General features: G+C 71.9%; 34 protein-coding genes. 26 read left to right on the forward strand and 8 right to left on the reverse strand.

Features of this window, described 5'->3' with window-relative positions; all coding sequences use genetic code 11:
- The 6 genes from C1I97_RS00805 to C1I97_RS00830 all read left to right on the forward strand — a co-directional run.
- Positions 1 to 2,370: SDR family NAD(P)-dependent oxidoreductase (locus C1I97_RS00805; RefSeq protein ID WP_146608124.1), on the forward strand; the 2,370-nt coding region annotated here is incomplete at its 5' end.
- Between the two features lie 65 nt (positions 2,371 to 2,435).
- On the forward strand, positions 2,436 to 6,650 hold the full coding sequence (locus tag C1I97_RS00810) for a non-ribosomal peptide synthetase (protein ID WP_111001272.1): 4,215 nt from the start codon (positions 2,436 to 2,438) through the stop codon (positions 6,648 to 6,650).
- Between the two features lie 31 nt (positions 6,651 to 6,681).
- Complete coding sequence (locus tag C1I97_RS00815; protein ID WP_111001273.1) at positions 6,682 to 10,065, forward strand: non-ribosomal peptide synthetase; 3,384 nt, start codon at positions 6,682 to 6,684, stop codon at positions 10,063 to 10,065.
- Between the two features lie 40 nt (positions 10,066 to 10,105).
- Positions 10,106 to 11,629, forward strand: a complete 1,524-nt coding sequence (locus C1I97_RS00820) for a GMC family oxidoreductase (protein ID WP_181446497.1) — start codon at positions 10,106 to 10,108, stop codon at positions 11,627 to 11,629.
- Complete coding sequence (locus C1I97_RS00825; protein ID WP_258382359.1) at positions 11,617 to 12,435, forward strand: thioesterase II family protein; 819 nt, start codon at positions 11,617 to 11,619, stop codon at positions 12,433 to 12,435. Before C1I97_RS00820 ends, C1I97_RS00825 begins: the two co-directional genes overlap by 13 nt.
- Positions 12,432 to 16,442, forward strand: a complete 4,011-nt coding sequence (locus C1I97_RS00830) for a non-ribosomal peptide synthetase (RefSeq protein WP_111001275.1) — start codon at positions 12,432 to 12,434, stop codon at positions 16,440 to 16,442. Before C1I97_RS00825 ends, C1I97_RS00830 begins: the two co-directional genes overlap by 4 nt.
- Positions 16,443 to 16,482: 40 nt before the next feature.
- Here C1I97_RS00830 and C1I97_RS00835 read toward each other — a convergent pair whose 3' ends face one another.
- Genes C1I97_RS00835 through C1I97_RS00845 form a run of 3 tightly spaced genes read right to left on the reverse strand, consistent with a single transcriptional unit; the run spans position 16,483 to position 19,204 of the window.
- Positions 16,483 to 17,346, reverse strand: coding sequence for an ABC transporter permease (locus C1I97_RS00835; protein ID WP_111001276.1), 864 nt, complete (start codon positions 17,344 to 17,346; stop codon positions 16,483 to 16,485).
- A gap of 18 nt (positions 17,347 to 17,364) precedes the next feature.
- Entirely contained in the window at positions 17,365 to 18,219 is an 855-nt protein-coding gene (locus C1I97_RS00840) for an ABC transporter permease (protein ID WP_111001277.1), read from the reverse strand.
- Positions 18,212 to 19,204 (reverse strand): ABC transporter ATP-binding protein, encoded by a 993-nt coding sequence (locus C1I97_RS00845; protein WP_111001278.1) that lies wholly within the window; start codon positions 19,202 to 19,204, stop codon positions 18,212 to 18,214. Before C1I97_RS00845 ends, C1I97_RS00840 begins: the two co-directional genes overlap by 8 nt.
- A 135-nt stretch (positions 19,205 to 19,339) precedes the next feature.
- On the opposite strand from C1I97_RS00845, the gene C1I97_RS00850 reads away from it, so the two are divergent.
- Positions 19,340 to 20,047, forward strand: coding sequence for a TetR/AcrR family transcriptional regulator (locus C1I97_RS00850; protein ID WP_111001279.1), 708 nt, complete (start codon positions 19,340 to 19,342; stop codon positions 20,045 to 20,047).
- Positions 20,048 to 20,103: 56 nt separating this feature from the next.
- Here C1I97_RS00850 and C1I97_RS00855 read toward each other — a convergent pair whose 3' ends face one another.
- The 3 genes from C1I97_RS00855 to C1I97_RS00865 form a co-directional block, all read right to left on the reverse strand.
- Positions 20,104 to 21,297: a macrolide family glycosyltransferase gene (locus C1I97_RS00855; protein ID WP_111001280.1), complete on the reverse strand. Its 1,194-nt coding sequence runs from the start codon at positions 21,295 to 21,297 to the stop codon at positions 20,104 to 20,106.
- A 13-nt stretch (positions 21,298 to 21,310) separates the two neighbouring features.
- Complete coding sequence (locus C1I97_RS00860; RefSeq protein ID WP_111001281.1) at positions 21,311 to 22,093, reverse strand: class I SAM-dependent methyltransferase; 783 nt, start codon at positions 22,091 to 22,093, stop codon at positions 21,311 to 21,313.
- 67 nt (positions 22,094 to 22,160) lie between these two features.
- On the reverse strand, positions 22,161 to 23,339 hold the full coding sequence (locus C1I97_RS00865; RefSeq protein WP_181446498.1) for an FAD-dependent oxidoreductase: 1,179 nt from the start codon (positions 23,337 to 23,339) through the stop codon (positions 22,161 to 22,163).
- 376 nt (positions 23,340 to 23,715) lie between these two features.
- On the opposite strand from C1I97_RS00865, the gene C1I97_RS00870 reads away from it, so the two are divergent.
- From C1I97_RS00870 to C1I97_RS00880, 3 genes are all read left to right on the forward strand, one after another.
- On the forward strand, positions 23,716 to 25,395 hold the full coding sequence (locus C1I97_RS00870; RefSeq protein ID WP_181446499.1) for a SagB family peptide dehydrogenase: 1,680 nt from the start codon (positions 23,716 to 23,718) through the stop codon (positions 25,393 to 25,395).
- A 376-nt stretch (positions 25,396 to 25,771) separates the two neighbouring features.
- On the forward strand, positions 25,772 to 27,280 hold the full coding sequence (locus C1I97_RS00875) for a vanadium-dependent haloperoxidase (RefSeq protein WP_111001284.1): 1,509 nt from the start codon (positions 25,772 to 25,774) through the stop codon (positions 27,278 to 27,280).
- 170 nt (positions 27,281 to 27,450) lie between these two features.
- The gene (locus tag C1I97_RS00880) at positions 27,451 to 27,825 is read left to right on the forward strand and encodes a DoxX family protein (RefSeq protein ID WP_111001285.1); all 375 of its coding nucleotides are present in this window, start codon (positions 27,451 to 27,453) and stop codon (positions 27,823 to 27,825) included.
- A gap of 149 nt (positions 27,826 to 27,974) precedes the next feature.
- Here the strand turns inward: C1I97_RS00880 and C1I97_RS00885 are convergent, their stop codons facing one another.
- Entirely contained in the window at positions 27,975 to 28,727 is a 753-nt protein-coding gene (locus C1I97_RS00885; protein WP_181446500.1) for a helix-turn-helix domain-containing protein, read from the reverse strand.
- Positions 28,728 to 29,380: 653 nt separating this feature from the next.
- The gene (locus C1I97_RS00890) at positions 29,381 to 29,671 is read right to left on the reverse strand and encodes an antibiotic biosynthesis monooxygenase (protein WP_111001287.1); all 291 of its coding nucleotides are present in this window, start codon (positions 29,669 to 29,671) and stop codon (positions 29,381 to 29,383) included.
- 201 nt (positions 29,672 to 29,872) lie between these two features.
- Here C1I97_RS00890 and C1I97_RS00895 point away from each other — a divergent pair, with 201 nt between their 5' ends.
- The 16 genes from C1I97_RS00895 to C1I97_RS00970 form a co-directional block, all read left to right on the forward strand.
- Positions 29,873 to 30,610 carry a helix-turn-helix domain-containing protein gene (locus tag C1I97_RS00895; protein WP_111001288.1) on the forward strand — a complete coding sequence of 246 codons (738 nt, stop codon included), beginning with the start codon at positions 29,873 to 29,875 and terminating at the stop codon, positions 30,608 to 30,610.
- A 112-nt stretch (positions 30,611 to 30,722) separates the two neighbouring features.
- Positions 30,723 to 32,072: an FAD-dependent oxidoreductase gene (locus tag C1I97_RS00900; protein WP_111001289.1), complete on the forward strand. Its 1,350-nt coding sequence runs from the start codon at positions 30,723 to 30,725 to the stop codon at positions 32,070 to 32,072.
- A 175-nt stretch (positions 32,073 to 32,247) separates the two neighbouring features.
- Complete coding sequence (locus C1I97_RS00905; RefSeq protein ID WP_258382360.1) at positions 32,248 to 32,880, forward strand: TetR/AcrR family transcriptional regulator; 633 nt, start codon at positions 32,248 to 32,250, stop codon at positions 32,878 to 32,880.
- Positions 32,881 to 33,074: 194 nt separating this feature from the next.
- Positions 33,075 to 34,406, forward strand: a complete 1,332-nt coding sequence (locus C1I97_RS00910) for an NDP-hexose 2,3-dehydratase family protein (protein ID WP_258382361.1) — start codon at positions 33,075 to 33,077, stop codon at positions 34,404 to 34,406.
- Positions 34,403 to 35,431 carry an NAD-dependent epimerase/dehydratase family protein gene (locus tag C1I97_RS00915; protein WP_111001291.1) on the forward strand — a complete coding sequence of 343 codons (1,029 nt, stop codon included), beginning with the start codon at positions 34,403 to 34,405 and terminating at the stop codon, positions 35,429 to 35,431. Before C1I97_RS00910 ends, C1I97_RS00915 begins: the two co-directional genes overlap by 4 nt.
- Positions 35,432 to 35,441: 10 nt before the next feature.
- On the forward strand, positions 35,442 to 36,167 hold the full coding sequence (locus tag C1I97_RS00920) for a class I SAM-dependent DNA methyltransferase (protein WP_111001292.1): 726 nt from the start codon (positions 35,442 to 35,444) through the stop codon (positions 36,165 to 36,167).
- Positions 36,164 to 37,273, forward strand: a complete 1,110-nt coding sequence (locus C1I97_RS00925; RefSeq protein WP_111001293.1) for a DegT/DnrJ/EryC1/StrS family aminotransferase — start codon at positions 36,164 to 36,166, stop codon at positions 37,271 to 37,273. Before C1I97_RS00920 ends, C1I97_RS00925 begins: the two co-directional genes overlap by 4 nt.
- 69 nt (positions 37,274 to 37,342) lie before the next feature.
- Positions 37,343 to 37,933 (forward strand): dTDP-4-dehydrorhamnose 3,5-epimerase family protein, encoded by a 591-nt coding sequence (locus tag C1I97_RS00930; RefSeq protein WP_111001294.1) that lies wholly within the window; start codon positions 37,343 to 37,345, stop codon positions 37,931 to 37,933.
- A gap of 85 nt (positions 37,934 to 38,018) precedes the next feature.
- Entirely contained in the window at positions 38,019 to 39,296 is a 1,278-nt protein-coding gene (locus C1I97_RS00935) for a DUF418 domain-containing protein (protein ID WP_111001295.1), read from the forward strand.
- Positions 39,293 to 40,360 carry a glucose-1-phosphate thymidylyltransferase gene (locus C1I97_RS00940; RefSeq protein WP_111001296.1) on the forward strand — a complete coding sequence of 356 codons (1,068 nt, stop codon included), beginning with the start codon at positions 39,293 to 39,295 and terminating at the stop codon, positions 40,358 to 40,360. Before C1I97_RS00935 ends, C1I97_RS00940 begins: the two co-directional genes overlap by 4 nt.
- 13 nt (positions 40,361 to 40,373) lie before the next feature.
- Complete coding sequence (gene rfbB, locus C1I97_RS00945; RefSeq protein WP_111001297.1) at positions 40,374 to 41,345, forward strand: dTDP-glucose 4,6-dehydratase; 972 nt, start codon at positions 40,374 to 40,376, stop codon at positions 41,343 to 41,345.
- Positions 41,346 to 41,814: 469 nt separating this feature from the next.
- On the forward strand, positions 41,815 to 43,086 hold the full coding sequence (locus C1I97_RS00950; RefSeq protein WP_111001298.1) for an NAD(P)/FAD-dependent oxidoreductase: 1,272 nt from the start codon (positions 41,815 to 41,817) through the stop codon (positions 43,084 to 43,086).
- A 42-nt stretch (positions 43,087 to 43,128) separates the two neighbouring features.
- On the forward strand, positions 43,129 to 44,388 hold the full coding sequence (locus C1I97_RS00955; RefSeq protein WP_111001299.1) for a cation:proton antiporter: 1,260 nt from the start codon (positions 43,129 to 43,131) through the stop codon (positions 44,386 to 44,388).
- A gap of 14 nt (positions 44,389 to 44,402) precedes the next feature.
- On the forward strand, positions 44,403 to 47,144 hold the full coding sequence (locus C1I97_RS00960) for an AAA family ATPase (RefSeq protein ID WP_111001300.1): 2,742 nt from the start codon (positions 44,403 to 44,405) through the stop codon (positions 47,142 to 47,144).
- Positions 47,145 to 47,184: 40 nt separating this feature from the next.
- Entirely contained in the window at positions 47,185 to 48,843 is a 1,659-nt protein-coding gene (locus C1I97_RS00965) for an NAD(P)/FAD-dependent oxidoreductase (protein ID WP_258382362.1), read from the forward strand.
- A gap of 160 nt (positions 48,844 to 49,003) precedes the next feature.
- Positions 49,004 to 51,692, forward strand: a 2,689-nt coding sequence (locus C1I97_RS00970) for a type I polyketide synthase (RefSeq protein ID WP_181446501.1), incomplete at its 3' end; no start/stop codon positions are given.

Raw genomic sequence — 51,692 nt, forward strand, 5'->3', positions numbered from 1 at the left:
GCCCTGGCCCCCGTGCCAGAGCCCTCCCCGGCGACGCCGGAACTGGCCACCGACCGGCTGTACGCCGCCTACCGCGACATCGGCCTGGACTACGGACCCGCCTACCGCGCGATGCGGCGGGTGTGGCGCGACGGCGACCGCGCGGTGGCCCGGATCGAGGTGCCGGAGGCCGCCCGCGACGGGGACGCCTATCTGCTGCACCCGGTCGTGCTGGACGCCTGCTTCCAGACGCTGATCGCCTTCGCCGACGACGGCGTCCTCCGGGTGCCCGTCGGGGTCGAACGCCTCGACGTGTACGCCCCGCTGCCGCCGGAGGTCACCTGCCGGACCCGCCGGCGCACCACGGAGGGCACCGCGGACGTCCTGCTCGACCTGGACGTCCTCTCCCCGACCGGTGAGGTCCTGGCCGTCGTCGAGGGGCTGCGCTTCCGCGCGGTGCCGCGTTCCGTGCCGGACGCCGCCGCGACGCCGGTCGCCCGGACCTACGCCGTCGCCTGGCAGCCGGCTGCCGCGGCCCCCGGCGCCTCCGCCGTCCCCGCCGTCACGGAGGGCGACTGGCTCGTCTGCGGCGCCGACCGCGACGCACTCGCCGCGTGGCGCGCGCAGCTCGCGGCACGCGGCGTCCCGGCGACGGCGGTGCACATCGCGCCCGGTCCGGACGGCGCTCCCGACCCCGCGGGCGCGGCACGCGTCGCCTTCGAGGACGTTCATCGGACCCGAGGCGCCGTCGGCGGGCTGATCCTGCTCACGGACACGGACACGGACACGGACACGGACACGGACAGCGGCACCCACGGCGCCGCGCCCGGGTCCGAGAGCGTCGTCGCCACCGCCTACCGGCTGGCCCGGGACACCACGGCCGTGCTCGGGGCCTTCCTGCGGACTTTCGCCGCCCTGCGGCCCGACGTCGTCGTCTGCACGACGGGAGCGGCCGCTCCGGACGGCGGGCCCGCGTCCCCGGGCCGGTCGGTGCTCACGGGCCTCACCCGCGCGGTCGTCGCCGAGTACCCCGAACTCACCTGTGTCCAGGTCGATCTGGACCCGGGCGCCCCCGCGCCCGCGCCGGCCGAGATCCTCGACCGGGCCTCCGCCCTCGCCGGATCCGGTCACCTCGCCGTACGCGGCGGACGCTGGTACGAGGCCCGCCTGCGCGACGCAGAGGCCGCCAGACCGGCCTTCCCGCAGGAGGAAGGCGCGCCCGGCCCCCTCCCGGTCCGGCCCGGTGCGACGTACCTGATCACCGGCGGGCTCGGCGGCGTCGGCCTCGCCGTCGCCGGCCGGCTCGCCGACAAGGGCGCGGACACCCTGCTGCTCGTCGGCAGGACCGTGCCCGAGCGGACGCCCGCGCAGGTCGCTGCGCTCCGGGAGCGCGGTGTGCGCGTCGAGATGCTGGCCGCCGACGTCGCCGACGAGACCGCCCTCGACCGGGTCCTCGCCCACGCCGAGGCCACCCTGCCTCCGCTGCACGGAATCGTGCACGCCGCCGGGACCACCGACGACGCGGTCGTCGAGGAGGCCGGCTGGGACGGTCTGCGCCGGGCGATGGACCCCAAGGTCAAGGGCGCCTGGCTGCTGCACCGCCGCACCCGCCGTCTCGACCTCGGCTTCTTCGTGCTGTGCTCCGCCCTCGGCGCGCTGACCGGACTGACGGGCCAGCCCGGCTATCTGATGGCGAACACCTTCCTCGACGCGCTGGCCCTCCACCGTCGGCGCGAGGGCCTTCCCGCGCTGAGCGTCGGGTGGGGCGCCTGGTCCGGGGCGGGCATGGCGGCCGACCGCGGGCTGCTCCGCGACTTCGCCGCCCTCGGCGTCCACGGGATGGCGGCCGACGAGGCGTTGGACGCCCTCGACCGCGTGTCGGCCGGCGGCACCGGGCACGTCGCCGTGGGCGCGGTCGACTGGGCGCGGTTCGGCTCTGCCACCGGCCGCGCACGGCCCGACACCCTCCTCGCCGACCTGGTGCCGGCCGGCACCGGCCCCGCCGCCGAGGGCACCGGGGAAGGCGCGGCGGAGGATTTGGTGAGGCTGGCCGTCGAACGTCCCGATGAGGCGTCCGAGGCCGTGCTCGGCCGGCTGCTCGACGTGGTCGCCGCGGTCCTCGGCCTGTCCGATGCCGAACGGGAGGCGATGCGCCCCACCTTCGGGCACCGGCACCTCAACGAACTCGGCTTCGATTCGCTGACCACCATCAGGCTGCGCAACCGGCTGCGGGCCGACTTCTTCGCGGACGTCCCCGCCGACTTCCTCTTCGGCGGCGGCAGCGCACGCCAGATCTCCGAGCTGGTCTGCCGCCAGCTCTCGGCCATGAGCGTGCTGGCCGCCGACGACGAGCAACACGACGACGCCGAGACCGAGGTGCTGACGCTGTGACCGCCCCACCGCTCCCGCATCCCGGCCCTCACGACTCGTCAACCGGCGGACAAGGAGATCCCGCTGTGACCGACAACAGCACGGCCGAGGTTCCTGCCCTGCTCGACGACCTCGCCCGGGCGGGCATCCGTCTGCGGCTCGCCGCAGACGACAGGATCGAGGTGATCGCACCCAAGGGAGCGCTCACCCCCGCACTGAGGGAGCGGCTCGGCCGCCACAAGCCGGACCTCGTCGCCTGGCTCGGCAGCAACCGTGAGCAGCGCGAGCCGGCCCGGGACCTGCCGGTCGTCGAGGCGGACGAGGAGAACCTCTACGAACCGTTCGCGCCGTCCGATCTCCAGATGTCCTTCATCATGGGCAGCCGGGAGGGCTTCGAGTACTACGTACGCCCCCACCAGTACATGGAGTACGACCTCGCCGAGGTGGACCCGGAGCGGCTGGAGAAGGCGCTCAACCGGGAACTCGAGCACCAGCGCAGGAACCTCGTCGTGGTGCGGGACGATCTGCGGCTGGAGACGGTCCGCGACCCGGCGCCCGCCCGCATCGAGGTCTACGACGTTCGCGGCGAGGACGCCGACGGCGTGCGGGCGCACATCGGCCGGGTCCGCGAGGAGATGAAGCGCTGCGAGCCGGTGCACGACCGGTGGCCGTGGGTGGACATGCGGGTCAGCCTGCTGCCGGACGGCGCTGCCAAGCTCCACTACAACAACAACAACCTCTTCAGCGACGCCCCCGCCACCCTGCGCTTCATCGACACGGTGCTGCGGCGCTACGACGACCCCGGATACGCGCCGCCCGAGCTCGAGATCAGCTACCGGGACTGCGTGCTGGCCCTGGCCGAACTGGAGGAGTCCCCACTGGGCCAGGCGTCCCGGAAGTACTGGACGGACCGCATCGCCGGCTGGCCCGGAGCCCCCGAGATACCGCTGGCGAACGGCGCGGACCCGCGGCGGCGCTCCCGGCTGGAGCGCCGGGAACTCCTCTTCGCGCCCGAGGTCTGGGCCTCGGTCAAGGAGAAGGCCGCCACCCGCGGCCTGACGACCACCAACGTCCTGTGCGCCGTCCACGCCGAGGTTCTCTCCTACTGGAGCGGGTCCCGGCACTTCCTGCTCAACAACATGATCACCCACCGGCTGCCGCTGCACCCGCAGATGAGCGAGGTCTTCGGCAACTTCGCCTCGCTCTACCCGCTGGAGGTCGACTGGCGGCACGACGAGGCGTTCGAGGACCGCGCCCTGCGGCTGCAGAAGCAGGTCCTCCAGGACGTCGAGCACGTCTACTGGAGCGGCGTGAAGGTGCTCCAGGCCCTCAACCAGCACCGGCGCACCCCCGGAAAGGCGGTGTGTCCGTTCGCCGTCGGCAGCGCCCTCTTCGTCGGCGGGGCCGAACGGCCCGTGGACAGCCTGCTGGAGACGCCGCAGACACTGATCGACTGCGAGTTCTGGGACCTGAAGGACGGCAGCCTCTGGGTCATCTGGGACGTCATCGAGGACATGTTCCCGCCGGGGCTCGTCGACGCGATGCAGGAGGCGTACCGCTCGATCGTGCTACGTCTCGCCGCCGGTGACGAGGCATGGGGGGAACGGGCCTTCGCCCCGCTGCCCGACGACCAGCGCGAGCGCATCGCCGCCCTCAATGCCCCCGCGGGCGAGGTGCCCGGGGGGCTGCTGCACGACGCGCTGGAGCGCCGCGCGGCGCAGCGGCCGGAGCGGCCGGCGGTCGTCACCGCCGGTGCGGTTCTCGGCTACGGCGACCTCGCGGCACGGGCCCGGGACACCGCCGGGGCGCTGCGGGCCGCCGGGGTAGCGCCCGGCGACATGGTCGCCGTGGCCGCGTCGCGCGGAGCGGAGCAGATCACGGCGGTTCTCGGCGCGCTGACTGCAGGCGCCGTGTATGTGCCTGTCGACCCCGACTGGCCGGCGGACCGGGTGCGCTACGTCCTCGCGGACACCGCGGCCGCCGCCGTGCTGACCACGGCCGACCGGCAGGAGGGGCTCTCCGCGCTGACCGGCGCGCCGCTGCTGGTCGCCGGGACACCGCCGCGGGACGGGTCCTCGCAGGTGTCCGGCCCGGAGCCGGCGCGGAACCCCGGCGACCCGGCCTACGTCATCTACACCTCCGGCTCGACGGGACGCCCCAAGGGCGCGGTGCTCGACCACCGCGGGCCGCTCAACACGGTCGTCGACATCAACACCCGGTTCGGGATCACCTCCGACGACGTGCTGTTCGGGGTGTCGTCGCTCTGGTTCGACCTGTCGGTCTACGACATCTTCGGAGCGCTGGAGGCCGGGGCCCGGCTGGTGCTCGCCGACCCCGGTCCGCCCGATCCCGCCTCCTGGGCCCGGAGCGTGCGCGAACACGGCGTCACGGTGTGGAACTCCGTGCCCGCCCTGATGCAGCTCTTCGTCGAGGAGGCCGAGGGAGCGGGCCTCACCTTCCCGGACCTGCGGACGGTGCTGCTCAGCGGCGACTGGATTCCGGTCGGACTGCCCGACCGTATCCGTGCCGTGGCCCCCGGGGCGCGGGTGATCGGTCTCGGCGGGGCCACCGAGGCGTCCATCTGGTCGATCTGCCACCCCGTCGACCGGACGGACCCGCGGTGGACGAGCATCCCGTACGGCAAACCGCTCGCCAACCAGAGCTGGTACGTCCTGGACGACCTCGGCAGGCAGACGCCCGACTGGGTCGCGGGCCAGCTGTACATCGGCGGCGTCGGCGTCGCCCTCGGCTACTTCGGGGACGACGAACGGACCGCCGCCGCCTTCGTACGCCACCCCGGCACCGGTGAACGTCTCTACCGGACCGGTGATCTGGGGCGCCGGATGCCCGACGGGAACATCGAGTTCCTCGGCAGGACGGACTTCCAGGTCAAGGTCCAGGGCTTCCGCGTCGAACCCGGCGAGATCGAGCACGCGCTGCTCGATGTCCCCGGCGTCGCACAGGCCGCCGTGGTGGCCCGCCCGACCGAATCCGGCAAGCAGCTCGCGGCGTACCTGACGGCGGAGGAGGGACGGCCCGCCCCGGTGCCCGCCGAGGTGCAGAAGGCACTCGCCCGGCGCCTCGCGGGCTACATGGTGCCCGCTCACGTGACCGTGCTGGACACCCTGCCCCTCACCTCCAACGGCAAGGTCGACCGCAAGGCGCTGGAGGCGCTGAGCCCGGCCGCCACCGGCGGGGACGACACCTCCGGTGCGCCCGGCACCCCCACCGAGCGGGCGCTGGCGGAGATTTGGCGGTCGGTGCTCGGACGCGAACGCGTCGGCACGCACGACGACTTCTTCGACCTCGGCGGGCAGTCCTTCACCGCCCTGCGGGTGATCGGGCAGATCGCCCGCACCCTCGGGCACCGGGTCCCGCTCGGCACCCTGCTGGAACGCCGCACCGTCGCCGAGCTCGCCGAGTGGCTGGAGGACCGCCCCGGCGACTGGAGCCCGCTCGTGCGGCTGCGTCCGTCCGGCGCGGACGAGACCCCTTGGTTCTTCGTCCATCCCGCGGGCGGCAACGTGCTCTGCTACCGCGGCCTTGCCGAGGCCCGCGACCGCCCGTTCCTCGCCCTCCAGGCTCCCGGCCCGGCCACCGGCCGGGAGCCGGTGGACAGCGTGCCCGGCCTCGCCGCCCTGTACGCCGAGGCGATCGCGGCGGAGCGGCCCCGGGGGCCGTACCGGATCGGCGGCTGGTCGTCCGGCGCGGTGATCGCCGCCGAGGTCGTCCGGCTGCTGGAGGAGCGCGGCGAGACCGTCGAACGGCTCGCGGTCGTCGACTCGCCGGCGCCGCTGCCCGGTGCGGGGCCCGCCGAAGCGCCCGTGGACGAGACCCGGATGCTGCTCTGGTTCCTGGAGGACCTCGACATCGGCTTCGACGCGCGGACACCGGGGGCCGAGGGCCTGCCCGGCCCCGCCGGGGCGCCCGTGGAGGAGCGGCTCGGCACGGCACTCGACGCGCTGCGCGAGCGGGGCCTTGCGACCCCCGGCACGGACCGGCGCGAACTGGCCGACACCTTCGCGGTGTTCCGTGCGGTGGTGGACGCGTGCAACCGGTACACCGCGTCCCCGGTCGCCGCCGACATCACCGTGCTGCGCGCCACCGAAGGACAGGTCAGCGAGTTCGCCGGCCACCCCCACGCGGACGACCCCGACTGGGGCTGGTCCGCCCTGACGACCGGTGCCGTCACCACCCGCCGGGTGCCCGGCACCCACCACACCCTGCTCTCCGGCACATCGGCGGACATCGTCGCCGACGCGCTGGACGGCACCCCCACCCGGGCCGCGGGGGCCCGGTGACCACGCCAGCCGGAGACGGAGGAGATCCACGGTGATTCAGGACCTGCTCGGCGAGTTGCGGCGGCACGGCATCAAGCTGCGCCTGAGCGACGGCAAGCTGGACGTGGTGGCCCCGGCCGGCGCCCTCACCCCGTGGCTGCGCGACGACCTGCGCGCCCACCGCGACGACCTCGTGGCCATGCTGCGGGAGATGTCCGCGGCCCCCGAGACGCCCGCACTGGTGCCGCGTCCCGAGGAGCGCCACGAACCCTTCCCGCTGACCGACATCCAGCACGCGTACTGGGTGGGCCGCGGCTCCGCCGTCGAACTCGGCGGCGTCTCCACCCACATCTACTTCGAACTCGAACGCACCGGACTCGACACCGACCGCCTGGAGCGGAGCCTGCGCGCGGTCATCGCACGGCACGACATGCTGCGGGCCGTCATCGCGCCGGACGGCCGGCAGCGCGTCCTCGCGGACGTGCCCGCCTACCGTCTGCCCGTCGCCGACCTCAGCGGGCTCGCCGAGGAGAAGCAGGAGCAGGAGCTCCTGCGCACCCGCGAGGAGATGGACCATCAGGTGCTGCCGGCGGACCGCTGGCCGCTGTTCGACATCCGCGCCTCCCGGCTCGACGCCGGCCGGCTGCGGCTGCACGTCAGCCTGGACACCCTGATCCTCGACGGCTACAGCATGTACCTGCTCTTCCAGGACTGGCGCCGCTTCTACGAGGACCCCGCCTGGTCGCCCGAGCCCCTGGACCTGAGCTACCGCGACCATGTGCTGGCGGAAGCGGCGGCCCAGGACTCCGACCGCTACCGAGCCGCCGAGGCGTACTGGCTGGACCGCCTCGACGGCTTGCCCGCCGCCCCCGCGCTGCCGCTCGCCGTGCAGCCCGCCACGATCGGCCGCCCCGAGTTCTCCCACCGCGGGGGCCGGCTGGAGTCGGAGCGGTGGACGGCGCTGAAGGAGCGCGCCCGGCAGGCGGGGGTCACCCCGTCCGCCGTGCTCATGACCGCCTACGCCGATGTGCTGCGGACCTGGTCGAGCGAGCCGGACTTCACCCTGGACCTCACCCTCTTCAACCGCCCCCAGTCCCACCCGCGCATGGGCGAACTCATCGGCGACTTCACCTCCGTGTCGCTCCTCGCGGTCACCGCACGGGCCGACGAGTCCTTCGGTGACCGGGTGCGCAGGCTCCAGCAGCAGCTCATGCGCGACCTGGAGCACCCGGAGTTCAGCGGGGTGCGAGTGCTGCGCGAGCGGACCCGCCGCGGCGGCGGCGGACCCGGCGCGTCGATGCCGGTGGTCTTCACCAGCGCCCTGGTGCTGGGCAGCGGGGGAGCGGACCCGTCGGAGGGCATCCGCTTCTTCGGCGACGAGGTGTACGGCATCACCCAGACGCCCCAGGTGTGGCTCGACCACCAGGTCACCGAGGAACGCGGCGCCCTGCTGTACAACTGGGACGCCGTCGAGGCGCTCTTCCCGGCCGGTCTGCTGGACGACATGTTCGCCGCCTACCGCACGGTGCTGGACCGGCTCGCCGCCGACCCGGACGCCTGGACCGACACCGCCCCGGCCGACCGGCTGCCCGACTGGCAGCGCGCCGAGCGGGACGCCGCCAACGACACCGCGGAACCGATCCCCGCCCGCACCCTCGGCGACCTCGTCGTCTCCCGCGCCCTCGGCTGTCCCGACGCGGTCGCGGTCGTCGACGAGCGCGGCTCCCACCGCTACGCCGACGTGCTGGCCCGCGCCTCACGGCTGGCCCGCCGGCTCGTCGAACTGGGCGCGCGCCGCGACACCCTGACCGCCGTCGTCATGGAACGCGGCGTCGACCAGGTCACCGCCGTGCTCGCGATCGCCCTGTCGGGCGGCGCGTACCTGCCGATCAGCCCCGATTGGCCGGCCGCCCGACGGCACCGGCTCATCGAACGGGGCGATGCGCGCGTCGTCGTGACGGACCGCGCCGGCCGGGACGGGCTCGACTGGCCCGAGGGCGTCCGGGTCGTCACCCCCGACGACCCCGAGGTGCAGGCCGCCGACCCGACGCCCCCCGAGACCGGCGTCGCGCCCGGCGACCTGGCGTACGTCATCTTCACCTCCGGCTCCACCGGCGAGCCCAAGGGCGTGATGATCGACCACGGCGCCGCCGCCAACACCGTGCAGGACATCAACCGGCGTTTCGCCGTCGGCCCGGGCGACCGGGTGCTCGCCCTGTCCGCCCTCAGCTTCGACCTCTCCGTGTACGACGTCTTCGGCGCCCTGGCCGCCGGCGCCGCCGTGGTCTTCCCGTCCCCCGGCCAGGCCCACGACCCGCTGCACTGGGACGCCCTGGTGCGCCGCCACGGCGTGACCGTCTGGAACTCGGTGCCGGCGCTGATGCAGGCGATGACCGAGGCCCGCGCCGCGGCGCCGGGCGGCTCCCCGGCCGCCTCCCCGCTGCGCCTGGTGCTCCTGAGCGGCGACTGGATACCGGTCACGCTGCCGGACGCGGTCCGCGCCCAGCACCCCGGGGCGCGCGTCGTCAGCCTCGGCGGCGCCACCGAGGCGTCGATCTGGTCCGTGCACCACCCGATCGACGAGGTGTCCCCGGAGTGGACCCGGATTCCCTACGGCAAGCCGTTGGCCAACCAGACCCTGTACGTCCTGGACGCGCACCTGACCCCCTGTCCGGTCTGGACCACCGGGGAGATCTGGATCGGCGGCACCGGCGTGGCCCGCGGCTACTGGGCAGCCCCCGAACTGAGCGCCGAGCGCTTCGTCGTCCACCCGGTGACCGGCGAACGGCTCTACCGGACGGGCGACCTCGGACGGTACCTGCCCGGCGGGGACATCGACTTCCTCGGCCGCGCCGACTTCCAGGTCAAGCTCAACGGCTACCGCATCGAACTCGGCGAGATCGAGGCCGCGTTGCGCTCGGCCCCGGACGTCGCCGAGGCACTCGCCGGGGTCGAACGCAACCCCTCCACCGGCCGGCGCCAGCTCGTCGCCCACCTGGTGCGCGCCGGCGGGGCGCCCGTCGGCACCGCGGACGCCGCCGTCGTCCGCGCCGCCGTCGAGAAGCTGCTGCCGGACTACATGGTCCCGCACCACATCCTCTTCGTCGACGAGGTACCGCTCAGCGCCAACGGCAAGGTGGACCGCGCCGCACTGCCGGTGCCCTGGGCCTCGCTGCCGCCGGAGGAGCAGACCGCGCCCCGCGACGAGCTGGAGACGCGGCTGATGCGGATGTGGACCGAGGTGCTCGAACGGGAGGACTTCGGCGTCGACGACAACTTCTTCGAACTCGGGGGCGACTCGCTGCACGCCGTCCTCATCCTCACCAGGATCCGGGAGGAGATCGGGCTCTCGGACGACACCGAGGACGACCTGGGGCTGCTCTTCGAATGCCCCACCATCGCGGAACTCGCCGACCGGCTCGCCGCGGGGCGATGACGCCGTGCCGGACGACGCGACACAAGGGAGGACGAGCGACGTGGACACCGTCGAGGGCCACTGGGACGAGGTGATCGTCGGCGCCGGTTCGGCCGGCGCGACCCTCGCGGGCAGGCTGTCCGAGGACCCCGGGCGCCGGGTGCTCCTGCTGGAGGCCGGGCCCGACGGGCGGGTCGCCGGATCCCCGGACAACCCGGTGCTGTCGGGCGCCAACTGGGACCACTCGGCGTACGTCGACCGGCAGGGCGGGGACGGACGCCGCTACCCCTACGCCGTCGGCAGGGCCGTGGGCGGCTCGTCGGCCGTCAACGGCGCCCTCGCGCTGCGCGGGCTGGCCTCCGACTTCGACGCCTGGGCGGCCGCCGGCAACCCCGACTGGGCCTGGGAGAAGGTGCTGCCGTACTTCGTCCGGCTGGAGGCCGACGCGGACTTCAAGGGTCCCGGGCACGGCAACGAGGGCCCCGTGCCGGTCCGGCGGCTGTCCGAGGACGCCTACGGGCCGCTGTCCCACGGCTTCCTCGCCGCCTGCCGGGACCTCGGCGTGCCGGCCGTCGCCGACCTGAACGACCCCGGCTGCACGGCCGGGGCGGGGCCGATACCGCGCAACGAGTCCGGCGGCCGGCGGGTGTCCACCGCGGAGGCCTACCTGGCACCCGCCCGGGGCCGGCCGTCGCTCACCGTGGCGGCAGACTGCCAGGTGACCCGGGTCCTCCTCGACGGAGACACCGCGGTCGGTGTGGAGGCCGTACGGGACGGGCGGACCCTGCGCATCGGCGCGGACCGCGTCACACTCTCCGCCGGGGCGATCGGCACGCCCGCCCTCCTGCTGCGCTCCGGCGTGGGCCCCGCCGGCGACCTCGGCCGACTGGGCATCCGTCCGGTGGCGGACCTGCCGGGCGTCGGCGCCAACCTCGTGGAGCATCCGCTCGTCGCCCTGTGGGCGCTGCCCGCCGAGGGCGCCGTCCGTGCGGGGGAGGCCATGCACCAGGTGCTCGCGCGGGTCGCGGGCCCGGACGGAGCCCCGAAACTCAACCTCACCCTGGTCAACAGCATCACCGGCCTCGACGTGCCCGGGATGGCCGGTGTGCTGCGCGGCCGCACCGCCTTCTCGCTGCACGCCTCGCTGCTGTCGCCCCGCTCGCGCGGCCGCGTCACCCTCGGCGCGCCCGACGGCCCGCCGGTGATCGAACTCGGGCTCGCCTCCGACCCCAGGGACGTGGAGCGCCTGATGGCCGGCGTCCGGATGCTGTGGTCCGCCGTCAGCGGGGAGCACCTCGCGCCCCTGACCGAACGGCTCTTCCTGTGGACCGACAGGACCGTCCGCGACGACGCCCTGCTGCGGGGGGCGGTCACCCGCTTCGTCTGCCCGTCCTGGCACCCGGCGGGCACGGCCGCGATGGGCCCGGCGTCCCGGCGCGAGGCGGTCGTCGACGAACGGCTCCGGGTGCACGGGCTGCGCGGTCTGCGCGTCGTGGACGCCTCCGTGATGCCCACCGTCCCCGCCGCGCCTGTCAACCTCAGCGCCATCATGCTCGGGGAGAGAGCGGCGTCGTGGAGCCGCTGACCTCCCGCCACGGGTCCGCGGCACGGCCCCGCGGCCCGCAGGGCGACTGGTGCGTCCGCTGGGCCGCGTCCGACGACGCCCCCGTACGGCTCTTCTGCCTGCCGCACACGGGCGGCGGCGCCGCGCTCTACCGGCGCTGGGCCGAACGCCTCGCCCCGCGGGCCGACGTGCTGTCCGTCCGGCTCCCCGGCCGCGAGAAGCGGTTCACCGAACCGCCCTACCGCCGCCTCGACGAGCTCACCGGCGCGCTCGCCGACGCCGTCGAACCCCTGCTGGACCGGCCGTACGCCTGGTTCGGCCACAGCATGGGTGCGCTGATCGGCTACGAGATGTGCCGCCGGCTGCGCGAACGCGGCGTCAGGGCCCCCGAGCTGCTGATCGCCTCGGGGCGGCGCGCCCCGCACCTGCCGTCCCGGCAGCGCGCCGTCCACGCCGCGCCCCAGCGCGAACTCGTCGACCACCTGCGGGAGCTGAACGGCACCCCGGCCGCGGTGCTCGACAGCGCCGCGGCGCTGTCCGCGCTGCTGCCGATGGTGCGCGCCGACTTCGCCGTCTCCGAGACCTACCGGTGGCGGGCCGGACGCCCGCTCGACTGCCCCGTCGTCGTCTTCGGCGGCCGGGACGACCCGCTGGCGACGCCCGGCGAACTGGCCGGCTGGCAGCAGCACACCGCCGCCGGCGCCGAGGTCCGGCTGTTCGACGGCGGCCACTTCTATCTGCACGAGGGCGCCCGGGAACAGGTCCTGTCGGCGCTCGCCGCACACCTGCCTGCGCCGAGCGGCGCATTCACCTGGAGGCAGCAGTGAACCCCACGGAATTCCACCGGACATCCGCCACGCCCGCCGGGCCGCAGGACGTCTTTCCGCTGACCGACCTCCAGGCGGCGTATCTCGTCGGATCGAGCCCCCTCATGGACCTCGGAGGCTTCCGGCCGAACCTGTACACCGAGATGGACGTCGTCGGCTTCGACCCCCGGGCCGCGAGCCGCGCGGTCGATCTGCTGATCGCCCGCCACGAACACCTGCGCACCGTGATGTCCGAGGAGGGACAGCGGGTCCTCGCCCCCGGCGAGGTGACGCCGTTCCGGCTGCGCACCGCCGATCTGACGGCCCTGACCCCCGAGGAGCGGGAGGCGGAACTCCTGCGCACCCGCGAACGCATGCGCGACGAGGGCCCCTCGCCCACCGGATGGCCGCTGTTCGAGATCACCGCCAACCGGGTGCGGCGGCACCGCACCCGGGTGCACTTCGCGATGAGCCTGCTGCTGCTCGACTCGGCGAGCACCCGCCGGCTCCAGGCCGAATGGTGGGCGCTGTACCGCGACCCGGACGCCGAACTGCCCGAGCCGTCCGGCACATTCCGGGAGAGCGTCCTCGCCCGCGCCGCCGACCAGTCGACCCCCGCGCACCAGGAGCACTGGCGCTACTGGGAGGAACGCCTCGACACCCTGCCCGGCGCCCCGCGGCTGCCGCTCGCCCGCCCGGAGAGCAGCATCGCCTCCGCCCGCCTCACGCGCCGCTCGTACGTGCTCGGCCCCGACGAGTGGCAGCGCTTCCGCGCCAACTTCCGCGCCCACCGCGTCCTGCCGACGACGGGACTGCTCCACGTGTACGCCGAGATCCTCGGCGCCTGGGCGGCGGAGCCCGTCTTCTGCGTGAACGTGCTGCACCAGAACTGGGTGACGCGCCGGCCCGAGGCGGCCGGGGTGGTCGGCCAGTTCAGTGCCACCCTGCCGCTGGAGGTGGACCTGACGCGGTCCCCGGACTTCTTCGCCCGCGCCGCCGCGCTCCAGAAGCGCCTGTGGGAGGACATGCGCCACTCCGACGTGAGCGCGATCCGGGTCACCCGCGAACTGGCCGCCCGGCGCGGCTGGACGTCGCGCGCCGCCCTGCCGTACGTCTTCAACAGCATGCTGGGACCGGCGGAACGCCCCGTCGCCGGCCGAGGCTTCTGCCGCACCGTGACCTCCGCCCTGCGCACCCCGCAGGTCCTGATCGACCAGCAGATCAAGGACGTCCCCGGGGGCGGCGTCGAGTGCGTGTGGGACACCGTCGACGAGGCGTTCCCCGACGGGATGGCGGACGCCATGTTCGACGCGTACCGCCGCATGGTCGCGCAGCTCGCCGCCCCCGGCGGCGCCGACGCGCCGCCCGAGGCGCCGGGCGCGGCCCACCGCGCGCTGGTCGAGACGCTCAACGCGGCCGGGGCCGAGCCCCCGGCTGGCCGGCTGGAGGACGGCTTCCTGCGGATGGCGGCCGCGCGGCCGGGCCGCCCCGCCGTGGTCACCGCGCACCGCACCCTGACCTACGGGGAACTCGAAGGCGTCTCGGGGGCGGTGGCCCGCTGGCTGGCCGGGCAGGGCATCGGCTCCGGTGACGTGGTGCCGGTGGTCATGACCAAGGGCTGGGAGCAGGTCGCCGCCGTGCTCGGCGTGCTCCGGGCGGGCGCCGCCTACTGCCCCGTGGCCGCGGACCTGCCGCCGGCGCGGATCGGCCGCCTGCTGGACGCCTGTGCCGCACGGGCCGTGCTGGTCCAGTCCCGCACCGGACCGGCGCCGGACGCCCTCGGGGGCCTGCCCGCCCTGTGCGTGGACCGGGTCTTCGCCGCCGGACCGCCGCTCGCAGCGCGCACCGGCGAGCCGGGCGAACTCGCCTACGTCATCCACACCTCGGGGTCGACCGGTGCCCCGAAGGGCGTCATGATCTCGCACGGCGCGGCGCTGAACACCGTCGCCGACATCAACCGCCGGCTGCGCCTCGTCTCCGGCGACCGGGTCTTCGGCATCTCCTCGCTCAGCTTCGACCTGTCGGTCTGGGACGTGTTCGGCACGCTCGCGGCCGGCGCCGCGCTGGTGATCCCCGAGGCCACCGGGCGTCCCGATCCCGAGGGCTGGGCGCGGGCGGCCGTCGCACACGGGGTGACCGTGTGGAACTCCGTCCCCGCGCTGGCCGAGATGCTGGTCGAGGTCCTCGCGCAGCCGCCGGCGGGGGACCTGCCGCCGCTGCGTGCCTTCCTGCTGAGCGGCGACTGGATCCCCGTCACCCTCCCGGACCGGATGCGCGCCCTGTGGGACGGCGTGCGTGTGCTGGCCCTCGGCGGGGCGACCGAGGCGGCCATCTGGTCGAACTGGTTCGAGGTGGGCCGGGTGGACCCGTCCTGGCGCAGCATCCCGTACGGCACCCCGCTCGACGGGCAGACGATGCGGGTGCTCGACCACGACATGAGGGTCAGGGTGCCGTGGGCGACCGGCCGCATCCACATCGGGGGAGCGGGGCTCGCCGACGGGTACGCGGGGGACCCGGAGCGCACCGCCGAACGCTTCGTGCGCAATCCGCACACCGGTGAACGTCTCTACTGGACGGGCGATCTGGGACGCTACTGGCCCGACGGCACCATCGAGTTCCTCGGCCGGGAGGACCGCCAGGTCCAGATCCAGGGCTTCCGCGTCGAGCCGGGTGAGGTCGAGGCGGCGGTGCGCAGCCATCCGGACGTCGCCGAGTGCGTGGTCTGCGCGGCGCCCTCGCCGGGCGGCGCGCTGCGTCTGGTGTCCCTGGTAGTGCCCGAGGAGGGCTCCGGCGCCGACGCGCCGCGGATCCTGGCGCATCTGCGGGAGCGGCTGCCGGCCTACATGGTCCCCGGGCAGCTGGGGATCGTGGACCGGCTGCCGCTCACGGCCAACGGCAAGGTCGACACCGGCCGGATCGCGGCGCTGCTGTCGGCGCCGACGGGCGCCACGGACGTACCGCCGCCGGACGACAAGGTGATGCGCCGGCTCGGTGAGCTGTGGGAGGAACTGCTGGACGCCGGCCAGGTGGGCCCGGACAGCGACTTCTTCGCCCTCGGCGGCAACTCGCTGCTCGCGCTGCGGCTGGTCAACCGGGTGCGCACCGAACTGGGCACGGCGGTCCCCTTCGGCAGGATCTTCGAGTCGCCCACCCTGCGCGAGTTCGCCGCGGCCGTGCACGACGGCGCCGGGCCGACGGCCTGTGCGGTCACCCTCGCCGACGGCGCGGACGCGGGCGGCGGGCAGCCGCTGATCCTGTTTCATCCGGTCGGCGGGTCGGTGGCCTGCTACCGGGACCTGGCACAGGTCTGGCCCGGTCCGGTGCACGCCTTCCAGAGCCGGATGCTCGTCGGGGGCTCCGACACCCCCGGCGACGCGGATCTGGAGACGATGGCCGCCGCCTACCTCCGGGAGCTCCGGGAGCTGGTGCCCGAGGGCCCGTACCTCCTGGGCGGCTGGTCGATGGGCGGGGTGCTCGCCTACGAGGCGGCCCGGCAGCTGACCGCCGGGGGGCACCGCTGTCGTGTGGTGATGATCGACAGCCTGATGGCCGAGGGCCGGCAGCCGCGCGACGAGGCCGCACGGCTCGTCGAGTTCCTGGGGGACCTGGCGGGCGGCCGTCCGCCGGCCGGCCTGGTCACTGCGGTGCACCAGGCGGCCGGGGGCGATGTCCTCGGTGCGGCCAGGGCCGCCGCCGTCGCGCACGGGCTGCTCCCTCCGGAGGTCGACCGGGCCGGGTTCGAGCGGCTGTCGGGCGCCCACGCCCACAACCTGTCGGTGCTGGCCGCCTACCGTCCTGCCCCCTGTGACGTGCCCGCCCTGCTGTTCGTCGCGCGGACCCGGCAGGGGGACGTGCACGAACCGGGAGCGGGCTGGCGGGCGGTGTGCCCGGGGACCGAGGTCGAGTTCCTGGAAGGGGACCATTACTCGATCGTGGCGGACGGAGGACTCCGGGCCGTCGGCGGGAGCGTCATCCGTTGGCTGGCCGGAACGGGGGATGCCCGGCACGGCGTCTCGGACGGGGGTTGACGCCTTTTCGCCGACGGCCCGGAGGATCATGGGGCCGGTCTCAATACCGGCCCAGGGTGCCCCGGCGCCTGGCCACGTGCTCCAGCCGGCCGAAGAGGACCACGCCGATGCCGACCAGCAGGAGGGGCTGGAGGATCACCCACCACAGTCCCCAGCCGGTCTGCAGGTCCAGCAGGGAGTGGCCGCCGACCAGGACGTCGCGGATGGCCTCGATGCCCGGGGCGATCGGCACCAGCAGCCGGCTGAGGAACGCGGTCACGTCCGGCATGTTGTCCAGCGGGACGAAGGTGCCGCCGGCGATGAACCAGATGGCCATCGAGAACTGCGTGATGATCTGGATGCGCTTGAACACCAGGGTCAGTCCGCACAGGATCAGCGCCAGCCCGCAGGTGCCGAGCACGATGGACGCCAGGGGCAACAGGATCTGCACGTCGAAGGGCGTGTCTCCGCCGCGTGCCTCGATGGTGATCACACCGACGACGAGCACGGACAGCGCGCTCGGCAGGGCCGAGACCACCGCGGCGACCTGGCGGCCGAGGATCAGCGTCCAGGACGGCAGCGGGGTCAGGTAGGTCTGTTCGAGCACACCCGACTGCATGTCCCCGAGATAGCTCCAGAAGGCCCGGTTCACCTGCTCGTGGATGAAGGTCAGCGACACCATGCCGAGCAGCCCCGGCAGCAGCAGTTCGTCCTTCAGCTGGCCCTTGCCCATGAACAGGACGAGCAGCAGGAAGAAGATGGGGAAGGTGATCATCTGGATCACGACCTCGCGCCAGCCGGCGGCGAAGTTCAGCAGCCCCTTGTGCACCTCGTTCTTGAAGCCGTTGTAGTACGTGGCGGCGCCTGGCCGGCCGGCGGCCGGGGCCGGGCCGACACGGTCGGCGATGGGAGTGAGCGTCGTCATGACAGGTCCCCGCTCATGTCAGTACTGGCCGAGCCGGCCGTCGCGGACGGCACGGCGTTGGTTACGGGCGAAGATCCACCCTCCGAAGAGGACGAGCGCGAACGTGTACGCCAGCAGCCACGGCAGCGTCCCGTCCGACCAGATGTCCCCGAGCGACGCCCCGTCGAAGAGGACCTTCGTCGTCGCCTCGATCCCGAGCGTGGTCGGCAGGAAGCGCGCGACCACCGCCAGCCAGTCCGGGTACAGACCGAGCGGCATCATCGAGCCGTTCAGCAGGATGACGAGCGAGGTGAACAGCGAGTGGAGGGCGCCGACCATCGGCGAGTTGATCGCGATGGCGGCGAGCACGAAGGTGAACGCCAGCACGTTGACCACGACGAGCGCGTAGGGCAGCAGCGCCGCGAGCTTCAGCGGGATCGTCACGCCGGTCACCAGCATCGGCACCAGGGTGGCGACCACGGCGACCATGAGGCCCATCAGGGACGCCGTGAACAGCCGCCCCATCATGAAAACCCACGGGGGAGCGGGCGACATGTGGCTCTGGGCGTACGTGCCGCCGCGCTTCTCCTCAACCAGGTCCGCCACCATGACGAGGCTGCCGTAGTGCAGGAACCAGTAGCCGCTGATGGCGACCAGGGTCTCCGGGAGCAGGTCGCGGCGCAGTTCTCCCTGGCCCATCACGTACTGCATGCCGAGGTACAGCACCGTGCTGATGGTCAGCATGATGATGTGCCCGGCGGGATGGGCGAGTTGGGACAGGAGGCCCTTGCGGATCTCGGCGCCCAGCACACTCAGTCCGGTGCGCGGGGTGAGCCTCCAGCCGACGGCGGGGCGGGTGGCGCGCCGCGCGGGGAGGGGGGCGAGACTAGTCATGGGCGGGCTCCTTGATGAGACCCATGAACACGTCCTCGAGGTCGGGCGCCACCTGGGAGAGCGACTGCACCACGGCGTGCTGCTCGCGGAGCCGGTCGACGAGCGTGTAGATCTCCTGCGGCTCGGCCACCCGACCGGTGACGATCGTGGCGCCCTCGGCGCTCTTGGCGGTGAAGCCGGCCGGCAGCGAGAGCTCCGGCAGGTGGCCCTCGACGCGGACCTCGTAGGCGTCGCGCTCACGGAACTGCGACAGCAGCTGCTCGGTGGGCATGTCCGCGATGACCCGGCCCTTGCGGATGACCGCCACCCGGTCGCACAGCTCCTCCACCACGTTCATCTGGTGGGTGGTGAGCAGGACCGTCTTGCCGCGTTCGCGCGACAGCGTGCGGATCCACTCCATGACGGTGCGGGTCGCCTCGACATCCAGGCCGAGGGTCGGCTCGTCGAGCAGCACGATGGGCGGGTCGGCGATGAGCGCGGTGGCCACCGCGACCTTCTGCTGCATGCCGCGGGAGTAGCCGCCGACCTTCTCGTCCCGGCGGTCCCAGAGGTCGAGACCCTTGAGCAGCTCCTCCGCGCGCACCTGCACATCGGCGCTGCGCATGCCCTTGAGGCGGCCGAAGTACTGGAGGTTCTGCCATGCGGAGAGGGTCCAGTAGACGTTCCGGGAGCCCTCCAGGACCGCGCCGAACTGCTGCATCGCGGCGGAGCGTTGCTTGGTGACGTCGTAGCCGTTCAGGAGCGTCCTGCCGGACGTGGCGGACAGCAGTCCCGCCAGGATCTTGATCGTGGTGGTCTTCCCCGCGCCGTTGGGGCCCAGGAAACCGAAGACCGTGCCGGCCGGGACCGACAGGGACACGTTGTCGACGGACGGCGTGTCGGACGAGCCGTACGTCTTGGTCAGCCCGCTGATCTCGATCGCGGGGGTTGCGGTGACGTCTCCCGGCCGGTCGGGGCCCGCCGGTGCCTGGGTCTGGGTACTCACATTCGCACCTTCATCGCGTTAACACTGCGCCGAAACGAGAACGCTGTTCACTTTGCAGGTCCATGTACTCTACTGTCAAGCGTGTTCTCGTAGAATGTCGGGGACACGGTCGGAACCGAGGGACTGGGCAGGCGGATGGCAACGAACTGGCGTGAGAAGCGGCGGGCGTCCGCCGTGGCCGAGATCAAGGGCGTGGCCAAGGAGCTGCTGGTCAAGGGGGGCCCGGGAGCCGTGTCGCTGCGGGCCATCTCGCGCGAGATGGGCATGACGCCCTCGGCGCTCTACCGCTACTACCCGAGCCTCGAGGCGCTGCTCGCGGACGTGCGCAGCGACCTCTTCCAGGAGCTGGGCTCGGTCACCACCCTCGCGCGCGACACCGTTCCCAAGGACGACCCGCTGCCGCGCCTGCTGGCGATGGCACGTGCCTTCCGGGACTGGGGGCTTGAGCACCGTGCCGAGTTCGGACTGATGCTCGGACCGCCGCCGCCGGGCGTCGAACAGGGCGACTCGCCCGAGCCGGACTACGCGCCGGCCTGCGTGGGCGTGACCTTCCTCGGCGAGATCGCGGAGCTGGACCGGCGCGGCCAGCTGCGCACCCCGCCGGTCGAGCTCATCGAGGACCGTCTCGCCCCGGGTCTGCGGGACTACCTGGAGGGGCAGGAAGGGCTCCGGCTCCCGGTCATCTTCGCCTTCCTGGCCGCCTGGGCACGGCTCTACGGCATCATCGCCATGGAGATCTTCGGCCACATGGACTGGGCGGTGACCGACAGCGGCGCCCTCTTCGAGACCGAGCTCATCAACTTCGCGCAGCAGTTGTCGGGCACCGACTACGACGGCTCCTGAACCTCGCGGTCCAGCAGCCGTCGCGGCCGGCTCCGCCCTGATCCGGGGACAGGGCCCTACGGCCGGGCCGTGGCGCCGTCGATGTGCGCCAGGATCTCGGCCGCGGCGCGCACGGCGCCGCCCGACGCGAGGACATGGCTCTGCATGTCCCGGGTGGCGGCCGCCGCGGACTCGTCGGAGGTGATGTCGAGCACGGCCGCGCGTACCGCCTTCGCGGACGCCTCCTCCCTGCCGATCACCCGCCCCACGTTGAACTCCTCCAGCTGGCGCGCCAGTCCGTCCGCCGCCGCCAGTTGGGGCAGCACCACCAGCGGGGTGCCCGTGTGCAGCGCGTGCATCACGGTGCCCGTGCCGCCGGAGCACACCATCAGCCGCGCGTGCTCCAGGACGGCCTGGAAGGGCACCCACGGATGCACCTCCACGTCCTGCGGCAGCGGCCCCAGCGAGGCCGTGTCGACACCGGGCCCCACCGCGACCACCACGTGCCACGGCAGGCCCTCGAACGCCTCGATGCACATCCGGAAGAGCTCCGGCTGCTGGTTGAAACTGGTGCCCAGGGAGAGCAGCGCCACCGGCTTCCCGCTCGCCGGCGGCTGCCAGTCGCCCTCCAGAGCCTTGGCCCGCAGACACGGCCCGACGAAGCGGAACTTGTCGTCGGTCTCGGCGTCGACGTAGCCGAACCGCTTCGGATAGAAAACGATCTTCAGCGCCTCGGGATCGCCCTTCAGCCCGTGGAAGCCGAACGCCGGGTCGACGCCGTTCAGCGCGGCGAAACGGCCCATCTCCCGGGTCAGTTCGGCGTAGGCCGCATCGCCGATGGCGGCCGGGGTGACGTGCTGGCTGACACAGCCCACCGGGAACAGCCGCACCGCCGGGACCTGCCACTTCTCGGCCAGCAGCTCGCCGATCCAGCGCACGTAGCCGTCGTAGACGACGGCGTCCGGACGGTCGCCGGCGAAGTGCGCGTCGAACAGGGACGTGGTGTGGATCCCCTCGCGCACGCCGCTCAGCAGGACCTTGGCCAGCCAGTTCTCGGTGCCGGCCGGGAAGTCCCGCTGCACGTCGATGGTGGACTCGTACGGGACGACGTCGGCGCCCGCGGACGCCACGTCGTCGGCGTAGGCCGCGGTCGCCGGATAGCTCACGCGGTGGCCCTGCCGCACCAGTTCCTCGACGACCGCGAGCGTGGGCATCAGGTGCCCGGGGGCGGGGACGTTGAAAAAGGCGATGTGCCGCCTGCGACTGCTCACGGCGGGACCTCCCTCAGCCACGCCGGCCGCGGATCGACACGAACTCGTGGCTGCGGACGACCATCGCCGGGTCGTGCATCGAGGCGAGGAAGAGGTCGATGTCCGCGGCGTCGAAGCCCGCCTCGATCATGGCGTCGCGCTTTTGGCTGACGTTGTTCTCGAAGAGACGGCAGCCGTGGCCCCCGCCCGTCCAGCTCTGGTAGTGCCACTGGGTGCGCACATCGGTCAGCCCGGCGTCAAGCATGGTGGCGTGCACCTCGTGGCCCCAGGCGCCGTGCGTGTGGCGGGCCGTCATCACGTCGTAGAGTCCGTCCAGGACCCGTACGAAGGCCTCGGCGTGCTTCTCGCTGGGCGCCGAGACGACCTTGGGGGCCGAACGGACGAACTCGCCCAGCAGGAGCCAGCCGCCAGGCTTGAGGGAACCGGCCAGCTGGTGCACGAACTCCACCCGGTTCTCCAGGTGGTGGGTCAGCAGCCGGGCGTGCACCAGGTCGAACGGACCCTCGACGGGCAGCGGCTCGCCGGTGCTCAGGTCCTGGGTGTGTATGGAGACGTTCGGGCCAGGGGCCACCATGTGGGCGTCCTGGTCGATGGCGGCGACCGTGCCCGACTCGCCGGCGATCTCGGACAGCATCCGGGTCACCGAGCCGCCGCCTGCGCCCAGGTCGAGGAAGCGGCCGCCCGGCGTCGGTGCGATCTCGGCGAGTTCGGCGCGGGTGAAGGGGTCGAGGAACTCCTCCAGCGGGCTCAGCTGCGCGGGGACGTTGTGGAACACGTAGTCGGCGAGGTTGGTCATCGTTGTCCTCTGTCGTGGTAGGAACCGGTGTCGCGGTGCGGGGCGGATGGCGGTGGTGCGGTGGGACTCAAGGGCTGTAGCTGAACAGCTCCTTGTCCCGGTAGGTGTCCTCGCGGCGCTTCATGGAACTGATCAGCGCGTCGCGGATCCGGCCCACCAGGGGGTTCGTGGTGTGCCCCAGCCGGGCGAGCAACCGGGAATGCTGGACGATCTTGTTGGCACGGCGGGACCTGACCCGCCCGTACTGGCGCAGCGCGGCCGGGATGTCCTGCTCGGCCAGCAGGCAGGCCAGCGTCGCGACGTCCTCCAGCGCCATGTTGGCGCCCTGGCCGAGCACCGGGCCGATCGGATGTGCGGCGTCCCCGAGCAGCACGAGCCGGCCGGTGTGGTAGCGCTTCAGCGGGGGGCAGTCGTGGACGTCGGTGACCACCATGTCCTCCAGGGCGCAGGAGGCGACGGTCTCCGGCAGCGGGGAGGACCAGCCGCCCCACAGCTCCAGCAGGTCCGACTTGGCCTGCTCCACCGGCTTGGCGGGCCAGACGTGCTCGGGGGAGTTCACGGTCGCGGTCCAGAAGAGCCGGGTGTCGTCGAACGCCTCAGCGAAGAAGTGGCCGCCCGGGCCGACGAAGACGAAGCCGTCGCCGTGCTGCGGGGGCCGCTTGGAGATGCCGCGGATGGAGGTGAACCCGAGGTACCGCGGCGGCACGTTCCCGGCGACGATGCCGCGCAGGGTGGAGCGCACCCCGTCCGCGCCGACGGCCACGTCACCGGTGACGGTGCGGCCGTCGGCCAGCGTCAGGCTCGCGGTCCGCCCGTCGGTGGCCGCCCCGACCACGGCGGACTGGTGATGCACCGTCACGGGCGCGGGGCCCGGGCGGCTCACCGCGTCGGCCAGGATCCGGTGCAGGTCGGCCCGGAGGATACCGATCATGGGAGCGCCCCACTTGGCGGGGAAGTTCCCGACCTCGCGGCTCTTCAGGAGCCTGCCCTCCGAGGACATGATGGGCATGTCGCAGGCGTGGCTCTCGCTGGACCAGCCGGCCTGGCGCACGGCCTCGCCCAGCCGGGCGCTGATCCGGTCCACGGATTTGACGCCGTTGGGCGTCAGCTCGATGCCCGAACCGGTGTTCCCGAAGCCTTTGGCACGTTCGAAGACCTCCACGGCGATGCCGCGTTCGCGCAGGGCGACGGCGAGAGCGAGTCCGCCTATTCCCCCGCCGGCGACGAGTACTTTGATCGACTTCATTTCCGAGTCTCCCGAGCTGATGTCCCCACCCCGTTCAAGAGCGGGGACGAGCTGTCTTCTGCCACGTTCAACACCACCGCCCGCCGGTGTGCGCAGGGCGGAGAACCGAGCCCGGACGCCTGTCCGGGAGGTAGGGGAGAGGCTTTTCCCGCGTTTACCTGGTGCTGCGACGTACTCTCCCGGGAGAGGGATGGCTCCCTTGTGTATTAAGGGGAATTTTCGCATGCGGCGGGCGGTGCGAGAATATCCCAAATTGCTTTCTCGGGCCTGAGTCGTCGGGTCTTGTGGAGTCCGCTCCAGCGCGACTATCGTCACCAATTCCGATGCGGCACAGATGAATTCCTGGACAATGCGCGGACCGAGGACGGGTGACGGGATGACGACAATGGCGCGGGCGGACGGCACGGAGGGCGCGGCGGAGCGCTGGCACTCCCTGCGCGTGGCGCTCGGCAAGGACGAGGCACTGGCGGAACGCCTTCTGCTCGGCACCGTCGCCCCCTGGGCGGCCGCGCGCGAGGTTGCCGGTGACGTGCGCGGCTGGTTCGCCGAGCGCACGGACGAGGACGGCGGTCACCTGACGTTCCGTCTGTACGGCCCGGACGGTCGCGCCCTCGCGCCGCTCGGCGACGCGCTCCGTGCTGCGGTGACCGATCCGGCGGCCGTCGTCGACGGCGCGGCGGCCGCCCAGACGGGTCCGGACACCGGCCCGTTCGGTGGCGGCGAAGGGTTCGCGCGCTGCGTACCGCACCTCGCCCGCACCGCGCGGACCGCCCTCGCCGTCCTGGTGGCCACGCCGTCGCGCGAGAAGCGGCTGCGGGCCGCGGCCGCACTGCTCCTCGCTTCCGCGACGGCCGCGGACCCGGAACCCCGGCGCGCGGCGTCCTGGCTGCGCACCCACACTTCCACGCTGGCCGCCGACCGTCACGCGGCCCGCAGCGGGGCGGAGCAGGACCACTTCCGCAACGAGGCCGAATGGCGGCAGCGGCACGCCGCCACCCGGGCCGAACTGGCCCTGCCCGGCACCACGGCCGGGGACTGGTACCGCGACCAGTGCGCGCTGCGGGCCGCCCTCGCGCCGGCGTACGAGGCGGGACTGCTCACCGCCGCCCCGGGCGAGGTGCTGCGGACCTTCGCCCGGTTGCTGATGAACCAACTGGGGCTCACCGCGCAGGACGAGGCGTACGCCGCCTGGCTGGTGTCGATGGACCTGGTCTCCGGCGGCCCCCGGGTGCCCTACTTCGCCGACACCCAGCTGTCCCCCGACCGGCTGCTGCACGAGCACGGCAAGTTCTTCGACGCCCGGTTGACGGACCAGCGCCCCGACATGCCCGGCGCGACGGCGGAGGGACGCCAGGAACTCCCTCCGCCGCTCGCGCGCGTCGCGCTGGAGCGCCCCGCCGCGCCGGCCGGCGCCCTGCCCTTCGAGGAGGTGCTGCTCGCCCGGCGCAGCGCGTACGGCACCTACCGCGGACCGTTCACCCTCGGCGACCTGAGCGCCCTGCTCTACTTCTCGGCCGGGGTCACGGCGCACAAAACCATGCCCGGGGCGGACAGTTCGTATCCCGTGCGGCCCTATCCGAGCGGTGGCACCCGCTACCCCTTGCGGATACTGCTCTACTGCCACGACGTCGAAGGGCTCGAGCGGGGGGCCTATCTCTACGACCCCGAGGGCCACGCGCTGGACAGGATTGGTGACCAGGACATCTGCGCCGAGCTGGTGCGGATGGCTCCCGCCACCGACCCGAGCGTGGTGTTCCCGCCGAAGGCCGGCGGGAACCTGCACGTCGACGACTGTCCGCTGTGGGTCTTCACGGTCGCGGACCTGACATTCCAGAGGCTCCACTACGGCCTGCGCTCCTATCGTCTCGTCCTTCAGGAGAGCGGCCACCTCGCGCAGAACCTGGCGCTCGTCGCGACGTGGCTGGGCAAGTCGTCGGTGGGGATCGGCGGTTTCTACGACGACACGGTCAACGCGGCTCTCGGGCTCGACGGAGTCGACTCCTCCGTCCTCTACGTCCACCTCGTCGGCGTGGTGGAGCCCCCTTCGCCGCAGTGACCCCCTCGGCCCGGGCGGCGGGAGCCGTGCCGGAGGGCGACACACGGACGGGACGGGTCCTCGGACTCGTCCCGTCCGCCGTGTGACCCCGATCGCCGTGAGACGTTACTATATGAGAGCTCTAGTGTCTCCCTCTTATGAATGAAGCAGGGGGTGTCCGCCGCACGCCCCGGGTGCCGTGGAGGGAAGGTGCGCCGTGTGAATTCACGCCCCCTCCCTGCGACGCCCCCGGGCGGGCGATCCGCCCGGGGGAGCGGAACCGCCCATACCGCATCGCGCCTGAGCAATCCAGGAGGCGACACCCTTCGTGACCCCTGTGAAGGTCGTGCATCGGCGGCACACCTGCCGTCGGTTTCCGGACAAGGGGGGGTTCGCAATGAACGCATGGACAGTGAACGGAAGACCGGGCACACCGCGCAGGTCGCTCCTGCTCGGCATCGCCGCCGGAGCCGGCGCGGTCGCCACCGACGGCTTCGGACTGGCCGCCCGTCCGGCCGCCGCGGCCACTGCGCTGCACCACTTCGACTTCGACAGCGGCAACGCCGCGCTGGACGTCTTCGGGCCGGTCGTCGGCGAGCCTGCGCGGGCGGCCGTGGCGCCGAGCGACGCCTCGCTGATCATCCGCTTCGCGAACCTGGTGGCCCACGCCTGGTTCGACGCGATCGCGCCGTACCACCCCACCGCGGTGGGCATCCACTCGGCTCTCGGGCGGCGCCCCGCGTCGGAGGCGGCGACCAACCGGAACAAGAACATCGCGCTGCTCTACGCCTCGTACCGCATGTACGACTTCCTGCTGCCGGCGTACAGGCAGCTGTGGCGCGACACCATGGTCTCGGTCGGGATGGACCCCGACGACGCCCAGGAGAACACCGAGTCGCCCATCGGCATCGGCAACCTCGCCGCCCGGCACGTCCTCGAGAGCCGTCTGCACGACGGCATGAACCAGCTCGGCGACCACGGCGGACGCGAGTACAACCGCCTGCCCTATGCGGACTACACCGGCTACCAGCCGCAGAACACCGCCTACCGGCTGCGCGATCCGTCCCGGTGGCAGCCGCTCGTCGTGACCAAGGACAACGGGATCTTCCAGGTCCAGCAGTTCGTCACCCCGCAGCTCGCCCGGGTGCGGCCCTACTCGTACAGCGACCCGAGCGGGTTCCGGGTGCCCGCCCCGCGGGCCAGCAACCACCACAACCGCGTCGAGTACCGGCGCCAGGTGGATGACATCCTGGCCATGTCCGCGAGTCTGACGGACGAACAGAAGATGAAGTGCGAGATGTTCGACGACAAGTTCCTGAGCCTCGGCGCGGCCGTCGGCTTCGCGTCGGACAAGGCCGGCCTCGACCTCGACGGCTGGGTGCAGATACACACGGTGGCCGACACAGCCACCTTCGACGCCAGTATCTTCGCCTGGTACAACAAAGTCGTCTACGACGCCGTCCGCCCGCACACCGCGATCCGCCACGTGTACGGACGGCGGCCCGTGCGCGCCTGGGGCGGCCCCGGGAAGGGGACCGTCTCCATCCCCGCCGACCAGTGGCAGAGCTATGTGGGCACGCCCGACCATCCCGAGTACCCGTCCGGATCCACCTCCCTGTGCTCCGCCGAGGCCCAGGCGGTCCGCCGGTTCCTGGGGACGGACGCGGTGGACCTCAAGGTGACCCGCGCCAAGGGCTCGTCGGTCGTCGAACCGGGAGTGACGCCCCACCAGCCGCTGGAACTCCGCTGGACCTCCTGGACCGACTGGACCAGGGATTGCGGACTCAGCAGGTTCTGGGGAGGCGTCCACTTCATGCCGGCGATCGAGGCCTCCTGGTCCATGGGCCGCAAGATCGGCGACCGGGCCTACGAGTTCGTCCGGGCGCACATCGAGGGCGAGGTGTGACGGTCATCGTCCGCACCCTGTGACGTGGCCCCGGCACGGACGTCCGTGCCGGGGCCACGGCCTGTCCGTGCAGAGTTCCGGCCAATTCCACAGTAATGCAGAAATGCAGAGGCTTCCGGGGGGATCCTTTGACCCATGCTCACGAGTGAGAAAGCAGAGGAAAGACAGACATGAACACCACCTTATGGATCGTTGCGGGAATCGTCGCTTTTCTGTTTGCCGCCGTCGGGCTGATGAAGGTCGTCACGCCGAGGACGGAACTGGCGTCCGGCAACATGCCGTGGGCCGCCGACTTCTCCGACGGTGCGGTGAAGGGGATCGGCGCGGTCGAGGTGCTCGGGGCCGTCGGCCTCGTGTTGCCCGCGGTCCTCGACGTCGCTCCGGGGCTCGTGCCCGTCGCGGCGACCGGCCTGGCCGTCATCATGGCCCTGGCCGCGGTCGTCCACGTCCGGCGCAAGGAGGCGCCCGCCGTCGTGGTCAACCTGGTCCTGCTGGCGCTGGCCGTGTTCGTCGCCTGGGGCCGCTTCGGCGAGTACAGCTTCTGAGCCACCGGGCCGCCGGACCTCCCGGCCGGGCGGTCGCATGACGGCGAGGGCCGGTCCGGAGGTGCGCCGCACCTCCGGACCGGCCCTCGTGGCGTGCCTCGACGGCGCCGGCCCCGCACCGGTCGGGCCGGCCCGGCGGCTCCGGCGGGTCAGGCGGCCCCTTCGCCGGGGAAGGCGAAGAGGATCGGCGGGTTGGCCCAGCCCAGCGGGTGCAGGGTCATCTGCACGATCGGATCGGTGCCGGGTGCCACCCGGACCGGTCCCGCGGTGCCGACCAGCAGCTGGTGCGCGGTGGTGTCACCGGGAGCGCCGGTGCGCGGGTCCTGCGCCACGGCGTGCACGTACCAGGTCCCCTCGGGCACACCGCCGATCCGGAACTGGCCCGAGTGCGCGACGACGGCGCGGGCCGCGGGCACGCGTTCCAGGATGGGGCTCTCGAAGACGCCGATGTAGATGCCGGAGGCGGTCCTGCCGGGCGACTTCACCACACCGGTGACGCAGCCCTGCGCCTCCTCCCGGGGCTCCGCCTCCGGGAGGAGGTCCTGCTCCCGCTCCGCGGGCCGTTCGACCGCGAGGGCGAACCCCGGGTCGACGGGCGGGTTCTGGCCGTGCCCGGAGTGCCGGTACTGGGTGGGGGAGCAGCCCACGGACTCGCTGAAGCGCCGGGTGAAGCTCCCGGTGCTGCTGTAGCCGACCTGGGCGCCGATGTCGCTCACGTTCAGGGACGTGGTGAGCAGAAGGATCTTGGCCTCATGGAGCCTTATCGCGCTGAGAAAACGGCCGGGGGTGACGCCGGTGATACGCCGGAAGGAGCGCAGGAAGTGAAACTTGCTCACCATTGCGGTCTGGGCCAGCTCATCCAGCGTCAGCGGCTCGAAGTACCGTTCTCGAATCGTCTTCACTGCGCATTTTATTGCGTACTCCATGATGGCCCCCATGTGGATTCTTCTTTGTGGAAGTCCGCGGAACAGAATGTCCGTGCAGCGCGATGTGTCGCGCGTAGACCCGGGCGAGAGAAAGCTCGACAGGAATGATCCGCCAGGTTCAGGAAAACGTGGCGGAATGCCCGGGGCGGCTATCTCTGTGATGTGCGGTCAACTGCGCGAAGGTGGTGTGACGCGATGGTTCTTACGTAGTGCGCGTGATTCTCGGAATCGGCTCACTGGCTGTGCGTCAGGGGTGAGAGGCGTATCGGCGACGATGGACTGCCTTACCCGGAAAGCCTCGCAGACCGTGCGCGCCGGTGTCTTCTTCATTCTTGCGGTCCCCCTTAGGGGTGCCCCCTACGGCAGCGGTATGGCGGGGATGTCGGATTTCGATCCCGCGTGCCCTTCTGGCTCGTTCGGCAATATCCGCGTACCTTCGTGCCGTGAAAAGGTCCGGTTGTTCGGATGCGTAGCGTGCCGTATTCGGCGGGCGCCGGGAACGCCGTCCCCGGTGGACGCGCACGGCCGGTGGCGAGTTCACCAAGGCGATGCAAAAAACTTCTGCCCGCGCGAGGGAATCGTGCGGGCAGAAGCGGGAGTGCGGTGTGCGCCGGCGGCGGGCGAGGACCTCAGACGACGGCCACGATCTCCGCGGACTCGGCGGTGGCGTCGGTCGTGAGCGCGAACACGGCGCCCGCCTCGGGGATGGTGGGCGCCGAGGCCAGCGCCTTCTGCATGTGCTCGGCGGACTCCCAGTACCAGTGGTCGATCCAGGTGCCGTCCTCGAGGCGGCCGAGGCGGGCCTCGGTGAGTCCCGGGTAGGACTCGCGAACCGCGGCGATCAGGGTGGCCCGCTTGTCGATCATCTCCGCGTCGTTGGCGGGGTCGGTCTTGAAGCGCGTGATCCGGACGACGGTCATTGCCAAGTCCCTCTCTAGAGTCGCTATCTCGCGTGGGACTCTAGAGGTACACTACGCCTACAGGCAAGCCGTTCGGGAACCTCCGCGGTGACCAGCGGCTCCATAGATGTCGGCACACTCCGCCGCCGGTGTCCGCCAGCCACGCGGTCCCGGTCCGGCGCGGGTGTGCAGGTGCGCGTACACCTCACGGGGGAGTCCTGCATGCGGCCCGAGATCGAAAGCGTCGTCGAAGCGATACGTCACCGGTACGACGAGGAGCTGTCGCTCTGTGTCCTGGCGAACACGGCCCGGCTGAGCTCCTTCCACATGGCCCGGATCTTCCGGCAGGAGACCGGGCTGCCGCCGGCCCGCTTCCTGGCGGCGGTCCGGCAGGAAGCGGCCAAGCGCAAGCTGCTGTTCACCTCCGACCGCGTCGCGGACATCTCCGTCCAGGTCGGCTACTCGAGCCTCGGCACCTTCACGACCCGCTTCACCAGGAGCGTCGGCGTCTCACCCGGGCGCTTCCGGCGGCTGGCCCAGCTCGGTCCCGCCGCCGTCGATTTCACCGCCGGCCGCACCGACGACGCGCCTTTCGCCTACGGGTCGTTCCGGGGAAGGATTTTCCGCAGCGACGGCCAGGAGGACGAGCCGGTCTTCGTCGCCGCGATTCCCCCGCTCACCCGCCAGGAACGCCCGGCCCGCTGCTGCCGAATGGAACAGGGCAAAGGGACGTGGCGCATCGAATACGTCCCCGAGGGTCCCTGGCACATTCAGGCCGTGTCCCGCAGAGCGGGTGGCGGCAAACAGCCCATTGCCGTGGGGGCGGCCGGTCCCTTCTGCATCTCGCCGGGCTCCACGGTGACCGTCGATCTCGTTCTTCAGCCCCCTTCCCGAGTAAGGCTTTTCGACGCCGAACGCGTAACGATCGGCGCCGCGCTCCCAGAACTCTTCGCCTCCTGAGGCAATCACCGGCGGCTGAGCAACCCTGGAGAAGACACATTCGGAGCAGTATGCCGAGAATGTGCGGGCGGTGCACTCGCACCGCATTTTGCTGTCTTATTGGGGAGGGCACGTGGGCGTCATCGGCGGACACGCGGTGATCATCGGAGGGTCGATCGGGGGCCTGGCCGCCGCCCGCACGCTGTCCAACAGGTTCGGATCAGTCACGGTCCTCGACCGGGACACGCTCCCCGACGTCGCGGCGGACCGGAAGGGCGTGCCGCAGAGCCCACACGCCCACGCGCTGCTCATCAGCGGACGCCGCAAGCTCGACCAGCTGTTCCCGGGCCTCACCGACGAGCTGATCGCCGGCGGCGCGGTGCCCTTCGACCCCGGCTACGACCTGCTCTTCCATCAGATGGGCGCGCTGCGCACCCGGTTCAAGAGCGGCCATCAGGGCATCAGCCTCACCCGCGCCTACCTCGAGCACACCGTCCGCCGCCGGGTGGCCGCCCTGCCCAACGTGGAGATCCGCGACAGGACCGCCGTCAACGGACTGTTCGGTGTGTCCGGCCGGGTGCTGGGCGTCGAACTCGACGACGGCGCCAGGCTCGGCGCCGACCTCGTCGTCGACGCCACCGGCCGCAGCGCCGGACGGACCGACCGCTGGCTCGAGGAGCTCGACTGCCCCGCGCCGAAGACCACCACGGTCAAGATCGACGTCGGCTACACGACACGGATGATGCACCGTCAGGGCGGTGAGCTGCAGGACGGCGCGCTGCTGTTCCTGATGTCCGCGGTGCCGCCCCACGACAAGCGCGCCGCCGCGATCTTCGCAGTGGAGGGCGACCGCTGGATCGTCACTCTCGGCGGGTGGCACCGGGCCCACGCCCCGGTCGACCCGGAAGGGTTCACCGCCTTCGCCGACGGGCTGCCCACGTCCATCGTCTCGGACCTGCTGGCCCGCACCAAGCCGGTGGAGGACGGGGACGCCGAGCGCTTCACGTACCCGGCCGCCCGCCGGCGCTGGTTCGAGCACCTGAAGAAGGTTCCGGAGGGCTTCGTCGCGCTCGGCGACGCCATCTGCAGCTTCAACCCCCTGTACGGCCAGGGCATGACCGCGGCCACCCTGGAGGCCGTCGAGCTCGCCCGCTGCCTCGACCGCCACAAGGCCGCGACTCCCACGATGGCGCGCCGCTTCTACCGTGCGGCCTCGCGGGTGATCGACACACCGTGGCAGATGTCGACAAGCAGCGACTTCATGTACCCGGAGACGGTCGGTGCCAAGGGCGTGGGGACGGACTTGCTCAACCGCTATGTGCGCCAGGTCATGCTCGCCAGCCACGTCTCGGTGCCCGCGCACCGCGTGATGCTGGACATGCAGCACCTGCTGGCGAAGCCCGCCTCGGTCGTCCGACCGGACCGGGTCGTCCGGTCGCTGATCGCGGCGCGCCGCTCACCGGCGGCCGGTGCCCTTGACTGATCGCCGACCCCGCATGAGCTCCACCGCTTCCCGCCCGCGGGGGTCGTCCGCCGGAGCCGTCTGCCGGCAGTCATACTTACCTGGTCTGCCGGTGCGGCGGCGACCGGCCCGGCGGTCCTCCGCTCCCCACCCCGTGGCGCCGGACGCCGTAGCAGTGACGAGGAAGTGATCGACGATGGTGAGCAAGTCCCCCGGCCGCCGGCTCAAGGCGCAGCAGACCCGCAACCGGATGCTGGAGGCCGCGATGAGTCTGTTCGTCGAGTACGGCTACGGCGCCACGACGATCGACTCCATCGCCCGCGAGGCGAAGGTCGCCGTCCAGACAATCTACTTCTCCTTCGGGAGCAAGCAGCAGATCCTGAAGGAGCTCATCGACGTCCACATCGCGGGCGACGAGGACCCGGTGCCGACCCTGGAGCGGCCCCAGGTCGTCGAGGCCCTGGAGGCCGAGGACCCCCGGCAGCAGCTCCGGCTCCAGGTGCACCTGACGCGCGTGATCTACGAACGCGTCGGCCCGCTGCTGGAGGTACTGCGCAACGCGGCGACGACCAGCGGCGACGGGGCGGAGCTCTGGGAGGCGAACAAGCGTCAGCGGCAGGTGGTCCAGCGCCGCTTCGTCGAGTCGCTGGTGGCCAAGAAGGCGCTGCGCGAGGGCCTGTCCGTCGAGCGCGCCGTCGACATCTCGTACGTCCTCCTCGGACCGGAGCTGTTCCATCTGCTGGTGACCGAGCGCGGCTGGACGCCCGAGGAATGGGAGCAGTGGGTGTACGAGGGGCATTGCCACCACCTGACCGGCGCTCAGGAATGATCGCCCCGGCGGCCGGCCCCGGTCGGCCGCCACTGCCGGGACGGCAATTGCCCAACACTCCGGTGTGAGCAATCTGGGAGACGCCACAAGGCCGTGGACTGCGCGAAAATAAGGCATTACGAAATGCGATGCCACAGTCCCGACCTAGTCCCCGAGAGTTGCTGATGAATGCATCAATGGGTGATTCACCATCCGTGCCGTCAGCCTTCCGGCACTGGTTCGAGGACGCCCGTAAGAGCATCTACACCCACGTCGAAAGGGTCCCGCTCGCCTCCGTGAGCGGCTGGCACTGTGACCCCGACGCCTCAGCTCTGACGCATCACAGCGGCCGGTTCTTCTCCGTCGAGGGCATCCGGACCCACCATGCGGGCGGCCCCGTCGAGCACTGGGACCAGCCCATCATCAATCAGCCGGAGACAGGAATCCTCGGAATTCTCGTACGCCGGATCGACGGTGAACTGCACTGCCTGATGCAGGCGAAAGCAGAGCCAGGGAACATCAACGGACTCCAGCTTTCTCCCACGGTCCAGGCCACCCGAAGCAATTTCACGGGAGTGCACCGCGGGAAATCGGTTCCCTATCTTCGGTATTTTCGTGAGGCCACCGGTCACCGGATCATCGCCGACTCCCGGCAGTCCGAACAGGGATCCTGGTTCCTGCGCAAGCGGAACCGCAACATGATCGTCGAGGTGACCGCGGAGGTCGAGGCGGTCGACGGGTTCCGCTGGCTGCCGCTCGGCGAACTGCTCGGCCTGCTCCGCTTCGACGACCTGGTCAGCATGGACTCCCGCAGCGTGCTGGCCTGTCTGCCGTTCCCGCCCGACGAGCCGGCGCCGGAATCCTCGCCGCGCGTCCGCTCCGGCACGGCGGAGATCCTCAGCTGGATCACCGAGGCCCGCAGCCGGATCGAGGTCACCACCGAACGCCTGCCGCTGCCGCAGCTGGCGCACTGGCGGCGCGGTCCGCTCTCCATCGGCCACGAGAGCGGCCGCTTCTTCGACGTCATCGGCGTCCGGGTGAAGGCCGCGGGCCGGGAGGTCGCCGAGTGGGGCCAGCCGATGATCGCCGCCCACGGGACCGGACTCGTCGCCTTTCTCGTCACCCGCATCGACGGCGTGCTGCACGTGCTCGTCCAGCAGCGTGTCGAGCCGGGCTTCGTGGACGTCGTCGAGCTCGGCCCCACCGTGCAGTGCACCCCGTGCGACCACGACGCGGCCCCGGGCTGCGAACGGCCGCCCTTCCTCGACGAGGTCCTGGGCGCCGGGCCGGAACGGATCCTCTTCGACACCGTCCTGTCCGACGAGGGAGGCCGGCTGTTCCACACCCGCAGCCGGCATCTGATCGTCGAGACCGGGCACCTTCCGGAGCCGCCTGGCTACCGCTGGACGACGCCCGCCCAGCTGTCCGCACTGCTGCGCCACAGCCACTACGTCACTATGCAGGCGCGCAGCCTGCTGGCCTGTCTGCATGCCCTGGAACACCCGGCGTGCGGCGCGGGGGAGCCGGGGCGGGGGGAGTCCTCATGACCACCACGGCACAGCGCCCCGGCGCACCGGAGAGCGACCCGCACCGTCCGCTCGACGTCGTCGTCCTGGGCGCGTCCGGCTTCGTCGGATCCGCCGTGACGGCCGCGTTCGCCGAGCGGCCCGTGCGGCTGCACGCCGTGGCCCGCCGCCGCAGCAGCGTCGTCCTCGCCCCGGGGGCCACCGTGGACGTCCGCCTGGCCGACCTCACCGACGCGGGGCAACTCGCGGCCGCCGTCGCCGGCGCGGACGTGATCGTGCACCTCGTGATGCACAGCGGCGGCTGGCGGGCCGCCGAGAGCGACCCGACCGCCCGCGCGGCCAACGTCGGCGTCATGGAGAACCTCTGCGAGATCCTGCGCGACGGGCGGCGCGACGGCCCGCCGCCCCTGGTCCTCTACGCGGGCGCCGCCTCCCAGGTCGGCCTGACCCCGGACCGGCCCATCGACGGCAGCGAGCCCGACGTTCCGCACACCGCCTACGACGAGCAAAAACTCGCCGCCGAGCGGATCCTGATGGACGCCACCGCGGACGGCGCCGTGCGGGGCGTCAGCCTGCGCCTGCCGACGGTCTTCGGATACGTCGACGCCCTCCACGGGGCCGACCGCGGGGTGGTCTCCTTCATGGTGCGGCGCGCACTAGCCGGCGAACCGCTCACCCTCTGGCACGACGGCAGCGTCAAGCGCGACCTCGTCCATGTCGAGGACGTGGCCCGTGCGTTCGTCGCCGCGCTCGACCACAGCGACGCGCTGGCCGGACGCCACTGGCTGCTCGGCGCGGGCCGGGGCGACCCGCTCGGCGAGGTCTGCCGCACCGTCTCCGGCCTGGTGGCGGCGCGGCTCGGCCGGCCTCCGGTGCCGGTCGTCTCCGTCGAGCCGCCGCCGGACGCGCCCGCGACGGACTTCAGCAGCGTCACCATCGACTCCTCCGCCTTCCGGGCCGTGACCGGCTGGCGGCCGAGAATCCCGCTGCGCGCCGCCCTGGAGCGGACCGTGGCCGCCCTGGCCGACACCACGACATCCGACTGAGGGGACAACCGTGTACGGACCGGAGTTCGCCGAGATCTACGACCTCGTGTACACGCTGCGCGGCAAGGACTACCCTGCGGAGAGCGCGTACATCGCCGGCCTGATCCGCGAGCGGGTGCCCGGGGCGTCCTCGGTCCTCGACGTCGCCTGCGGGACCGGCGGGCACCTGCGCCACTTCCTCGGCATGTTCGACCGGGCCGAGGGTGTCGAGCTGTCCGACGCGATGCTCGCCGTCGCCCGGGACCGGCTGCCCGAGGCCGCCCTGCACCAGGGCGACATGCGCGACTTCGACCTCGGCCGCACCTACGACGCGGTGGTGTGCCTCTTCGCCGCCGTCGCCCATCAGGACCCCGCCGAACTGGGCGGCACCATGCGCTGCTTCGCACGGCACCTGCGGCCCGGCGGCGTCGTGGTCGTCGAACCGTGGTGGTTCCCCGAGACGTTCACCGACGGGTACGTGGCCGCGGACGTCCTGCGCCCCGACCACCGCACCGTCACCCGCCTCTCCCACACCACCCGCGAGGGGGACGTCTCACGCATGGACGTGCACTACGTCGTCGCCGATCCGAAGACCGGGGCGCGGCACTTCGCGGAGTCCTACGTCCACCAGCTCTTCCCGCGGGCGCTGTACGAGCGGACCCTGCGCGACGCGGGGTTCACGCCCGAGTTCATCGAAGGTTCCCAGTCCGGCCGTGGCCTGTTCCTCGGCGTGAAGGAAGGAGCGGACCGCCCGTGACGACCAGAGTGTGGGACTACCTGGAGGAGTACGCCGCCGAGCGGAAGGACATCCTCGACGCCGTCGAGACCGTCTTCTCCTCCGGCCGGCTGGTCCTCGGCGCCAGCACCCACGGCTTCGAGAGGGAGTTCGCCTCCTATCACGGCATGCCGCACTGCATCGGCGTCGACAACGGCACCAACGCCATCAAGCTGGCCCTCCAGGCGCTCGGCGTCCGGCCGGGCGACGAGGTGGTCACCGTCTCGAACACGGCGGCGCCGACGGTGGTCGCCATCGACTCGGTCGGCGCGAAGCCCGTGTTCGTGGACATCGACCCCGACACGTACCTCATGGACACCGCTCAGGTGGCCGCTGCCGTCACCGCACGGACCCGCTGCCTGCTGCCGGTCCACCTCTACGGGCAGTGCGTCGACCTGGCACCGCTGCGGACCCTCGCGGACGCGCACGGACTCGCCCTGCTGGAGGACTGCGCCCAGGCCCACGGGGCACGGCACGACGGCGTCCTCGCGGGCACCACCGGCGACGCGGCGGCCTTCTCGTTCTACCCGACCAAGGTCCTCGGGGCCTACGGCGACGGCGGCGCCGTGCTGGTGCGGGACGACGACACCGCCGGCCGGCTGCGCCGGCTGCGGTACTACGGCATGGAGGAGCGCTACTACGTCGTCGAGACCCCGGGGCACAACGCCCGCCTCGACGAGGTCCAGGCCGAGATCCTGCGCCGCAAGCTGCCCCGCCTCGACGCCTACGTCGCCGCCCGGCGCGCCGTCGCCGAGCGGTACGCCGAGGGCCTGGCCGGCACGGACCTGGCCCTGCCCGCGATCGCCCCCGGCAACGACCACGTCTACTACGTGTACGTGGTGCGCCACCCGGAGCGGGACCGGATCCTCCAGGCGCTCCGGGAGCACGACATCGACCTCAACATCAGCTATCCGTGGCCCGTGCACACCATGTCCGGCTTCGCCGGTCTCGGGGTGCCGGCCGGTTCGCTGCCCGTCACCGAGTCGCTGGCCGGCCAGATCTTCTCGCTGCCGATGTACCCCTCACTCACCCCCGCCGTGCAGGACCGAGTGATCGGCGTCCTGCGCGAGGTGCTGGCGGCGCTCTAGCCGGGTCCGCCGCCACCGTCCCGCCCCCTCCCGTCAGCGACCGCGACGGGTCCGTGCCCTGGAGGAGCCATGGAAATACGCGAACTCGCCGTCGAGGGAGCCGTGGAGTTCACTCCGACGGTCTTCCCCGACAAACGCGGTCTGTTCGTCTCGCCGTTCCAGGCGACGGCGTTCGAGAAGGCGGTGGGACACCGGCACTTCCGCGCAGCGCAGACCAACCACAGCCGGTCCGGGCGGGGAGTCGTGCGCGGGGTCCACTACACGGTGACACCGCCGGGCACCTCAAAGTACGTCTACTGCGCGCGCGGCGCCGCGCTCGACATCGTCGTCGACATCCGCGTCGGGTCCCCGACCTACGGGAAGTGGGAGGCCGTCCTGCTGGACCAGGTCGACTTCCGGGCGATGTACTTCCCCGTCGGCGTCGGCCACGCCTTCGTGGCGCTGGAGGACGACACGGTCATGTCCTACATGCTGACGAGCAGCTATGTCGCCGCCGACGAACTGGCGCTCTCCGTCCTCGACCCCGAGCTGGGGCTGCCCCTCCCGGACGGAATCGAGCCGGTCATGTCCGAGCGCGACATCGCCGCACCGACCCTCGCCGAGGCCCGCGCGGCGGGCCTGCTGCCCGACTACGCAGCCTGCCGGGCCCTGTCCCGATGAGCAGACACCCCATGCCCGACCGCGGGGATCCGGCCCGGCCGGCCCGGCCGGGTTCGGAGCCAGACACCACCCCTCGGAGGACTCCATGGCGACCCGCAGGACTGTGAACACGCCGGTCAGACGCCGGGGGGTGATCGCCGCCGAACGCTCCCCGGCACCCGACATCGCGCGTGGCTTCATGCTGCTGCTCATCGCCCTGGCCCACGCGCCCATGTACGTGACGGGCAGCGACCCGGGCCCGGTCACCCACCCCCAGGGCGGTGACGCGCTCGACCGCACCATCACCTTCCTCTGCCTGGACCTCGTCGACAACCGTGCCTACCCGATGTTCGCGGCGCTCTTCGGCTACGGCATGGCGATGCTCGTCATGCGGCAGCAGGCGGCGGGCACCTCCGCGAAGGCGGCCGGCCGGCTGCTGCGCAAGCGCGGTCTCTTCCTCGTCCTGTTCGGCTTCGTGCACTTCGTGCTGATCTTCCCCGCCGACATCCTCGCGCCCTATGGCGTCGCCGCGCTGGTGTTCGGCTGGCTGCTCACCCGCGGGGACCGGGCGCTGGGCAAGGGCATCGTGATCAGCGCGGCCGTGGGCGCGGTCACCGCCGTCCTGCTGTCGGTCGCCGTGGCCATGGAGCAGACCGAGGACGCGGCGGCCACCCGCGGCACGGTGTGGGCCGACGACTACGTGGCGGCGCTGGGCGAGCGCCTCGGACAGGTGCCGTTCGCCTCGATCCACATTCTCCTCGGCTGGCCGATCCCGGCCGCGATCCTGGTCGGCGCGTGGGCCGCCCGCAAGCGGTACCTCGACGACCCGGCCGCCCACCGGGTGCTGCTGCGCCGGGTCGCCGTGTGGGGCGGCACGGTCTCCGTGCTCGGCGGTGTGCCGCTCGCCCTGATCGGTGCGGGCAGCTGGCAGACGGGCGACCTGGCCACCGGCCTGGTGACCGGTCTGCACGTGCTCACCGGCTTCTGCGGCGGCCTCGCCTACGCGGCCCTTTTCGGGCTCCTCGTGGCCCGGCTTCGGGACCGCGGACTGGAGCCCGGCCCGGTGAGCCGGGCCCTCACCGCCGTCGGCCGCAGGTCCCTGACGAGTTATCTGCTCCAGTCCGCGCTGCTCGCGCTCGTCCTCGCCCGCGTCGCCTTCGGCCTGGGCGACCACATCCACGCCACTGGCGCCGCGGCGGTCGCGGTCGCGGTGTGGCTCACCGTGGTCGCCGTCGCCGTCGCACTCGAACGCGCCGGGCGCCAGGGGCCGCTGGACGCGCTGATGCGCCGGTTGGTCTACGGCGGCAAGCGTGCCGCGCCGGCGGCCGCGCCGACCGCGGAGCCCGTGTCACGCTCGGCGCCGGGGACGGGGGCCGTCTCGTGAAGGCCCTCGTCCTGGCGGGCGGCACCGGCACCCGGCTGCGGCCCTTCAGCCACACCATGCCCAAGCAGCTGATCCCGGTGGCCAACAAGCCGGTGCTGGTGCACATCCTGGAGGACCTGCGGGCCCAGGGCGTCACCGAGGTCGGGATCGTGGTCGGGGGCTACGCGAAGGACATCGCCGCGGCCCTCGGCGACGGGAGCGCCCTCGATCTGCGGATCACCTATCTCCAGCAGGACGCGCCCCGGGGCCTGGCCCACGGGGTGGCCGTCGCACGGAAGTTCCTCGGGGACGACGACTTCGTGATGTACCTCGGCGACAACATGCTGCCGCAGGGCATCGACGGCATCCTCGACGACTTCCGGGCCCACCGCACGCCCGCGCGGGTCGCCGTCCAGCCGGTCGGCGACCCACGCGCGTTCGGTGTGGCCGAACTCGACGCGGAGCAGCGGGTCATGCGGGTCGTGGAGAAACCGGCCCGGCCGCGCAGCGACCTGGCGCTGATCGGGGTGTACGTCTTCACCCCCCGCATCCACGACGCAGTCGCCGCAATCGGACCGAGCGCCCGCGGCGAACTGGAGATCACCGACGCGGTCCAGTGGCTGATCGACCACGGACACGACGTCCGGGCCTCCCGCTACACGGGCTACTGGCGAGACATGGGCAGCGTCGACGACATGCTGGAGTGCAACCGCGAGATGCTGCGCACCCTCACCCCCCGGGTGGCGGGCAAGGTCGACGACTCCAGCCGGATCGTCGGCGCCGTCCGGATCGGGACCGACAGCCGCGTGGTCAACTCGACCATCACCGGCCCGGTCAGCATCGGCCGCGGCACCGTCGTGGAGGACAGCGTCCTCGGGCCCGACACCACCATCGGCGACGACTGCGTGGTGACCGGCTCCGAGGTGTCGTTCTCCATCGTGCTCGACGCCGCGACCGTCGACGGCGTCGAGGGGCTGCACGGTTCGGTGATCGGCCGGGCGGCCCAGGTGATGTCGTCCGGACCGGAACGGCGGCACCGGCTCATGGTCGGCGACCACGCCAGCGTGCGCCTTCAGACGACCTGATGAGGCTGACCGGATGAGAATTCTCGTGACCGGCGGTGCCGGGTTCATCGGCTCGGCCTACGTCCGCGCCATGCTCCGGGGAGAGTACCCGGGCTACGAGGACGCCCACGTCACCGTCCTCGACCTGCTCACCTACGCCGGCAACCGCGGCAACCTGCCGGCCTCCCACCCCCGGATGACCTTCGTCCGAGGGGACATCTGCGACGCACCGACCCTGCTCGACCTGCTGCCGGGACACGACGCGGTGGTGCACTTCGCCGCCGAGTCCCACGTCGACCGGTCCCTGTCCGCCCCCGCCGCGTTCGTGCGGACCAATGTGATGGGTACCCAGACGCTGCTGGAGGCGTGCCTGCACGCCGAGGTGCCACGGGTGCTCCATGTCTCCACGGACGAGGTGTACGGCTCCATCGACGACGGTTCGTGGACCGAGCAGTGGCCGATGGATCCGAGTTCGCCCTACGCGGCGACCAAGGCCGGCAGCGATCTGATCGCGAGCGCCTACTGGCGCTCCCACGGGCTCGACGTGTCCGTGAGCCGGTGTTCCAACAACTACGGGCCGTACCAGCACCCCGAGAAGCTCATCCCGCTCTTCACCACCCGGCTGCTCGCCGGGGAGACCGTGCCGCTCTACGGGGACGGCACCAATGTGCGCGAGTGGATCCACGTGGACGACCACTGCCGGGCGCTCCAGCTGATCCTCGCCAAAGGACGCGCCGGCGAGGTGTACCACGTCGGCGGCGGCACGCCGAGAACCAACTGGCAGGTCACCGAGCGGCTGCTCGACCTGTGCGGGGCCGGCCCCGACCGCGTCCGCCCGGTCGCCGACCGCAAGGCCCACGACCGGCGTTACTCGCTGGACGGGACCAAGCTCCGCGAGGAGCTGGGCTTCGAGCCCGTCGTGCCCTTCGAGCAGGGCCTCGCCGAGACGGTGTCCTGGTACCGGGACCACCCCGGCTGGTGGGACTCGGAGGACCGCCGTCGGTGACGGGAGAGCAACACGGGAGATGCCGCCGTTTGAACGCCAGTCCACAATCATAGGGACGGCGGAAATCGTCTCGGGCGAAAGGAATGACGTGCCGGACGGAGAGAATGCGCCAGCACCTACCGTGGCCGAGCCATTCCTCCGTGCTTCCGGTTCGTCGTGACCCCGGACACTTCCCGCCTTTGCGCTGCCCTTCGGCAGCGTGAATTCCGGACACCGTCTTCGCTTCATCGCCGCCCCCGCGCGCGGTGCGGCGGGTCCGTCATGTCCTTCCTGGTCAGAGCCGGACGAGTCGGTGCAGCGCACCTGCGCTGCCGCCCGCTCGCGGTCCATGGCCTGTGAAGCAGTCTCTGAACTGAAATCCAGAGATAGTCCAGAAGACCTTTATGGGCCACACGTCAGGCTCTGAGGAATGCCGGTGCGAGCTCCGCGCAAAGCGGGCACGTCTGTCGAAGCAAGGGGAGGAAGTTTCATGTCGTCGTCTCTTCACGGAGTACCTGACGAATACGACGTCATCGTCATCGGTGGTGGGCCGGCAGGCTCGACCACCGCGGGACTTCTCGCGAAGCGCGGACACCGGGTCCTCGTGCTCGAACGCGAGCGGTTCCCCCGGTACCACATCGGTGAATCCCTCATCCCGGCCTTCATGCGTCCCATGGATGAGCTGGGCATCACCGAACGCATGGACGCCCGCGGCTTCGAGCGCAAGTACGGCGGCACGCTCGTCTGGGGCAACGCCCAGGTGCCGTGGAACTTCTCGTTCGTCGAGGGCGGCAGCCACGAGTACGCCTACCACACCCGGCGGGCCGACATGGACTCGCTGATCCTCGACCGCGCCCGTGAGCTGGGCGCGTTCATCATCGAGGAAGCCACCGTCAAGGAGCCCATCGAGACCGACGGCCGCGTCACCGGCGTGCGCTACACACTGCGCGGCACCGACGGCTCCCACGAAGCCCGCGCCAAGCTGGTCATCGACGCCTCGGGCCAGGCGCGTCTGCTCAGCCGCCGCTACGCCGACATCACCTGGCACGAGGAGCTCCGCAACGTCGCCGTCTGGACGTACTTCGACAACTGCGAGCGTCTCGGCGGCGACGAGTACACCAACATCCTCATCGAGGGTCTGGACGAGGGCTGGTTCTGGGCCATCCCGATCGACAAGGGCACGGTCAGCGTCGGCTACGTGACCCGCTCCGAGGACGCCAGCAAGGACGGCAAGTCCCTGGAGGACCTCTTCAAGGGCGAGGTGGAGAAGTCCACCAAGCTGAAGAAGATGCTGGCGGGCGCCAACCAGTCGGCCGGCTGGCGCACGGCCCGCGACTGGTCGTACACGAGCCAGAGCTTCAACGGCAACGGCTGGGTGTGCGTGGGCGACTCCGCCGCGTTCGTCGACCCGCTGTTCTCCACCGGTGTCGCGCTGGCCACGCTCGCCGGCAGCACCCTGGCGAGGATCGTCGACCAGATCATCCAGCACCCGGAGATCGAGGAGCAGGCGCTCAAGCGGTACGTCACCGCGTACCGGGCCTTCTTCGACGAGATCCGTGACTTCGTCGAGCGGTTCTACGACCGCACGAAGTACAAGGAGTTCTACCACAGCCTCGCCACGGAGATGGTCGACCCCGACCGCGAGCGCACGCCCTCCTCGAACTTCGTGCGGCTGATCTCGGGGCTGAGCGGCAAGCACCCGATGCTCACCCTGCAGATCGACGACCTGATCGAGCAGAGCGCCGAGGCCGCGGAGAGCTGACCACTCTCCCCACGAGACAAGGACGGGCAGGATGCCGCTGTCATGAGCAGTCATCAGGTCACGTTGCTCTTCATCGATCTCGGGCTGATCCTCTTCCTCGCGAGAGCTCTCGGGCATCTCGCCGCTCGGGTGAACCAGCCGGCCGTGGTGGGCGAGATCGTCGCGGGCATCCTGCTGGGGCCGACCCTGTTCAACGGGGCGATATCGGATCTGTTGTTTCCGGCGGACATCCGCCCGCTGCTCACGGGCATGGCGGATGTCGGCGTGGCACTGTTCATGTTCACGGTCGGCATGGAGTTGGAGCGTGCCACGCTGCGCGGCAGGAGCCGGGTGACCGGCGGCGCGGTCACCGGCTCCACGGTTGTTCCCTTTCTGCTCGGCATCGGGCTCGCGTTCTACCTGATGCGCACCCATGAGGTGTCGAACACCGCCGCGTTCGTGGTGTTCGTCGGCCTCTCCGTCTCGGTGACGGCCTTCCCCGTGCTCGCGAGGATCCTCACCGAACGGGCGCTCAGCAGGACGACGATCGGCGGCATCGCCCTGGCCACGGCCGCCTCCGCGGACGTCGTCGCCTGGACCGCCCTCGCGGCGGTCCAGGCGACGGTCGGCGGCGGCGGCGACCACTGGCGCGTGGCACTCGCCGTGCCCTACGTCCTCGTCACCATGCTCGTGGTGCGGCCGCTGCTGCGCCGCATCTTCGTCAGGAACGGGCAGGCGGTGCCCTTCGCGCCCTGGCACCTCGCCCTGGTTTTCATCGGCGTGCTGCTCTCCGCGGCGGCCACCGAGGTGATGGGGATGCACTTCATCTTCGGTGCCTTCCTGTTCGGCACGATCATGCCGAGGGAGAAGACCCTCCTGCTGCGGAACGAGATCGAGGACCGCATGGGGGAGGTCACCTCCCTGCTGCTGCCGGTCTACTTCGTGGTGGCCGGACTGAAGGTCGACCTCGGCTCCATGAAGGCCTCCGACTTCACCGAGCTGGGATTGATCCTGCTCGTCGCCGTGGTCGGCAAGTTCGGCGGCACCTACGCCGGCGCCCGTACCCAGGGCCTGCCGTCGCGGCCGGCGGCGGCGCTCGGCGTCCTGATGAACACCCGCGGACTCACCGAACTGGTCATCCTCGGCGTCGGCCTGCAACTCGGCCTGCTCGACGCCGATCTGTACTCGCTGATGGTCGTCATGGCGGTCGTCACCACGGCCATGACCGGTCCGCTGCTCTCCCGCGTCTACCGCAAGCCGGTCGAGGTCCCCACCCCGGAGGGCGCGGCGGAGCCGGAACGCGTGACCTCGTCGGCTGGATAGGAGGAGAGCAACATATGCGGTTGATAGGTCTGGACCGCGAGCTGTCCGAGCTGACCGGTCTCCTCCAGGCCTGCGCACGCGGCGACGGCGGCGGCGTGGCGATGATCGGCGGCGCCATGGGCTGCGGGAAGACGGAGCTCCTGACGGCGGTGAAGGGCGCGGCGCGGGACAACGGCTTCGTGGTCCTGGACGCCGTGGGCTCGTGGCCCGAGCGGCTGTCGCCGGGCAGCGTCCTCCAGCAGCTGCTGCGCTCGTCCGGAGCCCCCGGCACGGCCGTGGCCCTCCTCGACAGACTCCGCGGCACCTGCGACGACGTCGCCGGCACCGCCGGCGACACCCCGCTCATCCTCGACGCCGACACCACCGACGTGCTGCACGAACTCTGCACCGAGGTGGTCCGCTCCGCCGAGGACGTGCCCGTGCTGCTGTGCGTCGACGACGTGCAGTTCACCGACTACCTGACGCTGCACTGGCTGTTCCATCTGATCCGGCAGCTGCGCGGAGCCCGGGTGGTGCTGGCGCTCACCGAGTGCCCGCTGTCCCGCCCGGCGCACCCGCAGCTGCACGCCGAGCTGCTGCGCCAGCCCCGCTACCGCAGCGTGAACCCCGGCCCGCTCTCGCTGACCGAGACTACCGCGCTGCTGACACTCCACCGGGGCGCACCGCCGGACCCCGTCTTCGCGGAACGCTGCCACCGGGTCAGCGGCGGCAACCCGCTCCTGGTCAGGGCGCTGCTGGAGGACTCCCGGCAGGCGTCCGACCCGGGCACCGTCGTCGTCGGCGACACCTACGGCGACACGCTGCTCAGCTGTCTGCACCGGGGCCGCCCCGCACTGCTGCGGCTCGCCCGGGCACTCGCCGTGCTCGACGGGGACATCCACGCCCCGGCCCTCCTCGCCCGCCTCACCGGCCAGGAGCCGAGCACCGTGGTCCGCGGCACCCGGGAACTGGCCGCCGCCGGCTTCCTGGACGGGATGCGCCTGCGGCACCCCGTGGCCGCCCAGGCGGTGCTCGAAGGGCTGAGCGCCGCCGAGCGCGCCGCGCTCCACCGGCACGCCGCCCTGATGTGCTACGAGGAAGGCATCGCCGCCACCCGTACCGCCCGTCACCTGCGCAACTGCGACGACGACGGCTCGCTCACCTGGGCCGTGCCGGTCCTGCGCGACGCCGCCGAACGGCATCTCAACGGCAACCGCGTCGCCGAGGCCCACTCGTGCCTGGAAGCCGCCCTGCGTCTCGGCACCGACGACGGCGAACGGGTCGGCCTGCGTGCCTTGCTGGCATCGACCGCCTGGATGCTCAACCCGTCCATCAGCACGCCCCACCTCGGCGTGCTGGCCATCGCCCTGCGCGACGGCCGGCTGCCCGCCCGGCACACCCTGATGCTCGCCAAGTACCTGCTGTGGCACGGCAGGTTCGACGAGGCGGTGGGCGCCGTGGCGCAGTTGGACGACACCGACGAGCGCCGGGACCCGGGCTACGCGGCCGAGGTGCGCGCCACCTGGAAGCTGCTCTCCGTCACCTACCCGGTCGTGCAGCCCCCGCCGCCGCTCGGCGGCACGGCCACGGGCGATCCGCGCCTGCTGGGCGTCACCGCGCTGGCGCAGGTGCTGGCGCACGGGCCGGACGACTCCGCGGTCGCCGACGCCGAGAGCGCCCTGCGCGCCATGCGGCTCGGCAAGCACACCCAGGAATGGCTGATGTGCGCGGTGGCCGCCCTGTCGTTCGCCGACCGGCCGGAGGCCGCCGCCCGCTGGTGCGACCACTGGCTGGAGGAGGCGCGGGCCCGCAAGGTGCCGCTGTGGGCCGCCGAGTTCGCTTCGCTGCGGGCGGGCATCGCGCTGCGGCAGGGCGACCTGTCGCACGCCCGGCTGCTGTCCGAAGCGGCCCTCGCCCAGGTCCCCGCGGACAGTTGGGGCGTGTGCATCGGAGGCCCGCTGGCCAACCTGATCCAGGCGGCGACCGCCTTCGGGGACTTCGGCGCCGCCGCGGAGTACGTGGCCCAGCCGGTGCCCGAGGGCATGTTCTCCAGCCGCTTCGGGCTCTACTACCTCCACGCCAGGGGCTGTTACCACCTGGAGACGGGCCGTCCGTACGCCGCGCTCGACGACTTCAGCCGCTGCGGCGAGCTGATGACGGAGTGGGGCCTGGACCAGCCGACGCTCGTACCGTGGCGCAGCAGCGCCGCGCGCGCCCATCTCGCCCTGTCCGACCTGCGGTCCGCCCGTGACCTCGCCCACCAGCAGCTCGCGCTCGCAGGCGAGCGCCCGTCCCGGGCCCGCGGCATCTCCCTGCGGGCCTGCGCGGCGGTCGTTGAGAAGGGCCGGCGGGGACGGCTGCTGGAGGAGGCGGTCGAGATCTTCCGTGCCTGCGGCGACCGCTTCCAGCTCGCGGGCGCGCTGGGCGAACTCGCGGACGAGTACACCGTGTCCGGCCAGTCCCCCCGGGGGCTCGCCGCGCTCAAGGAGTCGGAGCGCCTGCGGCGTGAGTGCGGGGCCGGCAGGCCCGCCCCGGTGGTCCACGGCACGGTGGGGGTCACCGAGCCGGACAGCGCGGCGTTCGCCCTGCTCAGCTGGGCGGAACGTCGGGTCGTGGCGCTCGCCGCGCACGGCAGGACCAACCGGGAGATCGCGGAGGCCCTGACCGTCACCGTGAGCACGGTGGAGCAGCACCTCACGAAAGCCTTCCGGAAGCTCGGCATCCGGACTCGGAAGGAACTGCCGAGAACCTACTTCCTGGAAGCGGCAGCGAGATGAGCAGGCACCTTTTCCTATCGACGAGAGACAGGTGAGCGGCGTGCCGCGCAAGGACACGAAGAAGACAACCGAGAACCAGTACGACGTGGCGATCCTCGGCAGCGGCATGGCCGGCGGCATGCTGGGCGCGGTCCTCGCCCGCAACGGCGTCAAGGTGCTGCTGCTCGACGCCGGCACCCATCCCCGGTTCGCGGTGGGCGAGTCGACGATCCCGTACACGTCCGGCATGACCCGGCTGATCGCCGACCGGTACAAGGTTCCCGAGCTGAAGGCCCTCTCCAGCTTCAAGGGGATCCGCAAGGAGGTCTCCCGCAACTGCGGACAGAAGCAGAACTTCGGCTTCGTCTACCACCGCGAGGGCCGCGCCCAGAACCCGGCGGAGGTGAACCAGCTCGTCGTCCCCTCGGCCATCAGGACCGAGAGCCACCTCTTCCGGCAGGACATCGACGCCTACCTCTTCCACCTGGCCGTGAAGTACGGAGCCGTGCCCCAGCTGGCCACCCGGATCGCGGACATCGAGATCGACCCGGACAGCGGCGCGGTGCTGCGCACCGAGAACGGCAAGGAGTTCCGGGCGAGCTATGTCGTCGACGGCAGCGGGTTCCGCTCGCCGCTGGCCGAGAAGTTCGGGCTGCGGGAGACGCCCACCCGGGCGCGCACCCACTCGCGCAGCATGTTCACGCACATGGTCGGCGTGAAGCCCTATGACCGCTCGCCCAACGGACGGCAGCACAAGCAGCCCAACCCCTGGCACCACGGCACCCTGCACCACGTCTTCGACGGCGGCTGGCTGTGGGTCATCCCGTTCGACAACCACGAGGGCTCGCTCAACCCGCTGTGCAGCGTGGGCCTGACGTACGACCCGCGGGTCTTCCCCAAGGGCGACGCCACGCCGGAGCAGGAGTTCGGCGACTTCCTGAAGCGCCACCCGGAGATCGCCTGGCAGTTCCAGGGCGCGAAGGCGGTCAGGCCGTGGGTGTCCACGGGACGGCTCCAGTACTCGGCCAAGCAGGTCGTGGGGGAGCGGTTCTGCCTCACCTCGCACGCGGCCGGCTTCATCGACGCCCTCTACTCGCGCGGCCTGACCAACACCATGGAGCTGGTCAACGCCCTCGGCTGGCGTCTGATCGCCGCCTCACGCGACGGCGACTGGTCGCTGGAGCGCTTCTCCTACCTGGAGAACCTCCAGCAGGGGTTGTTCGACTTCCACGACAACCTCGTCTACAGCTCGTTCGTGGGCTTCCGCGACTACGAGCTGTGGAACGCCGTCAACCGCACCTGGATGCTCGGCACGATGCTCGGCAACGTCATGCTGGAGGACGCGTACTACCGGTACGACACCACCGGCGACGAGAAGGTCTTCCTCGACCTGGAACAGAGCAAGCACCCCGGATCCCCGCTTCCGGTCAGCGCCGGATTCAATGAGATGGGCATTCTCACCCGGGACCTCTGCAAGGCCGTGGAAGAAGGGACGATTACCCCGGGTGACGCGGCGAAGCGCATTCTCAAGCACATCGAGAACGCCGACTTCATTTCGCCTTCGTTCCGTCTCGGTGAAGAGGCGACTCGCTGCTTCGCCATGAGTCCGGCCAAGATGGCGATGAACGCCGTCTGGTCGCGCAGGGAGGCTCCTCCGGAGATCGGCCCGCGCATGATCAACGCCAGCAAGGGGCTGGTCAGGACACGCTTCCGCGGCTGATCCCGCCCATCGGCGGTCCACTTCCGGATCCGCCGTCCAGACCCTTAGGGGCCACCGGGAACACCCCTGAAATGTCAGGGGTGTTCCCCTGGTTATGGGCTGTTATACGTTCGGACGGATTGCTTCGGTATTCGGTTGCGAGACGAGAAGGCGACGGCACATGGACGCGATTGCAGACCGTGACCCGGCGAACCTCACGGCCATTGTCGGCATGGCCGGCAAGTTTCCAGGTGCGCCCGATCTCGACAGCTTCTGGACCCTTTTGATGAATGGCGTGGACGCGATACGCCCCGTCCCCGCCGACCGCTGGGACAGCACTGCGCAACTCGACCCCGAGAAGGAGATCCAGGCCGTCGGCGGCTTCATCGACGGAGTCGACCGCTTCGACGCGCAGTTCTTCGGCATCTCGCCCCGCGAGGCCGAGGCCATCGACCCGCAGCAGCGGCTGATGCTGGAGGTCGGCTGGCGCGCGATCGAGGACGCGGGCCAGCGGGCCGACGCGCTCGCCGGCACCCGCACCGGCGTCTACGTCGGCGCCTCCTGGCACGACTACGAGCTGCTCCGCAGGGACCGCGAGGCCCGGCCCACCCCGCACAGCCTCGTCGGCAACGCCCTCGACGTCATCGCGGCCCGCCTGTCGTACTTCCTCAAGGTCCGCGGCCCCAGCATGACCGTGGAAACTGGTTGCTCGTCCTCCCTGGTCGCCCTCCACCTCGCCTGCCAGGCGCTGCGCGACGGCGAGATCGAGGCGGCCGTCGTCGGCGGCACCAATCTGATCCTCGATCCGCATGTGACCGTCGGACTCACCCACTTCGGCGGACTCTCCCCGGACGGGCGCTGCAAGACCTTCTCCGCCGCGGCCAACGGCTTCGTGCGCGGCGAGGGCGTCGCCGCCCTCTACGTGAAGACCCTGGCCCGCGCGCTGGCCGACGGCGACCGCATCCACGGCGTCATCGCCAACACCGTCGTCAACAACGACGGCGGCGGCGAGAGCCTCGTCACGCCGAGCCCCGCGGGGCAGGAGGACCTGCTGCGCCGCGCGTACCACACCGGGGCCGTGCCCGCCGGCGCCCCGGACTACGTCGAGGCCCACGGCACCGGCACCGGGCGGGGCGACCCGATCGAGGCCACCGCCATCGGCCGGGTCCTCGGCGCCGACCGCGACACTCCCCTGCTCATCGGCTCGGTGAAGACCAACATCGGCCACCTGGAGGCCAGCGCCGGACTGGCCGGCCTCATGAAGAACCTCCTCGCGCTGCGCCACCGCGTCCTGCCGCCCAGCCTCCACTCCGCGGAGCTCAATCCTGCCATCCCCTTCGACGACATCAACGTCCGCGTGGTGCGCGAACCGACACCGCTGCCGCCCACCGGGCCCCTCTGCCTCGGCGTCAACTCCTTCGGTTGGGGGGGCACCAACGCCCATGTGGTCCTCATGAGCCCGCCCGAGACCGAGCAGACGGCCGCCCCCGGCGCGGGCCCCGTGACCGGACTGCCCGCCGTGCTGCCCCTGTCCGCCAAGGACACCACCGCTCTCGGCCGACGCGCCGCCGACCTCGTCCCGCTCGTCCCCGCGACCGCGGCCGAGACGGCCGCCCAGGCCGGCGCCCTCGCCTGGCGCCGGGACCACCACCCCCACCGCGCCGCCCTCGTGGCCACCGACGGCGACACCCTGCGCACCGGACTGGCCGCGCTCGCCGAGGCACCCGACGGCGAGCCGGAGGCGCCCGGCCTGATCACCGGAAGCGCCGTACCGCGCGGCGGAACCGCCTTCGTCTTCCCCGGCCAGGGCTCCCAGTGGACCGGCATGGGCACCCAGCTGTTCCAGGACAGTCCGCTCTTCGCCGAGGTCGTCACCCGCTGCGCCGACGCGCTGCGCCCGCACACCGACTGGAGCCTGCTCGACATCTTCTCCGGCCGCGCCGACGACACCTGGACGCAGCGCATCGACATGCTCCAGCCCACCCTGTGGGCCGTGTCGCTCGGCCTCGCCGAACTCTGGCGCGCCGCAGGTATCGAGCCGGACGTCGTCCTCGGCCACAGCCAGGGCGAGATCACCGCCGCCACCGTCGCGGGGATCCTCTCCTACGAGGACGCCGCCCTGCTGATGGCCCGGCGCAGCACCATCGCCCGCCGCACTTCCGGCCACGGCCGCATGCTCGCGGTGGACCTCGACCGGGACGCCGCGCTGGCGGCCCTGGAGGGCTTCGAGGACAGCGTCTCCCTCGCCGTCCACAACGGCCCCAACTCCTGCGTCCTGTCCGGGGAGAAGGAGGCGGTGCTCACCCTCAAGGAACTCCTCGACGCCGAGGGCACCTACTGCCGCCTGGTCAACGTCGACTACGCCTCGCACAGCTCCCAGATGGACCCGCTCCGGGAGGACCTGCTCGCCGCCCTCGCCCCCGTCCGGCCCCGCGAGGCCCGCATCCCGCTGATGTCGACGGTGCGCCGCACCCGCCTGGCCGGCCCCGAGATGGACGCCGCCTACTGGGTCGAGAACCTGCGCAGCCCCGTGCAGTTCGCCGACGCGGTGCAGGCCGTGCTCGACGACGGCATCACCCACGTCGTCGAGATCAGCCCCCACCCGGTCCTCGCCCCGGCCGTCGAACAGCTCACCGTCGGCCGCACCGCCCGCACGGCTGTCCTGACCACCATGCGCCGCCACCACGGCGGCACGGCCGACGTCGCCACGGCCCTCGGGCGCGCCTACGTGGCCGGCCTGGAGCCGTTCGGCGGCCTGCCCCGGAACGCCGCCGCGACCGTCCCCGGATACCCGCTGCGCCCCGAGCGCCACTGGACGGACGACCGCCCGCGGGGCTCCGGCGCCGCCCGCGGCTTCGACGCCCCCCTGC

It is taken from the genome of Streptomyces sp. NTH33 (genome assembly GCF_003236365.1).
In the GTDB taxonomy this organism is placed as follows: domain Bacteria; phylum Actinomycetota; class Actinomycetes; order Streptomycetales; family Streptomycetaceae; genus Streptomyces.

What these genes read in the sequence shown, in the direction of transcription:
- C1I97_RS00835 (WP_111001276.1), bottom strand. Translation starts at nt 17,346, where the DNA reads ATGACGACGCTCACTCCCATCGCCGACCGTGTCGGCCCGGCCCCGGCC.
- C1I97_RS00840 (WP_111001277.1), bottom strand. Translation starts at nt 18,219, where the DNA reads ATGACTAGTCTCGCCCCCCTCCCCGCGCGGCGCGCCACCCGCCCCGCC.
- C1I97_RS00850 (WP_111001279.1), top strand. Translation starts at nt 19,340, where the DNA reads ATGGCAACGAACTGGCGTGAGAAGCGGCGGGCGTCCGCCGTGGCCGAG.
- C1I97_RS00860 (WP_111001281.1), bottom strand. Translation starts at nt 22,093, where the DNA reads ATGACCAACCTCGCCGACTACGTGTTCCACAACGTCCCCGCGCAGCTG.
- C1I97_RS00865 (WP_181446498.1), bottom strand. Translation starts at nt 23,339, where the DNA reads ATGAAGTCGATCAAAGTACTCGTCGCCGGCGGGGGAATAGGCGGACTC.
- C1I97_RS00870 (WP_181446499.1), top strand. Translation starts at nt 23,716, where the DNA reads ATGACGACAATGGCGCGGGCGGACGGCACGGAGGGCGCGGCGGAGCGC.
- C1I97_RS00875 (WP_111001284.1), top strand. Translation starts at nt 25,772, where the DNA reads ATGAACGCATGGACAGTGAACGGAAGACCGGGCACACCGCGCAGGTCG.
- C1I97_RS00880 (WP_111001285.1), top strand. Translation starts at nt 27,451, where the DNA reads ATGAACACCACCTTATGGATCGTTGCGGGAATCGTCGCTTTTCTGTTT.
- C1I97_RS00890 (WP_111001287.1), bottom strand. Translation starts at nt 29,671, where the DNA reads ATGACCGTCGTCCGGATCACGCGCTTCAAGACCGACCCCGCCAACGAC.
- C1I97_RS00895 (WP_111001288.1), top strand. Translation starts at nt 29,873, where the DNA reads ATGCGGCCCGAGATCGAAAGCGTCGTCGAAGCGATACGTCACCGGTAC.
- C1I97_RS00905 (WP_258382360.1), top strand. Translation starts at nt 32,248, where the DNA reads ATGGTGAGCAAGTCCCCCGGCCGCCGGCTCAAGGCGCAGCAGACCCGC.
- C1I97_RS00915 (WP_111001291.1), top strand. Translation starts at nt 34,403, where the DNA reads ATGACCACCACGGCACAGCGCCCCGGCGCACCGGAGAGCGACCCGCAC.
- C1I97_RS00930 (WP_111001294.1), top strand. Translation starts at nt 37,343, where the DNA reads ATGGAAATACGCGAACTCGCCGTCGAGGGAGCCGTGGAGTTCACTCCG.
- C1I97_RS00935 (WP_111001295.1), top strand. Translation starts at nt 38,019, where the DNA reads ATGGCGACCCGCAGGACTGTGAACACGCCGGTCAGACGCCGGGGGGTG.
- rfbB (WP_111001297.1), top strand. Translation starts at nt 40,374, where the DNA reads ATGAGAATTCTCGTGACCGGCGGTGCCGGGTTCATCGGCTCGGCCTAC.
- C1I97_RS00950 (WP_111001298.1), top strand. Translation starts at nt 41,815, where the DNA reads ATGTCGTCGTCTCTTCACGGAGTACCTGACGAATACGACGTCATCGTC.
- C1I97_RS00955 (WP_111001299.1), top strand. Translation starts at nt 43,129, where the DNA reads ATGAGCAGTCATCAGGTCACGTTGCTCTTCATCGATCTCGGGCTGATC.
- C1I97_RS00960 (WP_111001300.1), top strand. Translation starts at nt 44,403, where the DNA reads ATGCGGTTGATAGGTCTGGACCGCGAGCTGTCCGAGCTGACCGGTCTC.